Origin of the sequence: Pseudomonas sp. 31 R 17, from assembly GCF_900004915.1 — a bacterium.
Taxonomy (GTDB): domain Bacteria; phylum Pseudomonadota; class Gammaproteobacteria; order Pseudomonadales; family Pseudomonadaceae; genus Aquipseudomonas; species Aquipseudomonas orientalis_A.
The window spans coordinates 1-46363 of sequence record NZ_CVTN01000081.1 but is presented as its reverse complement, the minus strand read 5'-3'; the positions used below and the strand labels follow the sequence as shown (position 1 = coordinate 46363).

Annotated in this window: 43 protein-coding genes, 1 tRNA gene and 4 pseudogenes; 21 read left to right on the top strand and 27 right to left on the bottom strand. The window is 58.6% G+C overall.

The genetic code is table 11. From position 1 onward, the window contains the following. Positions 1-534: 534 nt before the first annotated feature. Together BFP89_RS23295 and BFP89_RS23290 are read left to right on the top strand one after the other, a co-directional pair. A complete protein-coding gene (locus tag BFP89_RS23295) occupies positions 535-2064 on the top strand; it encodes an NCS1 family nucleobase:cation symporter-1 (protein WP_065887824.1) in 1530 nt (509 codons plus the stop codon). Between the two features lie 13 nt (positions 2065-2077). Beyond that, positions 2078-2806, top strand: a complete 729-nt coding sequence (locus BFP89_RS23290) for an aspartate/glutamate racemase family protein (protein ID WP_065887823.1) — start codon at positions 2078-2080, stop codon at positions 2804-2806. Positions 2807-2917: 111 nt separating this feature from the next. Here the strand turns inward: BFP89_RS23290 and BFP89_RS23285 are convergent, their stop codons facing one another. Then, positions 2918-3847 (bottom strand): LysR family transcriptional regulator, encoded by a 930-nt coding sequence (locus tag BFP89_RS23285; protein WP_065887822.1) that lies wholly within the window; start codon positions 3845-3847, stop codon positions 2918-2920. 106 nt (positions 3848-3953) lie between these two features. On the opposite strand from BFP89_RS23285, the gene BFP89_RS23280 reads away from it, so the two are divergent. Continuing rightward, entirely contained in the window at positions 3954-4700 is a 747-nt protein-coding gene (locus tag BFP89_RS23280; protein ID WP_065887821.1) for a 3-oxoacyl-ACP reductase family protein, read from the top strand. Between the two features lie 196 nt (positions 4701-4896). Here BFP89_RS23280 and BFP89_RS23275 read toward each other — a convergent pair whose 3' ends face one another. Then, complete coding sequence (locus tag BFP89_RS23275) at positions 4897-5583, bottom strand: HAD-IA family hydrolase (protein ID WP_065887820.1); 687 nt, start codon at positions 5581-5583, stop codon at positions 4897-4899. A gap of 227 nt (positions 5584-5810) precedes the next feature. Between BFP89_RS23275 and BFP89_RS27940 the strand changes: the two are divergent. From BFP89_RS27940 to BFP89_RS23255, 5 genes and pseudogenes are all read left to right on the top strand, one after another. Beyond that, positions 5811-6062, top strand: a pseudogene (locus BFP89_RS27940) (type II toxin-antitoxin system RelE/ParE family toxin); the annotation flags it as partial. Then, a complete protein-coding gene (locus BFP89_RS23270) occupies positions 6016-6372 on the top strand; it encodes a helix-turn-helix domain-containing protein (protein ID WP_065887819.1) in 357 nt (118 codons plus the stop codon). The pseudogene BFP89_RS27940 and the gene BFP89_RS23270, both read left to right, overlap by 47 nt. A gap of 49 nt (positions 6373-6421) precedes the next feature. After that, entirely contained in the window at positions 6422-6787 is a 366-nt protein-coding gene (locus BFP89_RS23265) for a DUF2784 domain-containing protein (RefSeq protein ID WP_065887929.1), read from the top strand. 54 nt (positions 6788-6841) lie between these two features. Further along, positions 6842-7420 (top strand): DUF4337 domain-containing protein, encoded by a 579-nt coding sequence (locus BFP89_RS23260; protein WP_065887818.1) that lies wholly within the window; start codon positions 6842-6844, stop codon positions 7418-7420. Positions 7421-7723: 303 nt separating this feature from the next. Then, positions 7724-8059: a hypothetical protein gene (locus tag BFP89_RS23255; RefSeq protein ID WP_065887817.1), complete on the top strand. Its 336-nt coding sequence runs from the start codon at positions 7724-7726 to the stop codon at positions 8057-8059. Positions 8060-8156: 97 nt separating this feature from the next. Here the strand turns inward: BFP89_RS23255 and BFP89_RS23250 are convergent, their stop codons facing one another. Both BFP89_RS23250 and BFP89_RS23245 read right to left on the bottom strand, forming a co-directional pair. Next, positions 8157-8615, bottom strand: a complete 459-nt coding sequence (locus tag BFP89_RS23250; protein ID WP_065887816.1) for a DUF2442 domain-containing protein — start codon at positions 8613-8615, stop codon at positions 8157-8159. Between the two features lie 3 nt (positions 8616-8618). After that, a complete protein-coding gene (locus BFP89_RS23245) occupies positions 8619-8948 on the bottom strand; it encodes a DUF4160 domain-containing protein (RefSeq protein ID WP_083208136.1) in 330 nt (109 codons plus the stop codon). 308 nt (positions 8949-9256) lie between these two features. On the opposite strand from BFP89_RS23245, the gene BFP89_RS23240 reads away from it, so the two are divergent. From BFP89_RS23240 to BFP89_RS23220, 7 genes and pseudogenes are all read left to right on the top strand, one after another. Next, on the top strand, positions 9257-9526 hold the full coding sequence (locus tag BFP89_RS23240) for a short-chain dehydrogenase (protein WP_065887815.1): 270 nt from the start codon (positions 9257-9259) through the stop codon (positions 9524-9526). 227 nt (positions 9527-9753) lie between these two features. Beyond that, positions 9754-10791, top strand: a pseudogene (locus tag BFP89_RS29570) (PAS domain-containing protein); the annotation flags it as partial. Between the two features lie 36 nt (positions 10792-10827). Further along, positions 10828-11064 (top strand): annotated as a pseudogene (locus BFP89_RS29815) (methyl-accepting chemotaxis protein); the annotation flags it as partial. 215 nt (positions 11065-11279) lie between these two features. Beyond that, positions 11280-11861, top strand: a complete 582-nt coding sequence (locus BFP89_RS23230) for a DedA family protein (RefSeq protein WP_065887927.1) — start codon at positions 11280-11282, stop codon at positions 11859-11861. 1105 nt (positions 11862-12966) lie between these two features. Beyond that, positions 12967-13389, top strand: coding sequence for a TIR domain-containing protein (locus BFP89_RS27935; protein ID WP_083208135.1), 423 nt, complete (start codon positions 12967-12969; stop codon positions 13387-13389). Continuing rightward, positions 13386-14357, top strand: coding sequence for a caspase family protein (locus BFP89_RS27930; RefSeq protein ID WP_083208134.1), 972 nt, complete (start codon positions 13386-13388; stop codon positions 14355-14357). Before BFP89_RS27935 ends, BFP89_RS27930 begins: the two co-directional genes overlap by 4 nt. Positions 14358-15296: 939 nt before the next feature. Continuing rightward, a pseudogene (locus BFP89_RS23220) lies at positions 15297-15906 on the top strand (tyrosine-type recombinase/integrase); the annotation flags it as partial. A 90-nt stretch (positions 15907-15996) separates the two neighbouring features. On the opposite strand, the gene BFP89_RS23215 reads toward BFP89_RS23220, so the two are convergent. Together BFP89_RS23215 and BFP89_RS23210 are read right to left on the bottom strand one after the other, a co-directional pair. Beyond that, entirely contained in the window at positions 15997-17022 is a 1026-nt protein-coding gene (locus BFP89_RS23215; protein ID WP_065887812.1) for a hypothetical protein, read from the bottom strand. 427 nt (positions 17023-17449) lie between these two features. Beyond that, positions 17450-17539 (bottom strand) — tRNA-Ser (locus tag BFP89_RS23210). A 320-nt stretch (positions 17540-17859) separates the two neighbouring features. Here BFP89_RS23210 and BFP89_RS23205 point away from each other — a divergent pair. The 3 genes from BFP89_RS23205 (at position 17860) to BFP89_RS23195 (ending at position 20705) form a co-directional block, all read left to right on the top strand. Further along, positions 17860-18552 (top strand): crotonase/enoyl-CoA hydratase family protein, encoded by a 693-nt coding sequence (locus BFP89_RS23205; RefSeq protein WP_065887811.1) that lies wholly within the window; start codon positions 17860-17862, stop codon positions 18550-18552. 384 nt (positions 18553-18936) lie between these two features. Next, a complete protein-coding gene (locus tag BFP89_RS23200) occupies positions 18937-19659 on the top strand; it encodes a lysophospholipid acyltransferase family protein (RefSeq protein ID WP_065887810.1) in 723 nt (240 codons plus the stop codon). A 74-nt stretch (positions 19660-19733) separates the two neighbouring features. Next, on the top strand, positions 19734-20705 hold the full coding sequence (locus BFP89_RS23195; RefSeq protein ID WP_065887809.1) for a magnesium and cobalt transport protein CorA: 972 nt from the start codon (positions 19734-19736) through the stop codon (positions 20703-20705). On the opposite strand, the gene BFP89_RS23190 is transcribed toward BFP89_RS23195, so the two are convergent. The 3 genes from BFP89_RS23190 to BFP89_RS23180 form a co-directional block, all read right to left on the bottom strand. Further along, on the bottom strand, positions 20683-21414 hold the full coding sequence (locus tag BFP89_RS23190) for an amidotransferase (RefSeq protein ID WP_065887808.1): 732 nt from the start codon (positions 21412-21414) through the stop codon (positions 20683-20685). The genes BFP89_RS23195 and BFP89_RS23190 overlap by 23 nt on opposite strands. A gap of 84 nt (positions 21415-21498) precedes the next feature. After that, entirely contained in the window at positions 21499-23646 is a 2148-nt protein-coding gene (locus BFP89_RS23185) for a 3-hydroxyacyl-CoA dehydrogenase NAD-binding domain-containing protein (RefSeq protein ID WP_065887807.1), read from the bottom strand. 16 nt (positions 23647-23662) lie between these two features. Then, entirely contained in the window at positions 23663-24868 is a 1206-nt protein-coding gene (locus tag BFP89_RS23180) for an acetyl-CoA C-acetyltransferase (RefSeq protein ID WP_065887806.1), read from the bottom strand. Between the two features lie 647 nt (positions 24869-25515). Here BFP89_RS23180 and BFP89_RS23175 point away from each other — a divergent pair. Beyond that, positions 25516-26322, top strand: a complete 807-nt coding sequence (locus BFP89_RS23175; protein WP_065887926.1) for a c-type cytochrome — start codon at positions 25516-25518, stop codon at positions 26320-26322. 130 nt (positions 26323-26452) lie between these two features. Here BFP89_RS23175 and BFP89_RS23170 read toward each other — a convergent pair whose 3' ends face one another. The 13 genes from BFP89_RS23170 to BFP89_RS23110 all read right to left on the bottom strand — a co-directional run bounded on the left by BFP89_RS23170 (position 26453) and on the right by BFP89_RS23110 (position 37623). Next, positions 26453-27256 (bottom strand): transglutaminase family protein, encoded by an 804-nt coding sequence (locus BFP89_RS23170; RefSeq protein WP_065887805.1) that lies wholly within the window; start codon positions 27254-27256, stop codon positions 26453-26455. A gap of 28 nt (positions 27257-27284) precedes the next feature. Further along, a complete protein-coding gene (locus BFP89_RS23165) occupies positions 27285-28703 on the bottom strand; it encodes a circularly permuted type 2 ATP-grasp protein (RefSeq protein WP_065887804.1) in 1419 nt (472 codons plus the stop codon). A 453-nt stretch (positions 28704-29156) separates the two neighbouring features. Further along, the gene (locus BFP89_RS23160; RefSeq protein ID WP_057721151.1) at positions 29157-29498 is read right to left on the bottom strand and encodes a ribonuclease E inhibitor RraB; all 342 of its coding nucleotides are present in this window, start codon (positions 29496-29498) and stop codon (positions 29157-29159) included. A gap of 217 nt (positions 29499-29715) precedes the next feature. Beyond that, positions 29716-29976: a hypothetical protein gene (locus BFP89_RS23155; RefSeq protein ID WP_065887803.1), complete on the bottom strand. Its 261-nt coding sequence runs from the start codon at positions 29974-29976 to the stop codon at positions 29716-29718. Positions 29977-30055: 79 nt separating this feature from the next. Further along, complete coding sequence (locus BFP89_RS23150) at positions 30056-30661, bottom strand: START domain-containing protein (protein WP_065887802.1); 606 nt, start codon at positions 30659-30661, stop codon at positions 30056-30058. Between the two features lie 41 nt (positions 30662-30702). Further along, a complete protein-coding gene (locus BFP89_RS23145; RefSeq protein WP_065887801.1) occupies positions 30703-30957 on the bottom strand; it encodes a YkgJ family cysteine cluster protein in 255 nt (84 codons plus the stop codon). A 160-nt stretch (positions 30958-31117) separates the two neighbouring features. Further along, on the bottom strand, positions 31118-31609 hold the full coding sequence (locus BFP89_RS23140; protein ID WP_065887800.1) for a translation initiation factor 2: 492 nt from the start codon (positions 31607-31609) through the stop codon (positions 31118-31120). Between the two features lie 94 nt (positions 31610-31703). Then, the gene (locus BFP89_RS23135) at positions 31704-33143 is read right to left on the bottom strand and encodes an aminotransferase-like domain-containing protein (protein WP_065887799.1); all 1440 of its coding nucleotides are present in this window, start codon (positions 33141-33143) and stop codon (positions 31704-31706) included. Positions 33144-33881: 738 nt separating this feature from the next. Next, positions 33882-34685 (bottom strand): OmpA family protein, encoded by an 804-nt coding sequence (locus BFP89_RS23130; RefSeq protein WP_065887798.1) that lies wholly within the window; start codon positions 34683-34685, stop codon positions 33882-33884. Then, positions 34682-35044, bottom strand: a complete 363-nt coding sequence (locus BFP89_RS23125; protein ID WP_083208133.1) for a DUF4398 domain-containing protein — start codon at positions 35042-35044, stop codon at positions 34682-34684. The genes BFP89_RS23130 and BFP89_RS23125 overlap by 4 nt, the downstream gene beginning before the upstream one ends. A 9-nt stretch (positions 35045-35053) precedes the next feature. Further along, positions 35054-35869 carry a substrate-binding periplasmic protein gene (locus BFP89_RS23120; RefSeq protein ID WP_065887797.1) on the bottom strand — a complete coding sequence of 272 codons (816 nt, stop codon included), beginning with the start codon at positions 35867-35869 and terminating at the stop codon, positions 35054-35056. Positions 35870-35941: 72 nt separating this feature from the next. Beyond that, on the bottom strand, positions 35942-36871 hold the full coding sequence (locus BFP89_RS23115; RefSeq protein WP_065887796.1) for an electron transfer flavoprotein subunit alpha/FixB family protein: 930 nt from the start codon (positions 36869-36871) through the stop codon (positions 35942-35944). 2 nt (positions 36872-36873) lie between these two features. Continuing rightward, entirely contained in the window at positions 36874-37623 is a 750-nt protein-coding gene (locus BFP89_RS23110) for an electron transfer flavoprotein subunit beta/FixA family protein (protein ID WP_024076934.1), read from the bottom strand. Positions 37624-38129: 506 nt separating this feature from the next. Here BFP89_RS23110 and BFP89_RS23105 point away from each other — a divergent pair. Continuing rightward, a complete protein-coding gene (locus tag BFP89_RS23105) occupies positions 38130-39794 on the top strand; it encodes an electron transfer flavoprotein-ubiquinone oxidoreductase (RefSeq protein WP_065887795.1) in 1665 nt (554 codons plus the stop codon). Between the two features lie 122 nt (positions 39795-39916). On the opposite strand, the gene BFP89_RS23100 is transcribed toward BFP89_RS23105, so the two are convergent. Beyond that, complete coding sequence (locus BFP89_RS23100) at positions 39917-40810, bottom strand: AraC family transcriptional regulator (protein ID WP_065887794.1); 894 nt, start codon at positions 40808-40810, stop codon at positions 39917-39919. A 181-nt stretch (positions 40811-40991) separates the two neighbouring features. On the opposite strand from BFP89_RS23100, the gene BFP89_RS23095 reads away from it, so the two are divergent. Beyond that, entirely contained in the window at positions 40992-42044 is a 1053-nt protein-coding gene (locus tag BFP89_RS23095) for an NAD(P)-dependent alcohol dehydrogenase (RefSeq protein ID WP_065887924.1), read from the top strand. Here the strand turns inward: BFP89_RS23095 and BFP89_RS23090 are convergent, their stop codons facing one another. The 4 genes from BFP89_RS23090 to BFP89_RS23075 form a co-directional block, all read right to left on the bottom strand. After that, positions 42045-42848 carry an IclR family transcriptional regulator gene (locus tag BFP89_RS23090; RefSeq protein ID WP_065887793.1) on the bottom strand — a complete coding sequence of 268 codons (804 nt, stop codon included), beginning with the start codon at positions 42846-42848 and terminating at the stop codon, positions 42045-42047. It lies immediately after the preceding gene. 125 nt (positions 42849-42973) lie between these two features. Beyond that, the gene (araH, locus tag BFP89_RS23085) at positions 42974-43939 is read right to left on the bottom strand and encodes an L-arabinose ABC transporter permease AraH (RefSeq protein WP_065887792.1); all 966 of its coding nucleotides are present in this window, start codon (positions 43937-43939) and stop codon (positions 42974-42976) included. A 19-nt stretch (positions 43940-43958) separates the two neighbouring features. Continuing rightward, complete coding sequence (gene araG, locus BFP89_RS23080; RefSeq protein ID WP_065887791.1) at positions 43959-45458, bottom strand: L-arabinose ABC transporter ATP-binding protein AraG; 1500 nt, start codon at positions 45456-45458, stop codon at positions 43959-43961. Next, positions 45455-46363, bottom strand: a 909-nt coding sequence (locus BFP89_RS23075) for a substrate-binding domain-containing protein (RefSeq protein WP_065887777.1), incomplete at its 5' end; no start/stop codon positions are given. The genes BFP89_RS23075 and araG, both read right to left, overlap by 4 nt.

Sequence of the window (46363 nt, the reverse complement as noted above, 5' to 3'; positions counted from 1 at the left end):
TTTAACGGGGCGCCTGAGATCAAGATCAAAAGCAGATCAAGAGCGACTCGCTTCGCATCGTGGTTACGGTTGAGCGCTACAGAGTTGTGTAGATGCCTATGCCCCGATGAGGGAGTGTCAGTAGGCACATCTGCAACTGGCCCCCTGCAATCGGGGGCAAGCCCCCTCCCCACATTGGACTCGCCTTTACCATTGAGATGTACACACTACTGTAACTATCGGTGCCATTTATGTGTGCAATCTCGCTTGAAGCGCACCAAAACGTAACACTTCCTTTCTAAAATTTTTTGCCCTCCCAGATCGATCCCCCTCCTCAAGAAAATAAATAGCTGTTCGATCGGTCAATTTATATCGCTTTAAATTCAGCGATTTATTCCAACAACCAATAAAAACGAAATTAACCGCGGTTTTAATAGATCCAAAGATGGCACGCATGTGGCTTAAGGGTATTTAAGCTTTGTATACAATAAATACAAAATCTAAATACACTTTGCCATCTGCCGCATTGCTGCGGATGTGCTGGAGCCCGCCGAAATGCGTACTAGCCTCTCCCATGACGTCGCATTGGATCTGCCCTCCTCCGCCCTGAATCCCGAGGCAGCCAGCCCCGGCCCGCTGGTACTCAGCCCACGCCTGCACAACAAGGACCTGGCGCCGACCAAGGCCGAAGGGCGTCGCTGGGGGCGCTACAGCATCTTTGCGCTGTGGACCAATGACGTGCACAACATCGCCAACTATTCATTCGCCATCGGCCTGTATGCATTGGGCCTGGGTGGCTGGCAGATTCTGCTGTCCTTGGGGATAGGCGCGGCACTGGTGTACTTTTTCATGAACCTGTCGGGGTACATGGGCCAGAAGACCGGCGTGCCGTTCCCGGTAATCAGCCGTATCAGCTTCGGTATCCATGGCGCACAGATTCCGGCGTTGATCCGTGCGGTGATTGCGATTGCCTGGTTCGGTATCCAGACCTACCTGGCCTCGGTGGTTTTCCGGGTGCTGCTGACGGCGATTCATCCAGGGTTTGCCGACTACGACCACAACTCGATTCTCGGCCTGTCATCGCTCGGCTGGGCGTGTTTCGTGGCGATCTGGCTGGTGCAATTGGTGATCCTGGCCTATGGCATGGAAATGGTACGTCGCTATGAAGGATTCGCCGGACCGGTGATTCTGCTCACCGTGGCCTCGCTGGCCGGCTGGATGTACTTCCAGGCAGGCGGCCACATTGCCTGGTCGATCCGCGAACCGCTGAGCGGCGGCGAGATGTGGCGCAATATCTTTGCCGGAGGCGCGCTGTGGCTGGCGATCTACGGCACGCTGATCCTCAACTTCTGCGACTTTGCACGCTCCTCGCCCTGCCGCAGGACGATCCAGGTGGGTAACTTCTGGGGCCTGCCGGTGAATATCCTGGTGTTCGCCGCCATCACCGTGCTGCTGTGCGGCGGGCAGTTCCAGCTCAATGGCCGAGTGATCGAAAGCCCGACCGAAATCATCGCCGCCATTCCCAATACCTTCTTTCTCGTGCTCGGCTGCCTGGCCTTCCTGATCGTCACGGTGGCGGTGAACATCATGGCCAACTTCGTCGCCCCGGCGTTCGTATTGAGCAACCTGGCGCCCAAGTACCTGAACTTCCGTCGCGCCGGGTTGATCAGCGCCACCGTCGCGGTGTTGATCTTGCCGTGGAATCTCTACAACAGCCCGTTGGTGATCGTGTATTTCCTGTCCGGCCTGGGCGCACTGCTGGGGCCGTTGTATGGGGTGATCATGGTCGACTACTGGTTGATCCGCAAAAGCCAGGTGGATGTGCCGCAACTGTACAGCGAAGACGCGCAGGGGGTTTATTACTACAGCCGGGGCGTGAATCTGCGCGCGGTGGCGGCGTTCATTCCGGCAGCGGTGATTGCCATCCTGCTGGCGTTGTTGCCCGGGTTTGCCAGTGTCTCGCCGTTCTCCTGGCTGTTTGGCGCCGGTATTGCAGGGTTGCTGTACCTGCTGATCGCCAAGCGCCAGCCGTTCTACGCCGATGTCAGCGGCGAAAGCATTGCCGTCGATAACGTCAGTCATTAAACAAGGACATTCCATGCGCATCCTCGTGGTCAACGTCAACACCACCGAATCCATCACCCAGACCATCGCTGAGCAGGCCAGAAGCGTGGCCTCGCCGGGCACCGAGATTGTGGGGCTGACCCCCTACTTCGGCGCCGAGTCGGTGGAGGGCAACTTTGAAAGCTACCTGGCCGCCATCGCCGTCATGGACCGCGTAATGGCCTACGATCAGCCGTTTGATGCGGTGATCCAGGCCGGCTACGGCGAGCATGGCCGCGAAGGCTTGCAGGAGCTGCTCAACGTGCCGGTGGTGGATATCACCGAAGCCGCGGCCAGCACGGCGATGTTCCTGGGCCATGCCTACTCGGTGGTGACCACCCTGGACCGCACGGTGCCGCTGATCGAAGACCGGCTGAGACTCGCCGGCCTGTACCAGCGCTGCGCCTCGGTACGGGCCAGCGGCATGGCGGTGCTGGAGCTGGAAGAAAACCCGGTGGCGGCCATGGAAGCGATCGTGCGCCAGGCGGAACTGGCCATCCTTGAGGACAAGGCGGAAGTGATCTGCCTGGGCTGCGGCGGCATGGCCGGGCTGGACGAGCAGATTCGCCAGCGCACCGGGGTGCCGGTGGTGGACGGGGTGACGGCGGCGGTGACGATCGCTGAGTCGCTGGTGCGGTTGGGGTTGTCGACGTCCAAGGTCAGGACCTATGCGGCGCCAAGGCCGAAGAAAATCCTGGGCTGGCCCGGCAAGTTCGGCCACTGAAAATCAACTGTGGGAGGGGGCTTGCCCCCGATGGCGGTGGATCAGCCAATGAATCTGCTGGCTGACACACTGCAATCGGGAGCAAGCCCCCTCCCACACTTGGAATTCTGTTTACTTTGCGACTGCACTGAATCTGCGGCCCAATTGCTGCTCGGCAAACTGCTCGATCACAAAATCCACGAACGCCCGGGTCTTGCCGGGCAGCAACTTGTGCTCGGCGTAGTAGATAGAGATATTGCCGTCATCCACATACCAGTCCGGCAACACCCGCACCACCGCGCCGCTGTCGAGGAACGGCACGGCCATCGGCAGGCTGACCAGCGCAATGCCCAGGCCCTGGGCGCTGGCGCAGCAGGCGGCTTCGGAATCACTCATGGTCATGGCGGGCTTGAGCACCAGCGGGCTGTGCTCGCGCTCGCGGTGGGTCAGTTGCCATGAGCGCACCCGGCCTGTCTGCGGCGAGCGGATCAGGATGCCGTGGCAGCGCGACAAATCCTCGGGCGCACGCACTGCGGGGTGTTGCGCCAGATAAGCCGGCGACGCCACCAGCACCCGGTGCGCCGGGGTCAACGTGCGCGCCACCACGCCCTGGGGGAGTTCAAAGCCACCGCCAATGGCGGCGTCGAAGCCCTGGCCGATCAAGTCCACCTGGCGGTTATCGAAGTGCCAATCCGGGCCGATCGCCGGAAAGCGCCGCATGAATTCACCCAGCAACGGCACCACGTAGCGATTGCCAAACACCGTGCCCATGCTCACCTTCAGCGTGCCCACCGGTCGCCCCTCGGCGCTGGCCAGGTTGGCCACGGCGTTCTGAATCGTCGTGAGGCTCCCGCTGACTTCGCCCAGGAACAGCTTGCCGGCTTCGGTCAGGGTCAGGCGCCGGGTGCTGCGCTGGAACAGCCTGACACCCAGGCGCGCTTCCAGCTTGGCCACGCTTTTACCGACCGCCGCCGGCGTCAGGCTGAGGTGTCGCGCAGCCTCGGCGAAGCTGCCGCCCTCGGCGCTGCGCACAAAGCATTCGATACTGCCAAAGCTCTCCATAACCCGCCACTCTAAACTTTTGGTTTACACAGACTATAGCAATCACGCTCTACCGGCCTGGTCGCGTGAGGCCGATACTCGGCTCATCAACTACTTGGAGATCGACATGACTACTGCAACCCTCACTGGCAAAGTCGCCTTGGTTCAAGGCGGTTCCCGTGGCATCGGCGCGGCCATCGTCAAGCGCCTGGCCGCGCAGGGCGCTGCCGTTGCCTTTACCTACGTCAGCTCGGCCGCCAAGGCGCAAGCCTTGCAGGACAGCGTGATCAGCGCAGGCGGCAAAGCCCTGGCAATCCACGCCGACAGCGCCGATGCCACAGCGATTCGCACGGCGGTCAACGCCACCGTCGAGGCCTTCGGGCGCCTGGATATCCTGGTGAACAACGCCGGCGTGCTGGCTATCGCCCCGCTGGAAGACTTCACGCTGGAAGACTTCGACCAGACCCTGGCGATCAACGTGCGCAGCGTCTTTATTGCCACCCAGGAAGCCGCCAAACATATGGTCGAAGGTGGCCGCGTAATCAATATCGGCAGCACCAACGCCGAGCGCATGCCGTTTGGCGGCGGTGGCCCGTACGCGATGAGCAAGGCGGCGCTGGTAGGTTTGACCAAGGGTTTGGCACGCGACCTGGGACCACGGGGGATTACCATCAACAACGTGCAGCCAGGGCCGGTGGACACGGATATGAACCCGGCGAACAGTGAGTTTGCCGAGAGTTTGATCGGGTTGATGGCGGTGGGGCGCTATGGCCATGTGGAGGAGATTGCCAGTTTTGTGGTCTATCTTGCCGGGCCGGAAGCGGGCTATATCACCGGTGCCAGCCTGACCATCGATGGAGGGTTCAGCGCCTGAGGTTTTTACAACACTGCATAGGCTTGCCCTAATGCCGTCTGTAGGAGCGAGCTTGCTCGCGAAAAGCGTCAACGATAACGCGTGCTTTCTTAATGAACGCGGTGCCTATGAGTTTTTCGCGAGCAAGCTCGCTCCTACAAAGGGCGGTATACGCTACTGACTGGCAAGCCCCCCACATTTTCAGCCCTGTGCTGAATCAGGACATAGGTGGCAAGCCATAGGCCGCCAGATCAAAGTCCGCCAGTTTGCGAATGATCTGGTCGGCATGCTGATATTTACTGTCAGCCATGGCTTCATCGGGCACGGCGATGGCGGTCATGTGCGCCGCTTTCGCCGCTGTCACGCCGAATGGCGAGTCCTCGAACACCAGGCAATCCCCAGGCGCCACGCCCAGGCGACGCGCAGCGGTGAGGAAGATATCCGGCGCAGGCTTGGCGGCGCCGACCTCCGGGTCGTCGGCAGTGACGATGGTGTCGAACAGGCCAAACCACTCGCGGTGCAACGTCGTCTTGTGGCCGAACGAGTTGCGCGACGAACTGGTACCCACGGCAATCGGAATGTTATGCGCCTTTAAATGCCGCACCAGCGTCTCGGCGCCAGGCATGCCCAGGGCTTTGGGAAACCGCTCGCTCATCAACGGCTCGCGAATCTCCAGAAACTCGGCCGGTGTGATCGGCAAATCCAGCGCCTTGACGACATAGTCGGCCAGGTCCTGTGCACCGCGCCCGATGATGTGCTGCTTGATGCTCCAGTCATAGGTGCGGCCGTAGCGTTCGGCAATAATTTGCGTGACTTCGGTGTAGATGCCTTCGGTATCCAGCAACAAACCGTCCATATCGAAAATCACAGCCTTGATCGGGACAGCGGTACGCGGTGCGTTCATCACAACAGAAACCCCGGGGGGAAGACAAAAAGGATTCAGCACAATAGCGGCCCTGGTTGCCTGCAAGCAACCTTGGTGAAGCCCCGATAAGGCATTCATGCCACGCAACAGTTTTATCCGCTGGCGCGCCCGCGGCCGTCTAGGGTTTGTGAGTGAACAGTGATCTGCCTTTGACCACAATCTGAAAATGCACCTTGCAAACCTTATAAAAGACTTATTAACCTCCAATGAATTCGATCCACTGGACCCGCAAATCGGTCAAACAACTGCTTCGGCTGCATACCTACCATCAGCAACAGGTACGCAATGCGGTGTCAGCGCTTGAGCGCATGCCGGATGCAGTCAACGTCAAGGCGTTGGTTAACCATCCACACGGCTATCGGTTGCGAGTGGGTAATTACCGCGTCCTTTTCGACTGGGACGGCGACATCCATGTGGTCAGCATTCAAGAGGTCAAGAAACGTGACGAACGAACCTACTGCCGTACAGATCATCCACAATACCGAGGGCAAGCCAGCCTTTGTGGTGATCCCCTATGAACATTATCTGGCCCGGCAAAACGACCCGGACCTGATTCCCCACGCTGTCGTCAGCCGCCTGGTAGAGGGAGCGACACCCATACGGGCCTGGCGCGAGCACTTGAACCTCACCCAGGATGAAGTTGCCAAGCGCCTGGGCATTTCACAATCGGCATTCGCCCAGCAAGAAGCGGTCACCAAACCACGTCGAACCACGCGGGAAAAAATCGCCAAGGCCCTCGGCATAAATGCCTGTCAACTTGAGTTATAACCTCATCCCCAAAGCCCGCGCCTTCGACGCCCTCAAAGCGAACCCAGACATGTTCTACCGTCTAGCCGCCGACAGCCTGGTGCTGTTCCATTTATGCTTCATCCTGTTCGTGCTGTTCGGTGGCCTGCTGGCGCTCAAATGGCGACCGCTCATCTGGCTGCACCTGCCCGCAGCGGCCTGGGGCGTTGCCGTCGAGGTGTTTCACCTGCCCTGCCCGCTCACCCGCTGGGAAAACCTGTTGCGCCACATGGCTGGGCAGGAGAGTTATGGCGCAGGCTTCATCGAACATTACATCCTCGCGCTGATCTACCCGGCCGGGCTCACGCCGCAGATCCAGTTGGGCCTGGGTGCGCTGGTGCTGCTGGTCAATATTGCGGTGTATGGGCACCTGATCCGACGTTATCGACAGGCTTGAGACAGCCGCACTGGTGAAGAATCAGGCTCCCTCTGCCCCCTCGTAGACGCCGCCATGTCCGAAGCCTTCGAAGTCCCCAGCCCCCACGAAAAGCACCTCGAACACACCACCGAACAGGCCCACGGTCGAGGCGATACCTTTGCCAGTCGTATCGCGGTGATGACCGCCATCATGGCCACCGTCGGCGCCATGCTCAGCTACCAGGCCGGCTCCAGCGAAAGCGAGGCGGCGATGGACAAGAACAACGCCGCGATCATCAAGACCGAAGCCGCCAACCAGTGGAATTACTACCAGGCCAAATCCAGCCGCCAGAACCTGGCGGAGCTGGCCACGCATATTCCCGGCGTGGATGCCGCCCACTACAACGATGAAATCCAGCGCTATAAAAGCCAGAAGGAAGAGGTGCGCAAACAAGCCGAGAAGCTTGAAGCCACCTCCCAGGAATGGGACCGCAAATCCGAAGAAGCGCTGCACCAGCACCATCGCTGGGCCCAGGCGATGACGGCGATTCAGATCGCGATCTCACTGGCGGCGATTACCCTGCTCACGCGCAAGGAATGGCTCAAGCGCATGGCGTACGCGGCCGGCGGCGTGGCCGTGGTACTCGGCAGCCTGGCCTGGCTGCATCTCTGACCGAGCGCAGGAAAACCTAATACCAGTCAGTTAAGCGTACGTCGCCCTCTGTAGGAGCGAGCTTGCTCGCGAAAAACGTCAACGATAACGCGTGCATTCTGAATGAACGCGGTGCCTGTGAGTTTTTCGCGAGCAAGCTCGCTCCTACAAAAAGCCTTAACTGACTGGCATTCGGGCTTGCCCCCGGATGGCGGCCTGATCGTCTCCACAAACCTTGGCTGGCTGATTTCAATCCGCCATCTGAGCGATTAAAGTGTCGCGCCTCGAGAATTGAGTCTCGAGATTCAGCCCATGGAGTTACGCGTGAAGTACGTCAGTAAAGTAGCAACAGCCGCCGTTCTTGGTCTCACCCTGGCAGGTTGCACCGGCACCGCCATGAAAACCCAGCAATACGACGCCAGCCAATACACCGTGCTCGGCCACAGCGAAGCCAGCGCCACCGGCATCATGCTGCTGGGCGTTATCCCGATCGGCCAGAACAGCCGCTTCGTCCGCGCTCAGGATGCAGCCATCAAGGCCAAAGGCGGCGACGCGATGATCAACACCCAAGTCCAGGAAAAATGGTTCTGGGCCTGGGTCCTCAATGGCTACACCACCAAGATCTCCGGTGATGTGATCAAGTTGAAAACCGCGCAATAAGTATCAGGTTGCCAGAACGCTGAGCCTGGCAAGCGACGGTCATGGGCCTGACTTGAGAGGATGGTCCATGACCCTTGGTAATGATGTGCAGGTACATTTAAGCGTGATGGCCCTTGTAGCCCTTATGCTCATACTCCCATCCCCTGCACGCCAACCCAACATGCTTGGGAATCAACGCGGCACCACTGCTGTACGCAGTGATAGTCCTACGCGAAAAGCCCAGTTCTACGGCAGCTGCTGAGAGGGACAAATTATTGCTGAGCATCCACTTTCTGAAATCCTGCGTCAGCATAACCTCGCCAGATTGTTCCAACGCCAAACGGTGCAGCGTGACTGCGGACAGTTCGAGGTCATTACCCCATGTCACATCAAAACCCCACTCACCGACTTTCGCTTGACTGAATAGCGCCAAATCCAAGAGCGGCGTGAGAACAGTAAACGTACTTATATAATCGGCGAGGTCGACGGTATGTCGCTTACCGTTGTTCCACTCGATCTCTAGCGCATGCTTGCCGGCAACTGGTTGCACAGCAGAAATGCGAAGCTTGCTGGTCATATGTCAGTCCCTCCGGTTTTGTTCGTCCCATACCCGCTCAAGATCAGCGATATGAGCGCCTGCCCAAAGCAGGGCAGCTTTCAAAGCTTTCTTCTCGGCGCCTGTACCGAGCACAACAAGCCCTTCGATCTGAACCAACGACTCACCATCCGGTGTCTGCACGTGAAAATGCGGCGGCGCGTGGTCGTCGGGATAGATTTTTATTTTCCAGTTTCGTTCACTGTGAAGGGTCGCCATGGCGTCAAATGCTAGAGAAATATTTTCTCTAGCACAACCTTCAGATTCGTCCTGCCTCCGTAGCGCGACTAAAAGCCACGACCACAGCTCATTCATTTGGGCAACGTCCTACACGACGCGCAGAAACGGGGGGCTCCCGTTTCAAAATCCCCATGCCTATAGTCATCCGGTCACTCATAGGGTGACCGGGTTTGGCGACTCGACGATAAATCGACAGAAATGTCCTCGCATATTTGCGGGATGCTTCTGCGCGCAATAAGCTGCTCGACGGTAGCTGTGCGCGGGAGACCTTCGGGTCTGCCGGTTTTTCCGATTGTCCCGGTTCGCCAACCTGCGTACAGCTGCCACCTTTTGTTTGGCGACAAATGTGTGGCTGCTTTCCTCTGACAACCGGAGTTGCACATATGAACCACTACATAGCCCTCACCAACAACGACAGCGCCACCCCTGCTCTTTTTGTCGACACCACGGCGCCGCTGGAAATACTTCTCGACGCAGCAACCTATCGACTTCGCGCCGTTACCCAGGTCCTTGAGAACCTCGCACTACGCAGTGAGATCAGCAGTGATGCTGTCGTACTCGGCGATTTCGCACTGCTCTGCTCAATACCGTTGCGCGACGGCTGCGATTTGCTGGACGTCATAGGGCGGCGGATGGACATGCCTTGCGCCTGACCTGAATCACCAGATTTTCAAACTGCAGAAATAACGAAGCCCCTGATTTTTTGCAGCATCAGGGGCTTGTTTACTTTTCAAGCGACCGCCGCACGCCGGGAGCGTTAAGGGCCACCGATCTCCAGGGCACGCTCATCAGATCATGTACAAATCAAAAATCGTGTACAGTTTTTTTCACTCATGACGATATAGATGGCAAGGTGCCATGGATCGGGCCCGCAACATCTATGAGTCCAATCTCCATGATTAATGTCTTCAAAATGCGCCGTGATCGTCGCGCTGTTCAACAATTGGTTGCTGCAATCACCCGCCGGGTACCGCCACAAGTAGACGGGTGCGCTGAACGCGCTGCTGTCCTCGATGCCTGGAAGGCTTTTGACTCCCTTGATCGCGACGCCCAGTCCCGTATCCATGCGCTTGAGCAGGAACTGGAGGCAGCCCGTGAGCTGCTTCGCGAAGCTGCGTCGTCCGCGCATGCCCACGAGGTGCGGTTTGATCTTGTAAACCGCGCCTCCAGCGAAGGGCTCTGGGATATGGAGGTCGTCGCCGGCGACCCGGTGAATCCCAAAAACCGCTTTTGGTGGTCTCAGCAACTGCGAAACCTTCTGGGGTTCAACGATGAGCGCGATTTCCCAAATGTGTTAGCCAGCTGGGCCGACCGCCTGCATCCACAGGACAAGCAAGCCACCCTCGACGCTTTTGCCCGCCACTTGAACGATAAGTCCGGGCACACACCGTATAAAGTGAAAAATCGCCTAGCCATGAAGGACGGTTCCTACCGTTGGTTCTATGCCCAGGGAGAGACCTTGCGGGATGATCGGGGGATGCCTCTACGCGTCGCGGGTTCTCTGCGTGATATCCATGATCAGCTTGAGCGAGACCAGGAGCACGACGTCATCATCACCCGATTTGAACTGGCCAGGGAGATGCTCTCGGACGGTCTGTGGGATATGGAAGTCATCGCGGGAGACCCGGTCAATCCAAAGAACCCTTTCTGGTGGTCTCCGCAGTTCCGACGATTGCTTGGATTTGAAACGGTGGAGGAGTTCCCGGATGTCCTGGACAGCTGGGCATCCCGACTACATCCGGATGATAAGGAACAAAGCCTCGACGCATTTGGTGCTCACCTGAACGACCGATCGGGTAAAACGCCCTTTGATATCGAGTACCGCCTGAAGATGAAGAGCGGTGAGTATCGGTGGTTCAGAGCGCGAGGTCAGACCCGCCGCGACTCCAGCGGCTCACCCCTTCGGGTAGTAGGTGCCCTCGTGGATGTCCACTTGCAGCATGAGCAGGAGGCGCTGCGGCAAACTGAGGTCAAGCACCAGCGGACGCTTGAGAACAACATCGCCCAATTGTCACAGATCGTCGGGACGATTCAGAGCATTGCCAACCAGACAAATCTGCTGGCACTGAACGCGGCGATTGAGGCCGCGCGCGCGGGCGAAGCGGGTCGCGGCTTTGCGGTCGTTGCAGACGAAGTGCGCAAGCTGGCAACGCGTACGACTGAAGCGACCGAACAAGCTGCCGGGATGATTGCTCGCTAAGTCCCGTCCTGGTGCCTGCTGTCTAATCCGCAGCAGGCATCCAACGGCCGTGAACGCGCGCGCTCATCCCCCCTCCCGTATGACCGCATAGAACGGCGGCCGGAAGCGCTGGCCACATTGTCGAAACCTTTTTGCTGACGGATACCTCAAAGGAAACGCGAAGAATCCGGCGCGGCCTTTCCGTGCCAAGCAACAAGGAATACGCCGTGCTCGAACATCTTGATCTAAATGCGCTGATCGCTGGCTACGGCTACTGGGTAATCTTCCTGGGCTGCCTGCTCGAAGGCGAGACCGTTCTTATCCTGAGCGGAATGGCTGCGCACCAGGGCACTTTGCAAGTGCTGCAGGTGATCGGGTGGGCCACTGCCGGCGGGATACTCGGCGATCAACTGCTGTTTTGGACCGGACGTTATTCCGGGCAGCGCCTGCTGCCCAAACTCAAGCGTCACCAGTCAGCCATCGAACGGGTAGAGAACCTTATCCACCGCTATCCGACGACCTCGGTATTTACCGTGCGCTTTCTCTACGGCATGCGCCTGGTGGGGCCCATCGTGATCGGTGCCAGTGGACTATCGCCTTGGAAGTTCGCCCTGATCAATGTGCCAAGTGCAGCAATCTGGGCCACCCTGTTCGTCGGCGCCGGCTATTGGGCCGGCGAAGCATTGCAGCATTTCTTTGGCGACCTGAAGCCGTATCGCCTGCCGATCTTCCTCGTCGTGGTAGCGCTGGTGGCCCTGGCGGCAGTGGTGCGGTATTGGCGAAGACGATCCAGGGCGTCGCAGCGCTGAGGCGGAAGCAGATGCAGCGGCTCGTCCGGGTGTGTCGACGCATAGAGCCTGTATGCTTGGATAAGCGCTATGGCGAGAATCACCTGACGGCGAGGCTAGCCCTCCAGAGTCCGAACGGGGGCAGATGGCGGAACAAACCCGGCAAACAAAAGGCCCCCGCACTTGGTCAAAGTGCGTGGGCCTTTTTTACATAAGCGGCGTTATAGAAAGTCTGTGCCCCTAACCTTTTACGAATCGAACTCTGCTTCGGTCATCCGGCCCAGATAGGAGCAATTAAGAAGTATCGCCCTAGAACTCGCTTGTGCAGTGCGACGTGCCTCCTCAATCACGGACGTCGTGACTTTTTGCTCATCGATCCACATATACGACGAGTGATAGGTGAAGTTACCGTCGTGTTCGATATTGTGAAAAACAAAATAGTAGTAGTGATACATCATTTTACCTCTCCTTGGATGATGGCCAATTGTAATCAGCGGCGAGGCAATTAGGCCACCCCATGCAGGCAAAACTTCACAACAAAACGAACGAAAAGCGCCCCTTCCTGAGTACGCCTTAGCGACCACTGCCCGCCCAATAATGGAGCGCCAGTCCCATGGTGGTCTCATGGAGCTATTTTTTGGACGCCAAAAACCACAAACCACAGTTTTTCTCTAGTAAAATCATGGGCTTGCGTTTTCAGAATGTAGCGGTGAAGGAGAGATTCGAAAGTACCCGCACCCTCGATCGCTCAGCCGAGGCCCCGGAATACAAGGGCTCCAGCGGTGCCAGTTGCGCGAAAGCATTCCCACGCCATTCCCATGAGCCTCAGATTGCACCGCGTTACGCGTGCGCATCACACGTGTAGGGGGCTGAGATTCGAAATCTAGAGGGAATCAAACGACGCCGAGACGGCTGAGATGGCTTTACGCTAGCGAGAAGACTGCAAAGCGTGCTGTAGACAGAGAAAACTTAAAGCTCAAACAAGACCTATGAGCAAAGCACGAGTCTAAAACAGATATTTTTTTCTTAAAAAACAGCAAGTTATTAGCCGTTTTTTTACTGTGTTGGCAAAACGCCTTCACGGAGTCACACTACCCCCTCATTCATTTGTTTAAGGGATTATAAGATGGCTGAACCACGCGCTTTCATCAGTTTCGATGTTGATAACAACAGCACTCATAAAACTCTATTTGCTGGACAAGCCTGGAATTCGAAAACCCCTTTCAAACATGAAGACTGGTCTGCCAAAAGCCCTATGCCGCAATCCCAATGGGAGGCAATCGTCAAAGAAAAGATCAACAAAACTCATCTTCTCATCGTCCTTGTTGGTCGTCACATGGCAACAGCCACCGGAGTGGTTAAAGAAATTGAAATGGCTCGCTCTCAAAACGTACCCATTTTTGGAGTTTATGTAGATGACGCTGATGCCAATAGCACCTTACCTGCTGGCCTTGCCAGAAATCGTGTTATCACATGGACGTGGCCAGGGATTGCCAACGCTGTGACCCAAATGATGGGCGAAGGGAAGAATGCGGGAAGATCCATATGAAGAAGGCTTTGGTCGTGGGGATCAACTATTACGAAAAAATACACCCCCTATTTGGATGCGTAGCCGACGCATATGCAGTAAACCAAGTGCTAGAACGACACATGAATGGTGAATTGAATTTCGACGTAAAACATATAACTTCTGTAGATGCAGCAAGCTCCATCACACGAAAAGACCTTAAAGAAAATATAAGAAAGCTTTTTGAGGACGAGTGCCAAATTGCATTATTTTATTTTGCAGGACATGGGCACATTGAAGAAACAGGTGGTTATTTACTAACATCAGAATGCTCCGAAGGTGATGACGGCCTGTCACTACAGGAAGTATTAGAGCTGGCAAACGCCTCAAAGGCCATTAACAAAATAATAGTATTAGATAGCTGTTACTCGGGCGCCGCTGGCACTCAGAAATCGCTTGGAGAAAAAGCGCTTCTAGCTGAAGGGATGACCATCCTTACCGCTTCCACAAAAGACCAATATGCAGAAGAAGCTAATGGGTCCGGCGTTTTCACATCTTTGTTTGTCGATGCGTTAAATGGTGGCGCGGCTAACCTATTAGGAGATATAACACCAGGCAGTATCTATGCTCACATTGATCAGTCCTTAAGTCTTTGGGAGCAAAGGCCAGTATTCAAGACCAACGTCAGAGCCTTCACGTCCCTGAGAAAAGTTTCACCACCAATCCAGCTTTCCGAACTACGCCAAATTAATGATTTATTTGAAACTCCCAACTCTGAAATAGCGCTAGATCCCAGCTTCGAGCCCCAACCACCGGCGCCTAATCATGGAATAGAGCCCGACCCTGAAAACAATCGAAAGTTTGCAATACTTCAAAAGCTGAATCGATTAAATCTGGTTAAGCCTGTTAATGAGGAGCATATGTACTTTGCTGCAATGAATTCAAAGTCATGCAAACTGACTGTACTCGGCGAGCACTACTGGAAACTAATTAATAATGGAAGAATATAAATCCCCGGAGAATGGAATTGACAAATGAAAATTTATTCAAACACTATGAAAAATTTACTTTCACGAATTAGCCAGAAAAGAGCAGATCTTCTCTAGGTTAAGTATTCCACTAGCAACAATCATTGCAATCGCGGGTTTTTACTCGGTCATCATCACAGGCGACAGAGCTACATTAACGCTAGGCGCAAAGATCTGGTTCCTCACAATAATCGCGTTGTCGATAGTTGTACTAGGCATAGGAATTTACTTCTTCATCGACGCCCTTTTAGGGAGAGTAGATGAGAACCTCCCTGCACCTAACACCATCGAGAAATATCGACTAGACCTAATAGCGTATTATAGTGACGAAGCCAATTCAGACACGATAGTAGCTGAACAACTGAACAAGTACTATTATGAAAACTACATGAACTGCGCAACAATTTGTACAACCAATAACGACATAAAGAGCTCAAGCTTATACTATTGCAATGTGTGCCTTATACTTGCAGCAGGCATTGCTGTAATAGCTTATGCAGTAATCACTATACCTAAACTCTAGGAGCTAAAACCATGGCGCAAAAACCTCCACCTCCACCTCCAACTAGAAACGTAAGAGGCGATGTTCGCCTCCCCCCTCCACCACGCCCGACAGCGCCAGCACCAAGACAACGATAAAAAACAACCCGGCATTGCCGGGTTGTTTTATTTAGAGCGTTGTGCCTTATGCAAAACCTCAATGCATCCCAAAATATGCTCCTGATTAGTCTCAGACAACATTCGTAATAGCGATAAAAGCAAAAACTCCGGCGTATTTAACTCAGTACTGCAATTCTCCATTTGCTGATTTTCATCGCTGGGCTTGTTAGACACGGCGCTATCTCTCCCTTTACCCATGGCATGCAAAAGTGCATACGTATGGAAACTGTTCGGACGGATCGGGAGATACGGCCTTCGTGTAGCCGCACTCAAGAGCTACTGATGGTGCAGTTCATGATTTGGGCCGGCCCTCGGGTGTCGGAGACTATTGCACTGGCCTGGGAGGACGTCGATCTGAAACAGGGCACGGTGACTTTTCGCCGGTCCAAGGTGCGGGGGCGCCTATCGGGTGACCAAAACCCGGCGCTCGACGCGCAAGGTACGCCTGCTGGAGCCCGCCTGGGATGCCCTGCGCAAATTGGACGCCATCAACCAGCTCAAGACTGTGGACACGGTCGACGTCGTCGAGCGCGATAACAAGACCATTCGCAAGCACAAGCTGCACTTTGTATTCCTGAACACCAAAAGCGGCCTGCCGCACGTCAGCGACTTCGTCGTAAGGGACAGGTTCTTCAAAGCGCATTTGAAAGCGGCAGGCGTTCGTTATCGCGGACCTGGCCAGTGCCGACACACTTATGCCAGCCAACTGCTTACCACGGGCGTTGCCTCGGTTGACTGGATTGCAGAGCAGATGGGCCACACCAGTGCGAACATGATCCGACAGCACTATGGAACATGGATCAACGAGGACGGTCCCGACGTCATCGGTATACTTGAACACGCTTTGGGTATAAAGACAAAACTCGATTAATAGGCGAACCGGCGCAGGCCTTAGATAGATATATCTAGAACCATTAATTCGCAATTACACTTAACGTAAAGCTTAGAACTTCAGCTGAGGCTAAAGCGGCTGAAGCTTGAAGTCATCATTTATGAAAAGCGGGCGATCAAAATCCACTTTTAAAACATGTGTCGGGAGACCTGAAGTCGAGCCCACGCTAACAATTTTTACCATACTGGGCTCGCACCAATCTTCTACAAGCAGGTCCGTTAAAAAAATAGAAAACGCTGCCCATATGTTATTCCTACCTCTCCAATTAACGGGCACAGTGCCTTTTAACGACAACTTCCCAAACGAAGAATTGACAACTGCCTCACCATGGAGGCCCACTAGGGGGCCTAATGGTATTAGATCGTGCTCTGACGATATATAGCATTTACTAATTGCTTTATCCGCAGTTTCGTAGGTAGTGTTATGAAGCAAAGCGAGAATACATAATACAATTTTATCAGACTGAAGAACTAGGTCAGACATTTCGAACATTAAATTATTGATATTCAAAGTCGAGACGATCTGATCTAAAACTAACTGTTGCGTGAAAACGGGGCGCGCCTGTATGAATGACAGAAGATCTGTAATGAGCTTGGCAGTAGGATTGCTGACTGCCTCCTTGAGCAATATGGTGCCCTTTCCCTCATCAAAATTAAATAATTTATCAATCCTAGATTTTAGTACCTTACGGCGTTCTCGATATTTCTTCCTTATCTCTGCATCAGTTAGTTTATCCAACTGCACCATTAACAACTTTTTTATGTACATGGGTACCGGGACTGAAAAATCAAGACGCTTTTCAGGGCCGACATACTCACTAAAATGCCTTAGAGACAAATAGAAAGCTTCAAGCTCGCTATTAGTTAGCCCTTGATTTCTCACTTTGTTATGGGCAACAAAGTGGGCTATCTCCCTAAACACACTATTGCTTGCACAATGCTCGCGCAGCCCCATAAGAAGACCATCAACAGTATTCTCATCAAAATTCCCCTCTACTATCTTCTTAACTGTTTTCTCCACCTTGTACCTTTCGAAGCCCTCAATAGCCATTTGCTTCCCCTTCCAAATTAAGTATTGAAAATGCAATTCGCTCATGTTCGTTTTAAATGGCAGAGCTTAAAAACTCACTTGAAACAGCGCTAGTTCATAAGCGCGCTATAGCACGGTAAAATACTATTAGGTAGTAGCTATTAAAGAGTGTGGATTAAATCCAGTCAAGTCGCTGACTGTCAGGCTGATCATTGCGGACGACACGGCTTAGAAAAGGGTAACTGGCACATTGCAAAACCGAACGCGCCCTATTTCTCGAATCCACGAAGCGGGACGGTTGCATTCCAAACGTCAAAGCAAGATTGAGAAGGGGACCGCCAGGTTGCCGTGCAACCTGAATGCCTTGATAAAGCAGGCTGTCTGGCTCTCCCGTTGTTCCCATGGATGTTCCCAAGAAAGCTATTTTGCCCACCCTAAAAACACAAAACCCCTGAAAACTTCAACGTTTTCAGGGGTTTAGTCGTTTCAAATTTGGCGGTGAAGGAGAGATTCGAACTCTCGATACAATTTCTTGTATACACACTTTCCAGGCGTGCTCCTTAAGCCACTCGGACACTTCACCGTATCTCGGCAAACCAGTTCAGCCTGTCGAGGCGCGCTAATGTAGTCGAAAGCCTTTCTGATGGCAAAGGTTTTTTTCAGAATTTTCATGCGGTTAGACGGTTATGCCGGAACGGGGTCTGCGGGCGATGGCGATTGTGCCAATCTCGGGCATGGATCGGGATGGTCTACGCTGGCTGTGGTGCCCTGCTTCAGGCGCTCTGCTGCCGGCTGTGAAGCAAAAGCCTGACTGGGCAGTCAGTCACGGCGCTTTACCCGCGCGGGCGCGCTGGGTAACGTTTGCTGCATTCTTCTATAACAAGCCCTATAAGGAACCGCGTCATGAGTGAGTTGATTGCCTACCACCTCGAAGACGGTATCGCGACCCTGACCCTGAGCAACGGCAAGGTGAATGCCATTTCGCCGGCAGTGGTCAGTGCGTTCAATGCGGCGCTGGATCAGGCGGAGCAGGATCGGGCAGTGGTGGTCATCACGGGCACGCCGGGCATTCTGTCGGGTGGTTATGATTTGAAAGTGATGACGGCCGGCCCTAAAGAGGCCATCGGCCTGGTGACGTCCGGCTCGACGCTGGCGCGTCGCTTGTTGTCGCATCCGTTTCCGGTGATCGTGGCGTGCCCTGGGCATGCGGTGGCCAAGGGCGCGTTCCTGCTGTTGTCGGCGGATTATCGGATTGGCGTTGAGGGCCCGTTCAGCATTGGCCTGAATGAAGTGGCGATCGGCATGACCATGCACCACGCCGGTATCGAGTTGGCGCGGGACCGTCTGCGCAAGTCGGCGTTTCATCGCTCGGTGATCAATGCCGAGATGTTTGACCCGCAAGGCGCCTTGCAGGCGGGCTTCCTCGACAAGGTGGTGGCGCCGGAAGAATTGCACGCGGCGGCATTGGAAGCGGCGCGGCAGTTGAAGAAGATCAATATGAACGCGCACAAGCAGACCAAGCTGAAGGTGCGCAAGGCGCTGCTGGAGACGCTGGACGATGCAATTATCCAGGATCAAGGTCATGTGCTGATGTGATGCCTGAACCTGCCGTGCCAAAGCCCGACCTCGAGTCGTAATGCTGTTCAGTTAAGCCTACATCGCCCTCTGTAGGAGCGAGCTTGCTCGCGAAAAACGTCAACGATAACGCGTGCTTCCTGAATGAACGCGGCGCCTGTGGTTTTTCGCGAGCAAGCTCGCTCCTACAAAAAGCCTTACTTAACTGAACGACATTACAACCTTGAGTCGGGCTTTTTCTTACAGCCAAAGCCGAAACAGCCTGCGCCGCTCTAGACAGCCTTTATCGGCCTATGTTGAAACATGCGCTTAAACATCGCCTATCTCCTACGTCTTTAGGGGCAATTGCCGAATACAGTGCACATCCGTACACTGCGCCACCTTTTGTTTCGATGGGCTGTGTCGATGCTTTTTCTGTTACGTATGTTGTTGATGGGCCTGCACTTTATGCTCGCCGGGATAGTGGGCGTGCTCATAGGGGTATGCCGCCCGTTCAATCCTGACAACAGTCGCCTCTGCGCGCGCCTCTATGCACTGCCCGCCATGTGGATACTGCGCTTGAAGGTGAGGACGGATGTCGACTCGCTGCGCAACAAGCCCGGCACCTGCGTGGTGATCGCCAACCACCAGTCCAACTATGATCTGTTCGTGCTGGGCACCGTGGTGCCGCATCGCACGGTATGCATTGCCAAGAAAAGCCTGAAGTGGGTGCCGTTGTTCGGCCAGTTGTTCTGGCTGGCCGGCAATGTGCTGATCGACCGCGGCAATGCGCACAAGGCACGCCGTGCCATGCTCACCACGACCCGCACCCTGCAGCATGAAGACACGTCCATCTGGGTATTTCCGGAAGGCACGCGCAACCTCGGCAAAGGTCTGTTGCCGTTCAAAAAAGGCGCGTTCCATATGGCGATTGCGGCCGGTGTGCCGATCGTGCAGGTGTGTGTCAGTAACTATGTCACGCATATGCGCCTTAATCGCTGGAACAGTGGCGAGGTGCTCATACGTTCGTTGGCGCCGATTCCTACTGTGGGGATGACGGCGGACGACGTTCCGAGGTTGATGCTGGCGTGCCAGGCGAAGATGGATGCGTGCATTGCGCAGATGGATCGCGAACTGCAAGGCGCTTGAACGATCACTTCAGGGAACGCCATTCACGCTAAGCTGCCCAACACCTGTCCTCCAGATAAGAAGTGATCAGCACCATGGGTAGAGTCGTTGCCGCCGCCGTCTACAGCGTCGGAAAGAAAGTCACGGATATCACCCTCGACGAAGGTGCGGCCTGGGCCGCCAAACCCGGCCACTTTGTGTGGATCGGCCTGGAAGAACCCAGCGCCCAGGAACTGACCAACCTGCAGCACCAGTTCAACCTGCATGAGCTGGCGATCGAAGACGCCATGGAAAAACACAGTCGCCCGAAGCTGGAAACCTTCGGCGACGCGCTGTTTATCGTCACCTACTCACCGGTTCGCGAGAACGGCAAGCTGGAGTTTATCGAGACCCATATCTTCGCCGGCAATGGCTACATCATCACCGCCCGCAACGGGCATTCGGCGTCCTACGGTTTTGTGCGCCAGCGCTGTGAGGCGCGTCCGTTGTTGCTGGAGCATGGGGAAGATTTCGTACTCTATGCCTTGCTGGATTTCGTCACCGAAAACTACCAGCCGGTCAGCGAAGCGATCCACGCCGAGATCGATGAACTGGAGCGCAATGTGCTGTGCAGTTCCCTGAGCGAGCGCGATATCCAGAACCTCCACGGCCTGCGCCGCGACGTGCTGCGGCTCAAGCGCTATGTGGCGCCGATGGTGGAGATCAGCCAGGAGTTGCAGAAGCTGAGCTTTCCGTTTATCGACAAGAACATGCGCCCCTACTTCCGTGACGTGCAGATCCATGTCACGCGGCAGATGGAAGACTTGACGACTCTGCGCGACATTGCCAGCCAGACCATCGAGCTCGGCGTGCTGCTGGAGGCCTCGCGCCAGAGTGTGGTGCAGCGCAAGTTCGCCGCCTGGGCGGCGATCCTCGCGTTCCCCACGGCGGTGGCGGGGATTTATGGGATGAATTTCCAGAACATGCCCGAGCTGCAATGGCACTACGGCTACTTTGCAGTGCTCGGGTTTATTGCCGTGGGCTGCACCAGCTTGTGGGCGAGCTTCAAACGGTCGGGTTGGCTTTAGGTGTGTGCGCCACAAAGCGCATCATCCATTCCGCCACGGTCGCGCCGTGGTGGTCGCGCTCAAGGCTGGCCACGCCGTTGGTGTAGACCTTTTCGCCCAGGGTTGTCTGAAGAATCTCAAGCAGTTCGCGGGAATAGTCCTGAACGAATTCCGGGTGGCCCTGGAAGCACAATACCTGGTCGCCAATGTGATACGCCGCGATGGGGCAAAACTCACTTGAGGCGATGACCGTGGCATTTTCCGGCAGGGTGGTGACCTGGTCCTGATGGCTGATCAACAGCGTCAGCTCCGGCACTTCCGGGCTCATCCAGGGCGCCTTGGCATCGAGCTTGTAATCGTGGATGCCCATGCCCCAGCCCTGGCTGGCGCGTTCGGTCTTGCCGCCGAGCAGCAACGCCAGCAACTGGTGGCCGAAGCAGATACCCAACAGCTTGTCGCCGCGCTCATAGCGCTTTAGCACGTAGGTCTTGAGGGTCTGGATCCATGGGTCGGTGCCGAACGAGTCGGCTTTGCTGCCGGTGATCAGGTACGCGTCAAACACTTCGTCATCCGGCGGGTATTCACCCTGCACCACGTTGTACACCACAAACTCGGCGGCAATCGGCTGCCTGGCGAACAGGCGCTTGAACATCTGCCCGTAGCCTTGGTACTGATCGATCAGGCCCGGACGCAGAATATCGGTTTCCAGGATGCAGACGCGTAGCGACATAAAAAATACCTGACACGGCGATGGGAATATTGAACACCCCAGAGCGTGCCTTGAAAGGTATCTGCAAAGCAAGCCCCTGGTTGATCAGCAAAAGGTTGCGCCTTGTGCCGCTTTCTCGAGCAACAACGCCGGTGGCGCGAAACGCTCCCCGTACTGCTCGGCCAGATAGCGCGCCCGGGCGATAAAGTCGTCCAGGCCGTACTGATTGATAAACTGCAGCGCGCCGCCACTCCAGGCCGCAAAGCCAATGCCGAAGATCGAACCGATATTGGCGTCGGCGGTGGACATCAACACGCCCTCCTCCACACAGCGCACGGTTTCGATGGCCTGGATAAACAACAAGCGATCGCGCACGTCCTGGGGCGAAATCTGTTTATCGGACTGTTCGAACCGCGTCTTGAGTTCGGGCCACAGGCGCTTCCGGGCGCCTGCCGGGTAGTCATAGAAACCGCCACCCGCAGCTTTGCCCGTGCGCTTGTGGTCGTTGACCAGCAGATCGATCACCGCCGTCGCCGGATGGGTCGGCGCTGCCTTGCCCTGCGCTTGCAGGTCCTTGGCGGTTTGCTGTCGGATATGGCTCATGAGGCTCAGGGACACTTCATCGGACACCGCCAGCGGCCCTACCGGCATACCGGCTTTGCGCGCTTCGGTCTCGATCATCGGCGCGGCCACGCCTTCGCCGAGCATGGCGATGCCTTCGTTGGTGAATGTGCCGAATACCCGCGAGGTGAAGAAGCCGCGGCTGTCGTTGACCACAATCGGGGTTTTCTTGATTTGCAGTACGAAGTCGAAACCCCGAGCCAGGGTTTCGTGGCTGGTGTGGGCGCCCTTGATGATTTCCACCAGGGGCATCTTGTCCACCGGGCTGAAGAAATGCAGGCCGATGAATTTGCCAGGGTCGGGCACTGCGCTCGCCAGGCCGCTGATGGGCAATGTCGAGGTGTTGGAGGCGATCACCGCGTCTGCACCGACCACGCGCTGCGCGGCGGCCGTTACCCTGGCCTTGAGTTCGCGGTCTTCGAACACTGCTTCGATCACCAGGTCACAGCCGGTCAGGTCGGCGTCATCCTGTGCAGGCTGAATCCGCGCCAGGATGGTTTCCCGCTGCTCGGCGGTCAGTTGCCCACGGCTGACTTTCTTGTCCAGCAACGCCGCCGAATGGGCCTTGCCCTTCTCGGCAGCGGCCAGGCTGATGTCCTTGAGCACCACGTCAACGCCCGCACAGGCACTGACGTAAGCAATGCCCGCCCCCATCATGCCGGCGCCGAGCACGCCGACCTTGCGCGTCACATAGCGCGCAAAACCTTGTGGTCGCGAGCAGCCGGCGTTGATTTCATTGAGCTGGAACCAGAACGTGCCGATCATGTTTTTCGCCACCTGACCGGTCACCAGCTCGGTGAAATAGCGGGTTTCGATCAGGTGCGCGGTGTCGAAATCCACCTGTGCGCCTTCCACGGCGGCGCAGAGGATTTTCTCCGGTGCCGGGAAACAGCCCTGGGTCTTGCTGCGCAGAATCGACGGCGCAATGGCGAGCATCTGCGCGACTTTCGGGTTCGACGGGGTGCCCCCGGGAATCTGGTAGCCCTTGTTGTCCCACGGCTGCCTGGCCTGCGGATTCGTCAGGATCCAGGCGCGCGACTTGGCCAGCAGCTCGTCGCGATCTGCCGCCACGTCATCGATCAGGCCCGCCTGCAATGCCTGCGCCGGCCGCACTTTCTGGCCTTCCAGCAGATACGGCAGGGCTTTTTCCAGGCCCAGCAAACGCACCATGCGCACCACCCCGCCGCCACCCGGCAACAGGCCCAGGGTGACTTCCGGCAAGCCGAGCTGCACGGACGTGTCGTCCAGCGCGATGCGGTGATGGCAGGCCAGGCAAATCTCCCAGCCACCGCCAAGCGCCGCGCCGTTGATCGCGGCCACCACCGGCTTGCCGAGGGTTTCCAGGCTGCGCAGTTGGGCCTTCAACACGCCTACGTCGGCGTAGAACGCCTTGGCGTGGGCTTTGTCGACCTGGATCAGCTCATTGAGGTCGCCACCGGCAAAGAAGGTTTTCTTGGCCGAGGTGATGATCACCCCGGCCAGGGTGTCCTTTTCCGCCTCCAGGCGCGCAATGGTGGCCGCCATTGCCTCACGGTAGGCCGCGTTCATGGTGTTGGCGCTTTGGCCGGGCATGTCGAGGGTCAGCACCACGATCTGGTCCTGGCCTTTTTCGTAACGAATGGCGTCGGTCATGACAGTGTCCTTGGGCTCAGAGGCGTTCGATGATGGTGGCGATACCCATGCCACCGCCGACACACAGGGTGGCCAGGCCGTAGCGCTGCCGACGCACCTCCAGCTCGTCGAGCAAGGTGCCGAGGATCGCGCAGCCGGTGGCGCCCAAGGGGTGACCCATGGCGATCGAGCCGCCATTGACATTGACGCGGGCGGCGTCGATGCCCATGTCCTTGATGAATTTGAGCACGACCGACGCGAACGCTTCGTTGACCTCGAACAGGTCGATGTCCTCGACGCGCAGGCCGGCCTTGGCCAGCGCCTTGCGGGTGGCCGGTGCAGGGCCGGTGAGCATGATGGTCGGGTCGGTGCTGGTGACGGCCGTGGCGACAATGCGCGCCCGTGGTTGCAGGCCCAGTTCGCGGCCCTTGGCCTCGGAGCCGAGCAACATCAACGCGGCGCCATCCACGATGCCGGAGCTGTTGCCCGGCGTGTGCACATGGTCGATGCGTTCCACATGGCTGTAGACCCGCAGCGCGGTGGCGTCAAAACCCATCTGGCCGATCATTTCGAAGCTGGGCTTGAGCTTGCCCAGGCCCTCGAGGGTTGAGTCGCCGCGAATGAATTCGTCATGGTCCAGCAGCACGATGCCGTTCTGGTCCTGCACCGCGATCAGCGACTTGTTGAAGGAACCGTCTGCCCGCGCCCTGGCGGCTTTCTGCTGCGACTGTAGGGCAAAGGTGTCCACGTCCTGGCGGGTGAGGCCTTCCAGGGTAGCGATCAGGTCGGCACCAATGCCCTGAGGCGTGAAGTGGCTGTGCAGGTTGGTTTGCGGGTCGAGTACCCAGGCGCCACCGTCGCTGCCCATCGGCACGCGGGACATGGATTCGACGCCGCCGACCACCACCAGGTCTTCAAATCCGGAGCGTACTTTCATTGCCCCCAGGTTTACCGCCTCCAGGCCCGAGGCGCAGAAGCGGTTGATCTGCACGCCGGCAACACTGACGTCCCAGTCCGCGACCAGCGCGGCGGTCTTGGCGATATCGGCGCCCTGATCGCCCACCGGGGTGACGCACCCGAGGACGATGTCATCCACCTGGCGGGTGTCGAGGTCGCAACGCTGCGCCAGCGCGATGAGCAAACCGGCGACAAGGTTTACCGGCTTGACGCTGTGCAGGGCACCGTCGGCCTTGCCCTTGCCACGGGGCGTGCGTATCGCATCAAAGATCAGAGCTTGGGTCATGATGTCCTCGAACCACAGTGGGCGTATGCCCTTACCTTAGGCCCGATTGACACGGTTTCAATGACGGATGCGCTCATTGCTTTTGACCCCCTCGCTCGGACGAACGGTAGGCAGCTATGGGAAACCCCGGGTTAATCGTTTTAGCTGTCTAGCCTTGGGGTTGGCGCCAAGATGGCACTAGGCCTCATGCCGTTTTAAGCAGAAAACGTGATTAGTTGATATGAAATGGATCTAAGCGCCGAAGAACGAGGGCTCTAAGGTTGAATCTGTAAGAAGCTGCTGCCGGGTTTTGCTGGAGCCGCTGTAAGAAAAATGTCACGCCAGATCGCGATACTTGATTAACAGGCACGCATTTGACGCTCAGGAATAACAACAAAAGGCAGTCAGCCATGTTCAAACATTCGAAAGTACGTCAGGCGGGACTTATTCTGTTCGCCACCACACTGATTCTGATCTTGCCCAACTTAACCAAGGTTATCGGGTGACGACGCGAGCGACCTGTTGCGCGCACCCACAGCGTCGGGACTGCAGCTTTTGGCAGCACCTGCCGGGACATTGCGAATAGCGGTCCCGTTGCGGGGGCTGTCTTTTTGCGTGCGGATTTGCGCTATCGTGCCTTTTCCGCCACTGCGAACCCGGGCTATCCCTTGAAATCGATCCTCGCCTTCGTTGCCCTGCTGCTGGCACTGCCCGCCTGGGCCGCGCAATTGACCATTGAACTGGAGCATGCCAGCAAGACCTGGCAGACCACGGACCTGCTCAAACACCCCGACGCGCAGACGGTGCAGGTTGTCGATGATGTTTCCTACAAGCGCACCATGACTTATCGCGCAGTGCCTTTGGCGGTTCTCCTAAAGGGCCTGAACCCTGCGAGCCATCTGCAAGCGGTCGCCCTTGACGGTTTTGCCGCTGAACTCGCCGCCGCGCCGCTGCTGCAAAAAAACGGCGCCCGCGCCTGGCTGGCGGTAGAAGACCCGGCCCATCCCTGGCCCTCGCTGGGGGATGGCAAACCGAGCGCCGGGCCGTTCTACCTGGTGTGGACCGACCCGCAGGCAGGGCATGTCAGCCCGGAGCAGTGGCCCTTCCAGATCTCCAGGATCAAGCAATTACAGACGGTCGCCGAGCGCTTCCCCGCCTTGTTACCCGACCCGACGTTGCCGGCGGATGACCCGGTCAATCAAGGCTTTGCGCTGTTTCAGAAGAACTGCCTGGCCTGCCACCGGCTTAATGGGGCCGGTGATGCACAGGTAGGGCCGGATCTGAATATTCCCTACAACCCCACTGAATATTTCAGCGGCGATTTCCTCGAGCGGTACATTCGCGACCCGCAGAGCCTGAGGCACTGGCCGCAGGCGAAGATGCCGGCGTTTGCGGCCAGTGTGTTGCCGGACGACGAGTTGGATCTGCTGGTGAGGTACTTGCGGCATATGGCGGGGCGCAAGCAGATGCCTTGAGGCTTGCGCAGATCAAAATGTGGGAGGGGGCTTGCCCCCGATTGCAGGGGGTCAGACACAGATGCTGTGACTGACACTCCGCCATCGGGGGCAAGCCCCCTCCCACATTTGAACTGCGTTCAGTCGCTGATTATTGTTGCTGGACAGAGATCACCGGGGTCGGCGCCACGAATACCTTGGCATGCATCTGCTCATGCCCGCCCCCACGGCGCATGCCGCGCACCGGGCAGGCATCCAGATAGTCCAGGCCCACGGCCAGCTTCAAGTGCCGCTCCGGCCGGGCCAACTGGTTGGTCACATCAAAACTGTACCAGGCGTCGTCCAGCCAGGCTTCGGCCCAGGCATGGCTGGCCAGGTGCGTAGTGTCTTCGGTGTACAAATACCCTGATACATACCGCGCCGGAATGCCCAGGCTGCGCGCGCAGGCCAGGAACGCATGGGTATGGTCCTGGCAGACGCCCGCGTGGCCGGCGAAGGCTTCAGCCGCGCAGGTGTCGACTTGGGTGGCGCCCGGCGTGTAGCGCATCGATTGGTTCAAGGCCTGCATCAGGTCGATCAGGGCCGTGCGGTCACGCCGCTGGTGGCAGTGCTGCCGGGCAAAACCGCGCAGGGCTTCGTCGGGCTCGGTCAGGCGCGTGCAGCGCAGGAACGGAAAGGCCGACTGGCTCTCATGTTCGGCCTCGCGCAGCTCGTCGATATCCACCTGGCCACGGGCGCCGATAATGATGGAGTCGTGAGGCTCGTCCAGCGTCAGCACATGCAGGATGTTGCCGAACGGGTCCACTTGCGCCCGCACAGGGCGCGGCAGGTCAAGCTGCCAGCTGAGAACGTGCTGGCGCTCGCTGTCGTGGGGCGTCAGGCGCAGATACTGGATGCTGGCGCGCACCTGGTCTTCGTAGCGGTAAGTGGTTTCGTGGCTGATGGAGAGTCTCATGCCGCCTCCAGGGGGGAACAGTTTTTAATCAACACAGGTCATCCTCGACCACCCAGGTGTCTTTGGTGCCGCCGCCCTGGGACGAATTGACCACCAGCGAGCCTTCGCGCAACGCTACGCGGGTCAGGCCACCGGGCACCACGCGTGTTTCCTTGCCGGACAGCACGAACGGGCGCAGGTCGATATGCCGCGGCGCGATGCCGTTTTCAACAAACGTCGGGCAGGTGGACAAACACAGGGTGGGTTGGGCGATATAGGCGTGGGGCTTGGCCTTGATGCGTGCGCGGAACGCCTCGATTTCCGCCGCCGTGGACGCCGGGCCCACCAGCATGCCGTAGCCGCCGGAGCCCTGGGTTTCCTTGACCACCAACTCGGGCAAGTGGGCCAGGACGTGGGACAGTTCGTCGGGCTTACGGCATTGAAACGTCGGAACGTTCTGCAGGATCGGTTCTTCATCCAGGTAAAAACGGATCATCTCGGTGACGAAGGGGTAGACCGATTTGTCATCCGCCACCCCGGTGCCGATGGCATTGGCCAGCACGACATTGCCCGAACGGTAGGCGGCCAGCAGGCCCGGCACGCCGAGCATCGAGGCCGGGTTGAAGGCCAGGGGGTCGAGAAACGCGTCGTCGAGACGGCGGTAGATCACGTCCACCGCCTTGGGGCCGTCGGTGGTGCGCATGAATACGCGGTCATCGCGCACGAACAAATCGGCGCCCTCCACCAACTCCACGCCCATTTCCCTGGCGAGGAAGGCATGCTCGAAAAACGCACTGTTGAAGCGCCCCGGGGTCAGCACCACCACGCTGGGATTATCCAGGGGGCTGGCGCTTTTCAGGGTGTCGAGCAACAGGTTGGGATAATGATCAATCGGCGCAATACGCTGGGCCGCGAACAGCTCCGGGAACAGGCGCATCATCATCTTGCGGTCTTCAAGCATGTAGCTGACGCCGCTCGGCGTACGCAAGTTGTCTTCCAGCACGTAGTAAGTGCCGTCGCCATCGCGAACGAGGTCGACCCCGGAGACGTGGGAATACAGATCACGGTGCAGGTTCAGGCCCTGCATGGCCAATTGGTATTGCTCGTTGGCCAGCACCTGTTCGGCGGGAATGATCCCGGCCCTGATGATGCGTTGTTCGTGGTACAGGTCGGCGAGGAACATGTTCAGCGCCTTGACCCGCTGGATACAGCCGCGCTCGACCGTTCGCCATTCGCTCGCCGGGATGCTGCGGGGGATGGTGTCGAAGGGAATCAAGCGTTCGGTCCCCTGCTCGTCCCCATAAAGCGTGAACGTGATCCCTGCACGATGGAACAGCAAATCGGCCTCGCGCCGACGCTGGGCCAGCAGTTCGGCAGGGGTATCGGCCAACCATCGGGCGAACTGGCGGTAATGGGGCCGGACCTGCCCTGCCCCATCGTACATTTCATCGTAATAAGTGCGGATCATGCCGTACTCCTTGTCACCCGGACGCAAGGACCTTCGCAAGGCCCGTGCCAGCGGCATAAACACTTGAAAATCAAAAACCTGGACAACCCGGGGATTGTCGCTGCACCGTCCTGGTGCGCGTAATCACCGGAGTTTCGCCGCACGCTTCATGGCGATGCGAGCTCTGACTATCACCAGCATAGTCAGAGTTGATTTCACTGCCCGCCCGCACCTGCGGATAATCATCTCCATCGGCTGAAAAGGACATGTCCTACAGCTAAACCCTTTGCACAGCCAGTACCGTGTCAACTCGTGTACTGATCGGCTCCTCGATCTTCCCTTTCAGCCACCCTATTCGGGTGGCTTTTTTTTGGGCGCACACAAAGCGCGCTGCACGTTGCGAACATTGGCGGGCAGCTCAAACAAAATCGGCCGACCCAAAGGTCAGCCGATGTGCTGTGTTGCTCATAAACGCTACATGGGTAACCCACGCACCTCCTGCTTGACGCCCCAGCCTTCGATGATCCCGCCAAGCGGCTCTACCACTGCCTCAAAGTCCTGCTCGAAGTCTCCTATACCGTCGTAGGTTGCAGACATGATTTTGCTCAACTCCAGGTACCAGGCACCATCGTCGCGTGCGCTGACCTGGGCGTTCAGCGATTCTCCACGAAATCGACCCGCAGCCCTGCGCGCCCGTTCTTCATCAGGAAAAATGGCGTAGAACTCGATGGGGTGAAAGCGTGAGAAGTCGAAGCCGCCTTCTTTCATGCGGCGCAGAACGTTGGTGCTGATGTCTTCTTGATAGGCTGTGCTCATGAAACGTCCTCCTCAGACTGATGGATAGACTTTCCGTGCTTCCTGAAGCTGAAGCCCGCGCGCTACTGGCGCGGGTACCACGGCAATGACCACCGCAGGAAAACAAGCATGTAGCTGACAAGACCAGACCTGAGCGATTGATTCGCTGATCTCGATTGCAGAGTAGCGCGAAGCTACCACCTGCACCAGAGGCGCAAAGATGGCATGCAGGGAATATTCAGGCGGCGGGTTCGACCCTGAGGTCTTTGATACCATTTTGGTCGTGCAAGCTCTTGACCGTAGGATCGGGAACACGATCGGCAAGATCGTTGAGGTCCAGCTTTTCCAATACCGGCGACACGCGTATGCGCACCATCTGTGCGGCCTCTTCCAGCGTCGGCTCATGATCGCAGTCAAATTGCTCGACTACCGGCTCACCACGGTCATTGATGAAAGAAATGTTCCACTTCGGCATCGGTGCCTCCTCGATAAAACCCATGTGTGGGCTCACATCTATCTGGACCTTGAGGGCTCACCAAACGTTCCACTCAAGGCAGGAGGCACAGGATTCGCCGCGCTTACTTCTCGGCGCGTTCCTTCAGGGCTTTCAAGGTGTTGAACGGTGCGTCCACCACAAACTTGTTGGCCAGCCACGACGGCACGCTGCCGCCCGGCTCGGTGTGCACCTGGTAGGTCACTTCGGTCTCGTTGGCGCCTTTGGGCACCAGTGTCCAGGCACCTTGCACCTGGGCGACCCGCACATAGCCTTTTTCTTCAGGCTTGTAGGTCGGCACACCCTCCAGTTTGCGGGTGACGGTACCGTCAGCGGACCGGGTGGTGGTGACATGGATGTACGAATCACGGTCCGTCACCGGGAACGGCGCCTTGAACTGGGTGTAGGTCCAGGCCTCATCGCCTTTCTTGTCGACGAGCTTTTGCGATTTGCACTCATGAATCCACTTGCAGGCGCCCGCTACGTCCTCCTGCAGCGCAACGATCTTCGCCACTGGCGCCTTGATCACGGTCACCCCGCGATAGGCCTTGTACTTGGAACCGGCCACTTCGCTCAGGGACACTTTGATCCCGTCGTCGTCCTTGGCCACTTGCCAGTCCTCGGCCTGGGCAGCACCGGCGAACATCATTGTAAAACCACAGACCACAGCCATTCGTTTCAGCGAACCCATCGATGTATTCCTTATTGTTGAAGTTCCGATAGTAAAGCCCATCAAGCCGCCGTCATCTGCTCCCACCAGCCGATCAAGCGGATCGCATCGGCCTGGTCGTTGCCGCAGACGTCGATATCTGCCTTGAAATCGCTGCACACTGCCGGTCGCTCCGGTTGACCGAACAACTGGCACAGTTGTTCGATTGACAAGTGCAGGCAGCGAACGCCCGCAGGTTTGCCCTGGGGCATTCCCGGCAGCGGCGAACTGATGGAGGGGGCGATGCAGCAAGCGCCACAGCCTTCACGGCATTTCATGACCAGCAGGTCCTCGACGACTCAATGGGATGGCCGGGCTAGAGTACGCCCTTAAACAGCCGTTTTAAAATGGTCCTACAGGGGTTTTTCGCACAAAACAAAGATGACTGACCAGTCTGCGACAGATGGTCAGGGCCGTGGGTCACCGATGATCGAACGTTTATCGCTTGAATTCGAAATCCAGCGCGGCACCTTCCACATCACGCCGCTCATCGTTACGCAATTGCAGCTTCATCTCGTTGCTGAGCAAGCGGCCATTGATCTGGAATGCGCTGTTGTCGGAAGGTTTTTCACTGAACATTGGCGGCAACAACGGCACGCTCTTGGGCTTGGGCATGGTGCCGATGGGTTGCAATAGCCTGACCATGTTCGATGGCAACGACAGGTCCAACTGTGCCGGTGGCAGTTTGGTCTGGGCGACTTCGCGAGCGGACTTGGACTTGCTCGCCACGGGCGCGCGCTTTTTTGACTTGGCGGTTTTTTTCTTCGTCTGCGGCGCTTTCTTTACCGGTGCCGGCTTTTGCCCGGCGGCGTCCTGCCCGGCGCTTGCGGTGGGCTGGGATTGCGTGACCGGCGATGCCGCCAGCGCAGTGCCAGCGTTGCACAGGCCTAACAAGCCAACTATCCAGACAACGCGAAAAATAGAGGTCATATCGCCAACAGCATTAACGGCAGAAGGCCATATGCTCGCTTGTTGTGCGGATTATGACAAGCATGGAGATCAATCCTGTCCCCTTTTACCCCCCTCAAATATTCGCCGCCGTCTCCTGGCACAACTGGCTGGCCAGCATTCCCAGGGTCATCAGCGCACGCTCCGCTTCGCGGTTCCACGGGGTACCGCAATTAAGCCGGATACAGTGGTTGAACTGTTCCGTATTACTGAAGATCAGCCCCGGTGCGATACTGATGCCCTGTTGCAGGGCGCGCACGTGCAGTTCCTGGGTATTGACCCTTCCTGGCAAACTGACCCACAAAATAAAGCCGCCGGTCGGGCGGGTCATCTGTGTGCCTTCCGGAAAATACTGCTGCACCGCCAGTTGAAAAGCGCTGAGGTTCTTGCGGTATTCCTGGCGGATGTAACGCAGGTGCCGGTCGTAACCGCCATTCTCCAGGTAAGCGGCAACGCCCATCTGTGTGACGCTGCACGCCGAGTGGGTGCTGAACATCTGCAGACGCTGGATTTCCTGCTGGTACTTGCCGGCAATCATCCAGCCGATGCGCACACCGGGGGACAAGGTCTTGGAAAAACTCGAGCAATAGATGACCCGGTCAAGACGGTCATAGGCTTTCAGGGCCTTGGTGCGACCCAGTTCGAACATCAGCTCGCCGTAGATATCGTCCTCGACGATCTGGATATCGAAATCCGAGGCCAGGCGCAGTAACTGTTTCTGCCGCTCTTCGGGCATGGTCCCGCCCAGGGGATTGCTCAAGCGCGTGGTCAGCACCAACGCCTTGATGGACCACTGGTTGGCGGCCAGTTGCAGGGCCTCAAGGCTCATGCCGGTGGCCGGGTCACTGGGGATCTCGATAACCTTGAGGCCCAGCAGGTCGGCCAGTTGCAGCAAACCGTAATAGGTGGGTGACTCGGCGGCGATCAGATCGCCGGGGCGCGTCAGCACGCGCAGGGACATCTGCAACGCGTCGACGCAGCCGTGGGTGATCACCACTTCGGAGGGGTCCACCACCACGCCGGCATCGCGCATGCGAATCGCCACCTGGCGGCGCAGCGGTTCAAAGCCCGGGCTGAACATGTAGCTGAACGCGCGCGGGCTCTGGAAGCGGGTGACCTTGGCCAGTTGCTGGTGCAACGCCCGGACCGGCAGGTAATCCACACTCGGCACCGCCGCGCCCAGGGGGAATACGCCTTCGCGGCGCGACTCGACCAACACTTGCTGGATGATGCTGCTGCGGGTGACCAACCCCGGACGTTCAACCCGTGCGATATCCGGCGTCGGCGCCGTGAGTGCCGGTGTCTGGTGCACGTAATAACCCGATTGCGGCCGCGCCCTGATCAGCCCCTGGTCTTCCAGGTTGGCATAGGCCTGCAGCACCGTGGCATGGCTCACATTGAGCTGGGAGCTCATCTTGCGCACCGAAGGCACGCGCTCCCCCGGCTGGTAGACACCCCGCCGGATGTCCTCAGCCAATTGCTGGGCAATACGTTGGTAGAGCAACAGATTGGTCATGACGCAGCACTCGATTTCACGGGTATTTTATTTTTGTGTGAAACATACCGGCACAGTTTAGAAGTGTACGGGGACAGTTGCCACAATAGTCGAGCACGGGCCGCAGTGACAGAAAAAACTGTAAGGGTGTACGCCTAATGAAATGTGGGAGGGGGCTTGCCCCCGATGAGCATAGGTATCTACACAGCTTTGATATGACACCGACATGTGGCGAGGGAGCTAGCACCGATGGCGGCCTCTGGGCCGACCAGGATGTTGGTGTCGATCCCGGTCCAAATGTGGGAGGGGGCTTGCCCCCGATGGCGGCCTTAGGGCCGACCAGGATGTTGGATCAGACCGAGTACATATCCATTATTTAGGTCACGGCCACTTAGGGTTCCGCTTTTACAGCGGCTCACTTTTGAAAAGCGCAAAAGTAAGCAAAACGCTCTTGCCCCACCACTCGGCACCTCGCTCAGGCTCGGTGTGCCCTCTCTCCGGCTTGAATCCGTGGGCCGCCGCAATGGGCCATCCATGGCCCATTGCGGCTAACCCGGCGTCCTGCCGGGTTACCCACGGATTCAAGCCTGCGTTCGGCCAGCGTGGTTTGACGGGGCGCCTGAGATCAAGATCAAAAGCAGATCAAGATCAAGAGCGACTCGCTTCGCATCGTGGTTACGGTTGGGCGCTGCTGAGTTGTGTAGATACCTATGGTATCGGGGGCAAGCCCCCTCCCACATTTTGATCCGGGCCTGGTTCTTAGCGAGCGGCGCCCAGTTGGCCTTTTTCGTCGGAGAACACAATTTCCACCCGGCGGTTCTGCGCACGGCCACGCTCGGAGGCATTGGCCTCCACCGGGTACTTGTCGCCATACCCCTCAACCTGAATGCGTTTTTCGTCGATGCCCAGGTCAACCAGCACATCTGCCACCGACTGGGCACGGTCACGGGACAGGTTCAGGTTGTCGCGTTCGCCCCCGGTATCATCGGTGTAGCCCTCGATGCGCACCTTGCGCCTGGGGTTCAGTTGCAGGAACTGCACGACCTTCAACACCGTACGGTTGGCCGAATTCTGCAACTCGGCTTCGCCGGTATCGAACAACACATCGCCCAGGGTCATCACCAGGCCGCGCTCGGTCTGGGTGGTCAGGCTGGCGATTTGCTGTTCGACCCACTTGCCCTGCTGCTGCACGCTGGCCAACTTGCTTTCACGCAAGGCCAATTGCAGGCGCTGGCGTTCCAGCTCGAGTTTGGCAAGGCGCTCGGCGTTCAGCCCCTGCTCGGTGTGTTCCCGGGCGATGGCACTGTAGCGTTGGCTCAGGTAGGCGTAATGCACCACGTCGGCGCCGCTGCCCCAGTAGCTGGAGAGGCGATCGGCACGCGCCAGGGACTCCCCGGCGCGGATCACATCCTTGGGCGCGAAGCGCAATACATTGGCGTCTTCCTTGACCGACTGAAAGTCATTGCCGGCCTGTTGCAACGCCTGCTCGCTACTGGGCTGGCTGGCACATCCGCCCAGCACCGCGCTGCTCAGCAGTAACGCCACACTCACACCGCGGATCATTGGGCTTCTCCCAGCTGCAACTGCTTGCGCAGGCGCGCGATGCGCGTGTTGACCACGTTCAATTGTTCCTGGCTCTTGCCGGTCAGCACTTTGGCCTCGGCAAGACGCGCATCCAGTTCAGCCTGTTCGGCGCGCATGCGGGCGTGTTTGTAGGACTGGTCGGCCATGTTGCCCTGGGCTCTGGCAAATTTTTCTTCGGCCAGTTTCAGCTCGGGCGATTCATCGGTATTGGCGCCCACTGCGTTGGCTTGCTCCAGGGCTTGCTGGGTCAGGCGCATTTGTTCAATCGGCGCGGGATCGGTGGCACATCCCGCCAGGGCGACAACGGCCAGGGCCGCGAAAAGAGGTCGAAGAGTCACTGAAAATCCCTACTTTGTTGGGGTACCGACGGGTTGTTGCAATTGCGCCTTCCAGCGTTCGAGATTGCGCTGCAACGCGGGTTCCGCGGCACCGGACGCGGGCAATTCTGTCATCTTTTTGGCCAGCTGTCCGCGCAGCCACGGATCATTGCAGGCCGAATTGTGGGAGATGGCCAGGTACAGGCCGGGCTGGTCGATCGGTACTTCGCGCGCGACCAGGTCATTGCTCATGCCCAGGGTCTGGGCCATGGCCATGCCGGAATAGCGGCTGGCGAGCACATAGTCCACCTCCCCCAGCAACAGTTTCTGGAAGGCTGGCGTCAGGCTGGGCAGACGCTGCAAGGTCAACTGCTCACCGGCAAAGGCATCAAACCCGGCACTCAGGCGAGCGCGCTCCGAGGCGGCGCCCTTATGGCCGTGCAAGTCGGCAGCGGTGGTGTAGACCAGGGGCGAGTCCTTGCGTGTCCACACCAGGTAATCGATCTGCATCAACGCCGGGTGGATGTAGTCGAGGTTTTCCAGCTCGCCGAGGTTCAACGGCGCATCGGCGAGGATATCCATGCGCCCGCTGCGCACTTCCTCCAGGGCCATGGAGCGCTTGCCGCCGTAAAGCAGGTCGATTTTCAGGCCCAGGTCCGTGGCTACTTGTTGCAGCACATCGGCGGTGGCGCCGATCAGGTGAGTCGGGTCCTGCGGGTCGCGCCACAGCAACGGCGGTGCATCCGGGCTGCCGGTAATGACCAGGCGCTCGCACTTGCCGGCCGCCGGCGACAAGGTCGGCAGCAGCGTAAGGCCCAGCAGCGGGATCAGGGAACGCAGTTGCATGGCGAGGTGCTCCTACACGTCAAAAAAAAGCCCGGTCACAAGACCGGGCTCTTTATAAGTGAAGCGACTGGATTAGACCAGCTTCTCCAACTCGGGAACGGCTTCGAACAAGTCCGCCACCAGGCCATAATCGGCCACCTGGAAGATCGGTGCTTCTTCGTCCTTGTTGATCGCAACGATCACCTTGGAGTCTTTCATACCGGCCAGATGCTGGATCGCGCCGGAGATACCGACCGCGATATACAGCTGCGGCGCAACGATCTTGCCGGTCTGGCCGACCTGCATGTCGTTGGGTACGAAGCCTGCGTCAACGGCTGCGCGGGACGCGCCGACCGCTGCTCCCAGCTTGTCGGCCAGGGCGTACAGGTGCTTGAAGTTATCACCGTTCTGCATGCCACGCCCGCCGGAAACGACGATCTTGGCAGCGGTCAGCTCCGGGCGATCCGACTTGGCCAGCTCTTCGCCGACAAAGCTGGAAGTGCCAGCGTCATGGGCAGCAGCGACGGCTTCAACGGCAGCCGAACCGCCTTCAGCGGCAACCGGGTCGAAACCGGTGGCGCGCACGGTGATGACCTTGACCGCAGCGTTGGACTGCACGGTAGCGATGGCGTTACCGGCATAGATCGGGCGCTTGAAGGTGTCGGCGCTTTCGACCGCGATGATCTCGGAGATCTGGTCAACGTCCAGCTGCGCGGCAACGCGTGGCAGGATGTTTTTGCCGTTGGAAGTGGCGGCAGCGAGGATGTGGCTGTAGCCGGCGCCCAGCTCTGCAACCAGCGGCGCAACGTTTTCCGGCAACTGGTGCGCGTAAGCAGCGTTGTCGGCGTTGAGCACTTTGCTCACACCGGCGATTTTCGCGGCGGCTTCAGCCACCGGGCCAGCGCCCTGACCGGCTACCAGGACGTGGATGTCGCCACCGATTTTAGCGGCAGCGGCCACGGTGTTCAGGGTGGCCGGGGCCAGCACCTTGTTATCGTGTTCGGCGATTACGAGGATAGTCATGTTCAGATCACCTTCGCTTCGTTTTTCAGTTTCTCGACCAGTTCAGCCACCGACTTGACCTTGATGCCGGCGCTGCGTGCAGCCGGCGCTTCGACTTTGACGGTCTTGTTGGTGGAGGCGGTGGAAACGCCCAAAGCGTCCGGAGTCAGCACTTCAAGCGGCTTCTTCTTGGCTTTCATGATGTTTGGCAGGGACGCATAACGCGGCTCGTTCAAACGCAGGTCGGTGGTGACGATGGCCGGCAGTTTCAGGGAAACCGTCTGCGCGCCGCCGTCGATCTCACGGGTGACCGCAACGCTGTCGCCGCTCACTTCCACTTTGGACGCGAAGGTGCCCTGGCCGTAACCGGTCAGTGCAGCCAGCATCTGGCCGGTCTGGTTGTTGTCGCTGTCGATGGCTTGTTTGCCAAGGATCACCAGTTGCGGCTGTTCCTTGTCGACAACGGCCTTGAGCAGCTTGGCCACGGCCAGGGAGGTCAGCTCTTCGGCGGACTCGACCAGGATGGCGCGGTCGGCGCCCAGCGCCAGGGCGGTACGCAATTGCTCCTGGGCAGTGGTGGGGCCGATGGAAACCACGACGATCTCGGTCGCCACGCCTTTCTCTTTCAGGCGTACGGCTTCTTCCACGGCGATTTCACAGAATGGGTTCATCGACATCTTGACGTTAGCAAGGTCGACGCCGGAATTGTCCGCCTTGACGCGAACTTTCACGTTGTAATCGACAACGCGTTTGACAGCTACAAGAACCTTCATGGATTCCTCGTTACTCTCCGGTGAAAAGAAAGTCGCCTAGGCGAACCTGGCGGTTGATGCTCATCGGCACACAAGGGCACCTCCAAAAACCTCGGCGGATGACCTTGCTCACGGGAAGTGATGACCGTTCGTCAGGGGTGACTGAGAGGTCATTCTTTATCGCAGCATGTAAACTGCGCGCCAGTGTCCGGGCACGCGTCACCTGTCTTGCTTTTGGACGTGCTCTTGAAACCTGCAGTCTGCCTACGGTCAGCGCAAAACCGACCGTATATTGACCGGAACGCCTATTCTGGTCAATACGGCAAAATGGTCAGTCATAAGCCGCGTTGCTTTGATTTACCTAGCCTGCGGGCAATTCAAACAAACGTTTGTATTGGACGCTGCCAGTGGTGTAGATATAATGCGCCACCTAGAGAGAAAGGTGAGTCGTGCCGTTGCCGCATGACACTACCGAACCTCCACCCATTAGAAAAAAAGCCTGTTGAGCCTTGAGTAGGAGATAGCCTGTGGAACGCGAATACATGGAATTCGACGTGGTCATCGTCGGCGCCGGCCCGGCGGGCCTGTCCGCCGCCTGCCGACTGAAGCAGAAGGCCGCCGAAGCCGGTAAGGAAATCAGCGTCTGCGTGGTCGAGAAAGGCTCCGAAGTGGGCGCACACATCCTCTCCGGTGCCGTGTTCGAACCACGCGCCCTGAACGAACTGTTCCCGGACTGGAAAGCACTCGGCGCCCCGCTCAACACGCCGGTGGTGCGTGACGACATCTATGTACTGCGCAGCAGCGATACCTCCACCCGGGTTCCCGACTTCTTTGTGCCCAAGACCATGCACAACGAAGGCAACTATATTATTTCCCTGGGCAATCTGTGCCGCTGGCTGGCCCAGCAGGCCGAGAACCTGGGCGTGGAAATCTACCCAGGCTTCGCCGCCCAGGAAGCGCTGTTCGATGAAAACGGCGTGGTGCGCGGCATCATCACCGGTGACCTGGGCGTGGACCGCGAAGGCAAGCCCAAAGAAGGCCTGTATACCCCGGGCATGGAGCTGCGCGGCAAGTACACCCTGTTCGCCGAAGGCTGCCGCGGGCATATCGGCAAGCAACTGATCCAGCGCTTCAACCTGGACAGCGACGCCGATGCCCAGCACTACGGCATCGGCCTCAAGGAAATCTGGGAAATCGATCCGGCCAAACATCAGCCGGGCCTGGTGGTGCACACCGCCGGCTGGCCGCTGGACATCATGGGTAACGAGAACACCGGTGGCTCGTTCCTGTATCACCTGGAAAACAACCAGGTGGTGGTCGGCCTGATTGTCGACCTGTCCTACAGCAACACCTTCCTGTCGCCGTTCGATGAGTTCCAGCGCCTCAAGCATCACCCGGTGCTGGCCCAATACCTGGAAGGCGGCAAGCGCGTCAGCTATGGCGCCCGCGCGATCTGCAAAGGCGGCCTGAACTCGCTGCCCAAGATGGTCTTCAAGGGTGGCGCGCTGATCGGTTGCGACCTCGGCACCCTGAACTTCGCCAAGATCAAGGGCAGCCACACCGCGATGAAGTCCGGCATGCTCGCCGCCGACGCGGTAGCCGACCGCCTGTTTGCCGAATCCGAAGGCGGTGACGAACTGACCGCGTATGTCGACGGTTTCAAAGCCAGCTGGTTGTACGAAGAACTGTTCGCCAGCCGCAATTTCGGCCCGGCGGTGCACAAATTCGGCGCCATCGTCGGCGGCGGCTTCAACTGGCTCGACCAGAACATTTTTGGCGGCAAAATTCCTTTCACCCTGCACGACGCCAAGCCGGACTACGCCTGCCTCAAGCTGGCCAAGGACAGCAAGAAGATCACCTACCCCAAACCCGACGGCAAGCTGAGCTTCGACAAGCTGAGCTCGGTGTTCATCTCCGGCACCAACCACGAAGAAGAACAGCCGTGCCACCTCAAGCTCAAAGACCCGAGCATCCCGATCGGCACCAACCTGCCGCTCTACGATGAACCGGCGCAGCGTTACTGCCCGGCCGGCGTGTATGAGGTGGTGACTAAAGAAGACGGCGAAAAGCGCTTCCAGATCAACGCCCAGAACTGCGTGCACTGCAAGACCTGTGACATCAAGGACCCTTCGCAGAACATCACCTGGGTGACCCCGGAAGGTGCGGGTGGGCCGACTTACCCGAATATGTAAATCAAATGTGGGAGGGGGCTTTCCCCCCGATGGCAGTGTGTCAGTCAGCCTGTCTGTGGCTGACCCACCGCTATCGGGGGCAAGCCCCCTCCCACATTTTGACGCCAGAGTGTCGGCAAGATTCAGGCGGCCCGTTCTTCGCCGGGGTTACGCAGGAAGTAGCGTTTATACTCGCGACTGAACTGCGACGTACTCTGATACCCCACGCCATGCGCCGCCTGCGCCACGCTCACCCCCTCCACCAGCAGCAGTTGCTGGGCCTTCAATAGCCGCAGGCGCTTGAGATACTGCACCGGCGATAACAAGGTGCAGCGCTTGAAGTGTTCGTGGAAGGTCGACGCACTCATGTGCGCAAAACCGGCCAGCGTCTCGATATTCAGCGGTTCGGCGTAATGGGCATGCAGGTGGCTCAGGGACGTGGCAATCCGCGAAAACTGCCCTTGCTGTTCCACCAATGCACGTAACACATCGGCCTGTGGCCCACGCAACGCGGTGAACAATAATTCACGCACCCGCGCCGGCCCCATGATCCGGCTCTCCAGCGGATCGTGCAGGCACTGCAACAGGCGTTCGACGCATCCGCGCATGGCGTCATCGAGCACCACCGAACTCATCGACTCCAGGGTCTGCGCCGCCGGCGGTGGTCCGGCTTGCATGCCCATCGCCATGACCAACTCCCCCAGCACCACGCGATCAATGCCCACCGTCACGCCGAGCAAAGGCGCCCCGGGGGCCATGGCAAAGGTCTCGCACTCGAACGGCACCGGCATAGCCTGGATCAGGTAGTGCCCGGCGCCGTACTCCAGCGTACGCGGGCCCAGATAGGCGACCTTGCTGCCCTGAGCCACGAACATCAGGCTCGGCTCGTAGATCTGCGGCCCACGCGCCACGTCGCAACTGGCACGCAACACCTTTACGCCAGGCAAGTGAGTCGGCGAAAAACCGTCGCGGGAGGCAAGCCCCTCGATCAAGGAAACCAGGGTGGCGTTAGCGTCGAGATGGCGGGTCAACAGCATGGCAAAAAACTTCGCGAAAAAGGGATAAGAACATCATCGCAGGTCTGGCGCCACATGCATCCAAACAAGGGGCACTGTCGGACGAATAGGCATGAGACTCGGAGCAATCGCCATGGCCGCACGCAAGGTCGGTGAGGAAAATGGCCCGCCTCACTTTTCAATGCATTTGCGAGGTTTCCTCATGTACACAGCGATCGGTTACGCCGCCCAGTCGGCCACCACTCCCCTCGCCCCCATGTCGTTTGAACGCCGCAGCCCGCGCGCCGATGACGTGGCCATCGAGATTCTTTACTGCGGCGTGTGCCACTCCGATATCCACCAGGCGCGCAACGAATGGGGCATAGCGGTGTACCCGCTGATGCCCGGCCACGAAATCGTCGGCAAGGTCACTGCCGTCGGCGCCAGCGTCACCTCCCATAAAGTCGGCGACCTGGTGGGCGTGGGCTGCATGGTCGATTCGTGCCGCCACTGCGACGCCTGCAAATCGGATCTGGAGCAATACTGCCTCGAAGGCCCGACCATGACCTACGCCACCCCGGACCGCGTGGACGGCAGCAACACCATGGGCGGTTACTCCGACAGCATCGTGGTCAGCGAACACTTCGTGGTGAAGATCCCGGCCAAGCTCGACCTGGCCAGCGCGGCACCGATTCTCTGCGCGGGCATCACCACCTATTCGCCGCTCAAGCACTATGGCGTGAAGGCCGGTGACAAGGTCGGGATTCTCGGCATGGGCGGCCTGGGCCATATGGGTATCAAGTTCGCCAAGGCCATGGGCGCCGAAGTGACGCTGTTCACGCGCTCGGCGAGCAAGGCCGAAGAAGGCCGTCGCCAGGGTGCCGACCATGTGATCGTGTCCACCGATGCCGAACAGATGAAAGCCGCCGCCGGGCATTTCGACTTCCTGCTCGACACCATCCCGGTGCAGCATGACCTGAACCCCTACCTCGACGTGCTGCGCTTTGACGGCGTGCATATCCTGGTCGGCCTGATCGAGCCGGTGGACCCGCCCGTCAATGCCGCCAAACTGGTATTGGGCCGCAAAGTGCTGGCCGGCTCGTTGATCGGCGGCATTGCCGAAACCCAGGAAGTCCTGGATTTCTGCGCCGAGCATGGCATTACCTGCGACATCGAGATGCTCGACATCCGCCAGATCAACGAGGCCTACACCCGCATGATCGCCGGCGATGTGAAGTATCGCTTCGTCATCGACATGGCGACCCTGAAGGCCTGATCAGGCCTTCGCGCCCAGTTGTGCCGAGAGCCGGGCCGCGACCTGTTTGATCACAGGGATCAGCTCGGCCATTTTCTCCAGCGGCATGTAGGGCACGGTACTGGCGATGCTGATGCCGGCGACGATTCGCCGGCTGGCATCGCGCACCGGTGCCGCGACGCAACGGATCGACGGTTCGTTGTCTTCCAGATCGAACGCATAACCGCCCACCACGTATTCATGCATGCGCTGCTCGAACTGCGCCCAGGACTGCTCGGGGTGCTGCGGCCATTGCAGGTTCTTGCCCCCCGCCGGCAGGCTGACGTCGTACAGGCGCTGCCATTCCTCCACGCTGTCATCGAGCATCAACGCCTTGCCGATGCCGGTGCGCGCCAGCGGCATGCGATGGCCCACCCGCGAGCGCATTTCCGGACCGTTGCGGCCGGGGTTCTTGTGCAGGTAGAGCACCTCGTCGTATTCGCGAATCGCCAGGTGGATGGTGTCGCCGGTGAGGGCCGACAACTCGTCCAAATAGGGCACGGCCAGGTTTACCAGCGGCAGTTCTTCGCGCGCCTGGAACCCCAGTTCGATCAGCTTGGGCCCCAGCAGGTAACCGACTTGCGGTACCACCCGCAGGTAACGCTCATCCACCAGGCAACTGGCCAGGCGGTGGGTGGTGCTGCGGGTGGTACCGATACGGCGGGCGATCTCTTTCAGATCCCGCGCACCGGCCGCCACCGCCTGCACCACGCCCAGGCCACGCAGCAGGGTCTGGGTGCCGGTGGGGGCGGTGTCTTTGACGGGGGAGTGAGCGTTTTCCTGCATATCGGGCCTATTGGGAAGTACGAAAACGGCGCCATTATGGCAAAAGCTGCCCTTCTGAACACAGGGCATCCAATGTGGGAGGGGGCTTGCCCCCTCCCACATGTTGATCTTTATATGGCCTGGGATCAGCGTTGCTTCATGCGGTCGATGATGACGGCCAGCAACAGGATCGAACCGCGAATCACGTACTGGTAAAACGTGTCGATGTTCTTCAGGTTCATCGCGTTCTCGATGATCGCCAGGATCAACACCCCGGCAATCACATGGCGGATCATGCCGATACCACCGCTCAACGACACCCCGCCCAGCACGCACGCCGAGATCACCGTCAGCTCGAAACCCTGGCCGATCATCGGTTGGCCCGAGGTCATGCGCGAGGCGAGGATCACCCCGGCCAGTGCGCCGATCAGGCCGTGTACGGCAAAGATGATGATCTTGGTGCGATCAACGTTGACCCCCGCCAGCAGCGCCGCTTCCTGGTTACCGCCGATGGCCATGGTGTTGCGCCCATAGGTGGTGTAGTTGAGCAGCCAACCGAAGAACACAAAGCACAACACGGTAATGATGATCGGCACCGGCACGCCCATCAGTTGGCCGTTGCCGAACACGAAGAAGCCTTCATCCATCACCCCCACCGCCTTGCCGTTGGAGAAGATGTAGGCCAGGCCGCGCACGATCTGCATGGTCGCCAAGGTCGCGATCAGCGCGTTGATGCGCAGCTTGGCAATGACGATGCCGTTGATCAGCCCCACCACCAGGCCCATGGCCAGGGCCGCCGACACGCCGAGCATCACGCTGTCGGTGTCGCGGATCACGATGCCCGCCACCACGCCGGCGCAGGCGATCACCGAGCCCACCGACAAATCGAAGTGCCCCGACGCCAGGCAGAACAGCATGGTGCAGGCGGCGATGCCCACCGTGGAAATCGCCAGGCCCAGCCCGCGCATGTTCAGCGGCGAAAGGAAGTTGTCGATGAACAGCGCACTGAGCACGAAGATGCCCAAGGCGGCCAACAGCATCACCCAGTCGTCGAGAAACTTGCGTTGATTGAACCCTGGCCAGAAGCCTTTTGCCGTTTTTACCTGAGACATACCTGTGCCCTCTTGTTCTTCAAGCCCGCGTACGCGGAAGTGCCAATTGCAACAGTCGTGCTTCATCCGCCTGGTCGCGAGGGAGCTCGCCCGTGAGGGCGCCTTCGCTCATCACCAGAATGCGGTCGGAAATGCCCATGACCTCCATCAGGTCGCTGGACACCACGATCACCGCAATACCCTGGGCCGCGAGGTTGTGGATGATCTGATAGATCTCCGATTTGGCGCCGATATCGATACCGCGCGTGGGCTCGTCCAGCAGCAGCACCTTCATCGGCATCGACAGCCAGCGGCCGAGAATGGCCTTCTGCTGATTGCCTCCGGACAGGTACATGATTTTCTGTTCGGCGCTGGGCGTCTTGACCTTCATCGCCTTGATTTGCCCGTCGGCGTTGCCCTTTTCCCAGCCATCACGCAGCAGCCAGCCGAACGCCGAATGCGCGCCACGGGCACTGATGTTGATGTTTTCAGCAACGCTGGACAGCGGAATGATGCCCTCCTTCTTGCGGTCTTCCGGACACAGCAGCACGCCGGCCGCGATGGCATCGCGGGGTGAACGCAATTGCAGCGGCTCACCGCACAACTCCAGGCTGCCGGCACTGGCGCGTTCCAGGCCGCTGAGCAGGCGGAACAGTTCCGTGCGCCCTGCCCCCACCAAGCCGAACAGGCCGAGGATTTCGCCTTTGCGCACGTTGAAACTGATCGGCTCGCGCAGGCCGGGGCCGAGCAGGCCGTCGACCTTCAGGGCCACTTCGCCGTGCTCGCGCGGGCGATAGTCGTAGATGTCCTGGATATCGCGGCCGACCATGCAGGTCACCAACTGATCGTGGCTCAGCGCGCTCATGTCCTCGAAGGTGCGCACGAAGCGCCCGTCCTTGAACACCGTCACCGCAGTGCAGATACGGAACACTTCTTCCATGCGGTGCGAGACATAGAGCACCACTTTGCCCTCATCGCGCAGGCGCGCAATGATCGCCATCAAGCGATCAATCTCACGCGCAGAGAGGCTGCTGGTCGGCTCATCGAAGGCAATCACGTGGGCGCCACGGGACAGCGCCTTGGCGATTTCCACCAATTGGCGCTGGCCCAGGGACAGGCGGCCGAGCTTTTCCTGGGGATCGATTTCATCGGCCAGGCCCTTGAGGCACGCCAGCGCCTGCTGGCGCAGCACGCTGCGGTTGACCACGCCAAAACGCGACGGCAGATGCCCGAGGAACAGGTTTTCGGCCACGGTCATTTCCGGCACTAGGTGCAGCTCCTGGTGGATCACCGCCACGCCGCTGGCAATGCTGTCGGCGGCGTTCTTGAAGGCCATGACCCGCTCGCCGATCTGCACCGTGCCGCTGCTGGGAATATAGGCGCCGCCGAGGATCTTCAGCAGCGTCGATTTACCCGCACCGTTCTCGCCCATCAGGGCGTGCACTTGCCCCGGGTGCGCGGTGAAGCTGATGCCATCGAGCGCCTTGACCCCAGGGAAGGTTTTGCCGATACCGTCAAAACGCAGGGCCGCAGCGGTCATTTCCACAGCCCGATCTTGGTCAGTTCTTCCTGGAAGTTGGCGCGGGTGATCAGGGTCACTTCGTCCATGGCGGTGTATTTGGCGGGCTCTTTACCGGTGGTGACCCACTCGTACATCGCCAGCGCGGTGTTGTAGCCCTCGATATGCGGGCTTGGCAGCATCGAGCCGAAGAAGCCGCTGTCGGCTTTCTTCAATTCGCCGATGGCGTCGGTGCCATTGATGCCGATGCCGATCACGTTGGCGGCCTTGAAGCCGGCGCTTTCAGTGGCACGTACGCCACCGAGCACGGTGTTGTCGTTCATGCCGCCGATGATCAGGTTTTTCGCGCCGCTGGGCAGCTTGACCAGGGCCGAGTTGGTGGCGTCCATGCTGCCGGGCACGTCGAGGGTTTTAAGCGCGGCGGTGAGGATGTGGTCCTTGGGAATGCCGGCTTCTTCCAGGGATTTGATCGAACCGTCGGTGCGTTTCTTGCCGGTGTCGAGTTCGTTGAAGGTGTTGATCACCGCGTAGGTGTCCTTCCAGTCCCAGCCGCGTTTTTTCGCTTCGGCGGCCATGGCGGCGCCCTGTTTCTGGCCCACTTCAAACGCGGCCATGCCCAGGTACGGCACGTCCTCCATGAAGTTGCCCTTGGCGTCGACGAAGCGGTCGTCCACGGCCATCACTTTGAGGCCGTTGACCTTGGCCTTGGCGACAATCGCCGGGCCGAGGGACACATCCGGCGGGCAGATCACAAAGCCCTTGGCGCCGTTGGCGGCCAGGCTGTCGATGGCCGACAGGGTTTTCTCGCCATCCGGCACGGCGATCTTGATCACGGTGAAACCGTGCTCCTTGCCGGCTTTTTCGGCGAAGGCCCATTCGGTCTGGAACCAGGGTTCTTCGGCCTGTTTGACCAGGAAGCCGATCTT

Excerpts from the sequence above, each read along its gene's own strand:
- BFP89_RS23295 (WP_065887824.1), top strand. The coding sequence starts at position 535 with ATGCGTACTAGCCTCTCCCATGACGTCGCATTGGATCTGCCCTCCTCC.
- BFP89_RS23290 (WP_065887823.1), top strand. The coding sequence starts at position 2,078 with ATGCGCATCCTCGTGGTCAACGTCAACACCACCGAATCCATCACCCAG.
- BFP89_RS23285 (WP_065887822.1), bottom strand. The coding sequence starts at position 3,847 with ATGGAGAGCTTTGGCAGTATCGAATGCTTTGTGCGCAGCGCCGAGGGC.
- BFP89_RS23280 (WP_065887821.1), top strand. The coding sequence starts at position 3,954 with ATGACTACTGCAACCCTCACTGGCAAAGTCGCCTTGGTTCAAGGCGGT.
- BFP89_RS23275 (WP_065887820.1), bottom strand. The coding sequence starts at position 5,583 with ATGAACGCACCGCGTACCGCTGTCCCGATCAAGGCTGTGATTTTCGAT.
- BFP89_RS23270 (WP_065887819.1), top strand. The coding sequence starts at position 6,016 with ATGTGGTCAGCATTCAAGAGGTCAAGAAACGTGACGAACGAACCTACT.
- BFP89_RS23265 (WP_065887929.1), top strand. The coding sequence starts at position 6,422 with ATGTTCTACCGTCTAGCCGCCGACAGCCTGGTGCTGTTCCATTTATGC.
- BFP89_RS23260 (WP_065887818.1), top strand. The coding sequence starts at position 6,842 with ATGTCCGAAGCCTTCGAAGTCCCCAGCCCCCACGAAAAGCACCTCGAA.
- BFP89_RS23250 (WP_065887816.1), bottom strand. The coding sequence starts at position 8,615 with ATGACCAGCAAGCTTCGCATTTCTGCTGTGCAACCAGTTGCCGGCAAG.
- BFP89_RS23245 (WP_083208136.1), bottom strand. The coding sequence starts at position 8,948 with ATGAATGAGCTGTGGTCGTGGCTTTTAGTCGCGCTACGGAGGCAGGAC.
- BFP89_RS23240 (WP_065887815.1), top strand. The coding sequence starts at position 9,257 with ATGAACCACTACATAGCCCTCACCAACAACGACAGCGCCACCCCTGCT.
- BFP89_RS27935 (WP_083208135.1), top strand. The coding sequence starts at position 12,967 with ATGGCTGAACCACGCGCTTTCATCAGTTTCGATGTTGATAACAACAGC.
- BFP89_RS27930 (WP_083208134.1), top strand. The coding sequence starts at position 13,386 with ATGAAGAAGGCTTTGGTCGTGGGGATCAACTATTACGAAAAAATACAC.
- BFP89_RS23215 (WP_065887812.1), bottom strand. The coding sequence starts at position 17,022 with ATGAGCGAATTGCATTTTCAATACTTAATTTGGAAGGGGAAGCAAATG.
- BFP89_RS23205 (WP_065887811.1), top strand. The coding sequence starts at position 17,860 with ATGAGTGAGTTGATTGCCTACCACCTCGAAGACGGTATCGCGACCCTG.
- BFP89_RS23200 (WP_065887810.1), top strand. The coding sequence starts at position 18,937 with ATGCTTTTTCTGTTACGTATGTTGTTGATGGGCCTGCACTTTATGCTC.
- BFP89_RS23195 (WP_065887809.1), top strand. The coding sequence starts at position 19,734 with ATGGGTAGAGTCGTTGCCGCCGCCGTCTACAGCGTCGGAAAGAAAGTC.
- BFP89_RS23190 (WP_065887808.1), bottom strand. The coding sequence starts at position 21,414 with ATGTCGCTACGCGTCTGCATCCTGGAAACCGATATTCTGCGTCCGGGC.
- BFP89_RS23185 (WP_065887807.1), bottom strand. The coding sequence starts at position 23,646 with ATGACCGACGCCATTCGTTACGAAAAAGGCCAGGACCAGATCGTGGTG.
- BFP89_RS23180 (WP_065887806.1), bottom strand. The coding sequence starts at position 24,868 with ATGACCCAAGCTCTGATCTTTGATGCGATACGCACGCCCCGTGGCAAG.
- BFP89_RS23170 (WP_065887805.1), bottom strand. The coding sequence starts at position 27,256 with ATGAGACTCTCCATCAGCCACGAAACCACTTACCGCTACGAAGACCAG.
- BFP89_RS23165 (WP_065887804.1), bottom strand. The coding sequence starts at position 28,703 with ATGATCCGCACTTATTACGATGAAATGTACGATGGGGCAGGGCAGGTC.
- BFP89_RS23160 (WP_057721151.1), bottom strand. The coding sequence starts at position 29,498 with ATGAGCACAGCCTATCAAGAAGACATCAGCACCAACGTTCTGCGCCGC.
- BFP89_RS23155 (WP_065887803.1), bottom strand. The coding sequence starts at position 29,976 with ATGGGTTTTATCGAGGAGGCACCGATGCCGAAGTGGAACATTTCTTTC.
- BFP89_RS23150 (WP_065887802.1), bottom strand. The coding sequence starts at position 30,661 with ATGGGTTCGCTGAAACGAATGGCTGTGGTCTGTGGTTTTACAATGATG.
- BFP89_RS23145 (WP_065887801.1), bottom strand. The coding sequence starts at position 30,957 with ATGAAATGCCGTGAAGGCTGTGGCGCTTGCTGCATCGCCCCCTCCATC.
- BFP89_RS23140 (WP_065887800.1), bottom strand. The coding sequence starts at position 31,609 with ATGACCTCTATTTTTCGCGTTGTCTGGATAGTTGGCTTGTTAGGCCTG.
- BFP89_RS23135 (WP_065887799.1), bottom strand. The coding sequence starts at position 33,143 with ATGACCAATCTGTTGCTCTACCAACGTATTGCCCAGCAATTGGCTGAG.
- BFP89_RS23130 (WP_065887798.1), bottom strand. The coding sequence starts at position 34,685 with ATGATCCGCGGTGTGAGTGTGGCGTTACTGCTGAGCAGCGCGGTGCTG.
- BFP89_RS23120 (WP_065887797.1), bottom strand. The coding sequence starts at position 35,869 with ATGCAACTGCGTTCCCTGATCCCGCTGCTGGGCCTTACGCTGCTGCCG.
- BFP89_RS23115 (WP_065887796.1), bottom strand. The coding sequence starts at position 36,871 with ATGACTATCCTCGTAATCGCCGAACACGATAACAAGGTGCTGGCCCCG.
- BFP89_RS23110 (WP_024076934.1), bottom strand. The coding sequence starts at position 37,623 with ATGAAGGTTCTTGTAGCTGTCAAACGCGTTGTCGATTACAACGTGAAA.
- BFP89_RS23100 (WP_065887794.1), bottom strand. The coding sequence starts at position 40,810 with ATGCTGTTGACCCGCCATCTCGACGCTAACGCCACCCTGGTTTCCTTG.
- BFP89_RS23095 (WP_065887924.1), top strand. The coding sequence starts at position 40,992 with ATGTACACAGCGATCGGTTACGCCGCCCAGTCGGCCACCACTCCCCTC.
- BFP89_RS23090 (WP_065887793.1), bottom strand. The coding sequence starts at position 42,848 with ATGCAGGAAAACGCTCACTCCCCCGTCAAAGACACCGCCCCCACCGGC.
- araH (WP_065887792.1), bottom strand. The coding sequence starts at position 43,939 with ATGTCTCAGGTAAAAACGGCAAAAGGCTTCTGGCCAGGGTTCAATCAA.
- araG (WP_065887791.1), bottom strand. The coding sequence starts at position 45,458 with ATGACCGCTGCGGCCCTGCGTTTTGACGGTATCGGCAAAACCTTCCCT.